The sequence below is a fragment of the Photobacterium sp. SP02 genome (assembly GCF_038519165.1).
In the GTDB taxonomy this organism is placed as follows: Bacteria; Pseudomonadota; Gammaproteobacteria; order Enterobacterales; family Vibrionaceae; genus Photobacterium; species Photobacterium halotolerans.
The window spans coordinates 1-57,671 of sequence record NZ_JASJOJ010000001.1; the positions used below are offsets into that span (position 1 = coordinate 1).

General features: G+C 50.1%; 54 protein-coding genes and 1 riboswitch (1 of these 55 running past the window's edge). Of the genes, 23 read left to right on the top strand and 31 right to left on the bottom strand.

Going from position 1 to position 57,671, the window contains the following annotated elements:
• A partial coding sequence (locus P0Y67_RS00005) for an Asd/ArgC dimerization domain-containing protein (protein WP_342390217.1) occupies nt 1-379 on the top strand: 379 nt, incomplete at its 5' end.
• A gap of 155 nt (nt 380-534) precedes the next feature.
• Here P0Y67_RS00005 and sodB read toward each other — a convergent pair.
• Entirely contained in the window at nt 535-1,119 is a 585-nt protein-coding gene (sodB, locus tag P0Y67_RS00010; RefSeq protein ID WP_342390218.1) for a superoxide dismutase [Fe], read from the bottom strand.
• A 320-nt stretch (nt 1,120-1,439) separates the two neighbouring features.
• On the opposite strand from sodB, the gene P0Y67_RS00015 reads away from it, so the two are divergent.
• Nucleotides 1,440-1,781 (top strand): Grx4 family monothiol glutaredoxin, encoded by a 342-nt coding sequence (locus P0Y67_RS00015; RefSeq protein ID WP_027252810.1) that lies wholly within the window; start codon nt 1,440-1,442, stop codon nt 1,779-1,781.
• Nucleotides 1,782-1,856: 75 nt separating this feature from the next.
• Here the strand turns inward: P0Y67_RS00015 and P0Y67_RS00020 are convergent, their stop codons facing one another.
• The 4 genes from P0Y67_RS00020 to rnt all read right to left on the bottom strand — a co-directional run bounded on the left by P0Y67_RS00020 (nt 1,857) and on the right by rnt (nt 8,129).
• Entirely contained in the window at nt 1,857-3,179 is a 1,323-nt protein-coding gene (locus P0Y67_RS00020; RefSeq protein WP_342390219.1) for a Na+/H+ antiporter family protein, read from the bottom strand.
• A gap of 304 nt (nt 3,180-3,483) precedes the next feature.
• Entirely contained in the window at nt 3,484-5,892 is a 2,409-nt protein-coding gene (locus P0Y67_RS00025; protein WP_342390220.1) for a VolA/Pla-1 family phospholipase, read from the bottom strand.
• A gap of 39 nt (nt 5,893-5,931) precedes the next feature.
• Entirely contained in the window at nt 5,932-7,179 is a 1,248-nt protein-coding gene (locus P0Y67_RS00030) for an outer membrane protein transport protein (RefSeq protein ID WP_342390221.1), read from the bottom strand.
• A gap of 290 nt (nt 7,180-7,469) precedes the next feature.
• Entirely contained in the window at nt 7,470-8,129 is a 660-nt protein-coding gene (gene rnt / locus P0Y67_RS00035; protein ID WP_337114007.1) for a ribonuclease T, read from the bottom strand.
• 237 nt (nt 8,130-8,366) lie between these two features.
• Between rnt and motY the strand changes: the two genes are divergently transcribed.
• Nucleotides 8,367-9,212: a flagellar protein MotY gene (gene motY / locus P0Y67_RS00040; protein WP_225445113.1), complete on the top strand. Its 846-nt coding sequence runs from the start codon at nt 8,367-8,369 to the stop codon at nt 9,210-9,212.
• 49 nt (nt 9,213-9,261) lie between these two features.
• Here motY and P0Y67_RS00045 read toward each other — a convergent pair whose 3' ends face one another.
• Together P0Y67_RS00045 and P0Y67_RS00050 are read right to left on the bottom strand one after the other, a co-directional pair.
• Nucleotides 9,262-9,705, bottom strand: a complete 444-nt coding sequence (locus tag P0Y67_RS00045) for a DUF2753 family protein (RefSeq protein WP_161455580.1) — start codon at nt 9,703-9,705, stop codon at nt 9,262-9,264.
• Nucleotides 9,706-9,720: 15 nt separating this feature from the next.
• Nucleotides 9,721-10,332 carry a superoxide dismutase gene (locus P0Y67_RS00050; RefSeq protein WP_342390222.1) on the bottom strand — a complete coding sequence of 204 codons (612 nt, stop codon included), beginning with the start codon at nt 10,330-10,332 and terminating at the stop codon, nt 9,721-9,723.
• A gap of 178 nt (nt 10,333-10,510) precedes the next feature.
• Here P0Y67_RS00050 and P0Y67_RS00055 point away from each other — a divergent pair, with 178 nt between their 5' ends.
• Nucleotides 10,511-10,855 carry a hypothetical protein gene (locus P0Y67_RS00055; protein ID WP_342390223.1) on the top strand — a complete coding sequence of 115 codons (345 nt, stop codon included), beginning with the start codon at nt 10,511-10,513 and terminating at the stop codon, nt 10,853-10,855.
• A gap of 95 nt (nt 10,856-10,950) precedes the next feature.
• On the opposite strand, the gene gloA is transcribed toward P0Y67_RS00055, so the two are convergent.
• The 8 genes from gloA to rsxA form a co-directional block, all read right to left on the bottom strand.
• Nucleotides 10,951-11,343, bottom strand: coding sequence for a lactoylglutathione lyase (gene gloA, locus P0Y67_RS00060; RefSeq protein WP_027252802.1), 393 nt, complete (start codon nt 11,341-11,343; stop codon nt 10,951-10,953).
• Between the two features lie 22 nt (nt 11,344-11,365).
• Nucleotides 11,366-12,007 carry an endonuclease III gene (gene nth / locus P0Y67_RS00065; RefSeq protein WP_342390224.1) on the bottom strand — a complete coding sequence of 214 codons (642 nt, stop codon included), beginning with the start codon at nt 12,005-12,007 and terminating at the stop codon, nt 11,366-11,368.
• 115 nt (nt 12,008-12,122) lie between these two features.
• Nucleotides 12,123-12,827 (bottom strand): electron transport complex subunit E, encoded by a 705-nt coding sequence (locus P0Y67_RS00070; protein ID WP_161455574.1) that lies wholly within the window; start codon nt 12,825-12,827, stop codon nt 12,123-12,125.
• 5 nt (nt 12,828-12,832) lie between these two features.
• Nucleotides 12,833-13,465, bottom strand: a complete 633-nt coding sequence (gene rsxG, locus P0Y67_RS00075; RefSeq protein ID WP_342390330.1) for an electron transport complex subunit RsxG — start codon at nt 13,463-13,465, stop codon at nt 12,833-12,835.
• 11 nt (nt 13,466-13,476) lie between these two features.
• The gene (gene rsxD, locus P0Y67_RS00080; protein ID WP_342390225.1) at nt 13,477-14,523 is read right to left on the bottom strand and encodes an electron transport complex subunit RsxD; all 1,047 of its coding nucleotides are present in this window, start codon (nt 14,521-14,523) and stop codon (nt 13,477-13,479) included.
• Nucleotides 14,523-17,039 (bottom strand): electron transport complex subunit RsxC, encoded by a 2,517-nt coding sequence (rsxC, locus tag P0Y67_RS00085; protein ID WP_342390226.1) that lies wholly within the window; start codon nt 17,037-17,039, stop codon nt 14,523-14,525. Before rsxC ends, rsxD begins: the two co-directional genes overlap by 1 nt.
• 5 nt (nt 17,040-17,044) lie before the next feature.
• A complete protein-coding gene (gene rsxB / locus P0Y67_RS00090; RefSeq protein ID WP_342390227.1) occupies nt 17,045-17,629 on the bottom strand; it encodes an electron transport complex subunit RsxB in 585 nt (194 codons plus the stop codon).
• Nucleotides 17,630-17,631: 2 nt separating this feature from the next.
• Nucleotides 17,632-18,213, bottom strand: a complete 582-nt coding sequence (gene rsxA / locus P0Y67_RS00095) for an electron transport complex subunit RsxA (protein WP_027252796.1) — start codon at nt 18,211-18,213, stop codon at nt 17,632-17,634.
• A gap of 664 nt (nt 18,214-18,877) precedes the next feature.
• Between rsxA and uvrB the strand changes: the two genes are divergently transcribed.
• The 3 genes from uvrB (at nt 18,878) to P0Y67_RS00110 (ending at nt 23,094) form a co-directional block, all read left to right on the top strand.
• The gene (uvrB, locus tag P0Y67_RS00100) at nt 18,878-20,899 is read left to right on the top strand and encodes an excinuclease ABC subunit UvrB (protein ID WP_342390228.1); all 2,022 of its coding nucleotides are present in this window, start codon (nt 18,878-18,880) and stop codon (nt 20,897-20,899) included.
• Between the two features lie 383 nt (nt 20,900-21,282).
• The gene (luxO, locus tag P0Y67_RS00105; protein WP_342390229.1) at nt 21,283-22,734 is read left to right on the top strand and encodes a quorum-sensing sigma-54 dependent transcriptional regulator LuxO; all 1,452 of its coding nucleotides are present in this window, start codon (nt 21,283-21,285) and stop codon (nt 22,732-22,734) included.
• The gene (locus tag P0Y67_RS00110; RefSeq protein WP_342390230.1) at nt 22,735-23,094 is read left to right on the top strand and encodes an Hpt domain-containing protein; all 360 of its coding nucleotides are present in this window, start codon (nt 22,735-22,737) and stop codon (nt 23,092-23,094) included.
• Here the strand turns inward: P0Y67_RS00110 and yvcK are convergent.
• The 3 genes from yvcK to P0Y67_RS00125 form a co-directional block, all read right to left on the bottom strand.
• Nucleotides 23,056-23,955, bottom strand: a complete 900-nt coding sequence (yvcK, locus tag P0Y67_RS00115; protein ID WP_342390231.1) for a uridine diphosphate-N-acetylglucosamine-binding protein YvcK — start codon at nt 23,953-23,955, stop codon at nt 23,056-23,058. The genes P0Y67_RS00110 and yvcK overlap by 39 nt on opposite strands.
• A 140-nt stretch (nt 23,956-24,095) precedes the next feature.
• A complete protein-coding gene (locus tag P0Y67_RS00120; RefSeq protein ID WP_027252791.1) occupies nt 24,096-24,671 on the bottom strand; it encodes an LON peptidase substrate-binding domain-containing protein in 576 nt (191 codons plus the stop codon).
• A gap of 206 nt (nt 24,672-24,877) precedes the next feature.
• Nucleotides 24,878-25,105: a hypothetical protein gene (locus P0Y67_RS00125; protein WP_161446022.1), complete on the bottom strand. Its 228-nt coding sequence runs from the start codon at nt 25,103-25,105 to the stop codon at nt 24,878-24,880.
• 204 nt (nt 25,106-25,309) lie between these two features.
• A riboswitch (molybdenum cofactor riboswitch) is annotated at nt 25,310-25,476 on the top strand.
• Here P0Y67_RS00125 and moaA point away from each other — a divergent pair.
• The 11 genes from moaA (at nt 25,465) to P0Y67_RS00180 (ending at nt 38,537) form a co-directional block, all read left to right on the top strand.
• Entirely contained in the window at nt 25,465-26,454 is a 990-nt protein-coding gene (gene moaA / locus P0Y67_RS00130; RefSeq protein WP_342390232.1) for a GTP 3',8-cyclase MoaA, read from the top strand. (Overlaps the previous riboswitch by 12 nt.)
• A gap of 36 nt (nt 26,455-26,490) precedes the next feature.
• Complete coding sequence (gene moaC / locus P0Y67_RS00135) at nt 26,491-26,991, top strand: cyclic pyranopterin monophosphate synthase MoaC (RefSeq protein WP_342390233.1); 501 nt, start codon at nt 26,491-26,493, stop codon at nt 26,989-26,991.
• A complete protein-coding gene (moaD, locus tag P0Y67_RS00140; protein WP_342390234.1) occupies nt 26,988-27,233 on the top strand; it encodes a molybdopterin synthase sulfur carrier subunit in 246 nt (81 codons plus the stop codon). The genes moaC and moaD overlap by 4 nt, the downstream gene beginning before the upstream one ends.
• A gap of 3 nt (nt 27,234-27,236) precedes the next feature.
• Nucleotides 27,237-27,692, top strand: coding sequence for a molybdopterin synthase catalytic subunit MoaE (gene moaE, locus P0Y67_RS00145; RefSeq protein ID WP_342390235.1), 456 nt, complete (start codon nt 27,237-27,239; stop codon nt 27,690-27,692).
• Nucleotides 27,693-28,344: 652 nt separating this feature from the next.
• Nucleotides 28,345-29,373 carry a porin gene (locus P0Y67_RS00150; protein ID WP_342390236.1) on the top strand — a complete coding sequence of 343 codons (1,029 nt, stop codon included), beginning with the start codon at nt 28,345-28,347 and terminating at the stop codon, nt 29,371-29,373.
• 1,265 nt (nt 29,374-30,638) lie between these two features.
• Complete coding sequence (locus tag P0Y67_RS00155; RefSeq protein ID WP_342390237.1) at nt 30,639-32,270, top strand: ABC transporter substrate-binding protein; 1,632 nt, start codon at nt 30,639-30,641, stop codon at nt 32,268-32,270.
• 100 nt (nt 32,271-32,370) lie between these two features.
• Nucleotides 32,371-33,291 carry an oligopeptide ABC transporter permease OppB gene (gene oppB, locus P0Y67_RS00160; RefSeq protein ID WP_027252783.1) on the top strand — a complete coding sequence of 307 codons (921 nt, stop codon included), beginning with the start codon at nt 32,371-32,373 and terminating at the stop codon, nt 33,289-33,291.
• A 15-nt stretch (nt 33,292-33,306) separates the two neighbouring features.
• Nucleotides 33,307-34,218, top strand: coding sequence for an oligopeptide ABC transporter permease OppC (oppC, locus tag P0Y67_RS00165; RefSeq protein ID WP_027252782.1), 912 nt, complete (start codon nt 33,307-33,309; stop codon nt 34,216-34,218).
• Between the two features lie 81 nt (nt 34,219-34,299).
• Nucleotides 34,300-35,265, top strand: coding sequence for an ABC transporter ATP-binding protein (gene oppD / locus P0Y67_RS00170; RefSeq protein ID WP_027252781.1), 966 nt, complete (start codon nt 34,300-34,302; stop codon nt 35,263-35,265).
• Nucleotides 35,265-36,254, top strand: coding sequence for a murein tripeptide/oligopeptide ABC transporter ATP binding protein OppF (gene oppF / locus P0Y67_RS00175; protein ID WP_342390238.1), 990 nt, complete (start codon nt 35,265-35,267; stop codon nt 36,252-36,254). The genes oppD and oppF overlap by 1 nt, the downstream gene beginning before the upstream one ends.
• Before the next feature lie 168 nt (nt 36,255-36,422).
• A complete protein-coding gene (locus tag P0Y67_RS00180; protein WP_342390239.1) occupies nt 36,423-38,537 on the top strand; it encodes a methyl-accepting chemotaxis protein in 2,115 nt (704 codons plus the stop codon).
• 73 nt (nt 38,538-38,610) lie between these two features.
• Here the strand turns inward: P0Y67_RS00180 and P0Y67_RS00185 are convergent, their stop codons facing one another.
• From P0Y67_RS00185 to P0Y67_RS00205, 5 genes are all read right to left on the bottom strand, one after another.
• Nucleotides 38,611-39,744, bottom strand: a complete 1,134-nt coding sequence (locus P0Y67_RS00185; RefSeq protein WP_342390331.1) for a ribosomal protein uL16 3-hydroxylase — start codon at nt 39,742-39,744, stop codon at nt 38,611-38,613.
• A 131-nt stretch (nt 39,745-39,875) separates the two neighbouring features.
• Complete coding sequence (gene purB / locus P0Y67_RS00190; RefSeq protein WP_218382921.1) at nt 39,876-41,243, bottom strand: adenylosuccinate lyase; 1,368 nt, start codon at nt 41,241-41,243, stop codon at nt 39,876-39,878.
• 73 nt (nt 41,244-41,316) lie between these two features.
• Entirely contained in the window at nt 41,317-41,934 is a 618-nt protein-coding gene (hflD, locus tag P0Y67_RS00195; protein WP_218382922.1) for a high frequency lysogenization protein HflD, read from the bottom strand.
• A gap of 11 nt (nt 41,935-41,945) precedes the next feature.
• Nucleotides 41,946-43,055, bottom strand: a complete 1,110-nt coding sequence (gene mnmA, locus P0Y67_RS00200; protein ID WP_342390240.1) for a tRNA 2-thiouridine(34) synthase MnmA — start codon at nt 43,053-43,055, stop codon at nt 41,946-41,948.
• A 257-nt stretch (nt 43,056-43,312) separates the two neighbouring features.
• Entirely contained in the window at nt 43,313-43,969 is a 657-nt protein-coding gene (locus P0Y67_RS00205; protein WP_342390241.1) for a pseudouridine synthase, read from the bottom strand.
• A gap of 143 nt (nt 43,970-44,112) precedes the next feature.
• On the opposite strand from P0Y67_RS00205, the gene icd reads away from it, so the two are divergent.
• Entirely contained in the window at nt 44,113-45,363 is a 1,251-nt protein-coding gene (gene icd, locus P0Y67_RS00210; protein WP_218382925.1) for an NADP-dependent isocitrate dehydrogenase, read from the top strand.
• A gap of 384 nt (nt 45,364-45,747) precedes the next feature.
• Here the strand turns inward: icd and cspD are convergent, their stop codons facing one another.
• Nucleotides 45,748-45,972: a cold shock domain-containing protein CspD gene (cspD, locus tag P0Y67_RS00215; RefSeq protein WP_027252772.1), complete on the bottom strand. Its 225-nt coding sequence runs from the start codon at nt 45,970-45,972 to the stop codon at nt 45,748-45,750.
• A 226-nt stretch (nt 45,973-46,198) separates the two neighbouring features.
• On the opposite strand from cspD, the gene clpS reads away from it, so the two are divergent.
• Both clpS and clpA read left to right on the top strand, forming a co-directional pair.
• Nucleotides 46,199-46,519 (top strand): ATP-dependent Clp protease adapter ClpS, encoded by a 321-nt coding sequence (gene clpS, locus P0Y67_RS00220; RefSeq protein ID WP_046218647.1) that lies wholly within the window; start codon nt 46,199-46,201, stop codon nt 46,517-46,519.
• A gap of 46 nt (nt 46,520-46,565) precedes the next feature.
• Nucleotides 46,566-48,830, top strand: coding sequence for an ATP-dependent Clp protease ATP-binding subunit ClpA (gene clpA / locus P0Y67_RS00225; RefSeq protein ID WP_192015168.1), 2,265 nt, complete (start codon nt 46,566-46,568; stop codon nt 48,828-48,830).
• A 134-nt stretch (nt 48,831-48,964) separates the two neighbouring features.
• On the opposite strand, the gene infA is transcribed toward clpA, so the two are convergent.
• The 3 genes from infA to aat all read right to left on the bottom strand — a co-directional run bounded on the left by infA (nt 48,965) and on the right by aat (nt 50,758).
• Nucleotides 48,965-49,183 carry a translation initiation factor IF-1 gene (infA, locus tag P0Y67_RS00230; protein WP_027252769.1) on the bottom strand — a complete coding sequence of 73 codons (219 nt, stop codon included), beginning with the start codon at nt 49,181-49,183 and terminating at the stop codon, nt 48,965-48,967.
• Nucleotides 49,184-49,357: 174 nt separating this feature from the next.
• Entirely contained in the window at nt 49,358-50,047 is a 690-nt protein-coding gene (locus tag P0Y67_RS00235; RefSeq protein WP_342390242.1) for an arginyltransferase, read from the bottom strand.
• Between the two features lie 9 nt (nt 50,048-50,056).
• A complete protein-coding gene (aat, locus tag P0Y67_RS00240) occupies nt 50,057-50,758 on the bottom strand; it encodes a leucyl/phenylalanyl-tRNA--protein transferase (protein WP_027252767.1) in 702 nt (233 codons plus the stop codon).
• 30 nt (nt 50,759-50,788) lie between these two features.
• Between aat and P0Y67_RS00245 the strand changes: the two genes are divergently transcribed.
• On the top strand, nt 50,789-51,253 hold the full coding sequence (locus P0Y67_RS00245; RefSeq protein ID WP_342390243.1) for a glycine zipper 2TM domain-containing protein: 465 nt from the start codon (nt 50,789-50,791) through the stop codon (nt 51,251-51,253).
• Nucleotides 51,254-51,328: 75 nt separating this feature from the next.
• Here P0Y67_RS00245 and cydC read toward each other — a convergent pair whose 3' ends face one another.
• From cydC to ald, 4 genes are all read right to left on the bottom strand, one after another.
• Complete coding sequence (gene cydC, locus P0Y67_RS00250) at nt 51,329-53,050, bottom strand: heme ABC transporter ATP-binding protein/permease CydC (RefSeq protein WP_342390244.1); 1,722 nt, start codon at nt 53,048-53,050, stop codon at nt 51,329-51,331.
• On the bottom strand, nt 53,043-54,815 hold the full coding sequence (cydD, locus tag P0Y67_RS00255; protein ID WP_342390245.1) for a heme ABC transporter permease/ATP-binding protein CydD: 1,773 nt from the start codon (nt 54,813-54,815) through the stop codon (nt 53,043-53,045). The genes cydC and cydD overlap by 8 nt, the downstream gene beginning before the upstream one ends.
• A 98-nt stretch (nt 54,816-54,913) precedes the next feature.
• Nucleotides 54,914-55,873, bottom strand: a complete 960-nt coding sequence (gene trxB, locus P0Y67_RS00260) for a thioredoxin-disulfide reductase (protein ID WP_027252763.1) — start codon at nt 55,871-55,873, stop codon at nt 54,914-54,916.
• 164 nt (nt 55,874-56,037) lie between these two features.
• Complete coding sequence (gene ald / locus P0Y67_RS00265; RefSeq protein WP_342390246.1) at nt 56,038-57,159, bottom strand: alanine dehydrogenase; 1,122 nt, start codon at nt 57,157-57,159, stop codon at nt 56,038-56,040.
• A gap of 156 nt (nt 57,160-57,315) precedes the next feature.
• On the opposite strand from ald, the gene lrp reads away from it, so the two are divergent.
• On the top strand, nt 57,316-57,671 hold the 5' portion of the coding sequence (gene lrp / locus P0Y67_RS00270; protein WP_027252761.1) for a leucine-responsive transcriptional regulator Lrp. Its footprint extends 139 nt past the window's final position; 356 of the gene's 495 nt are visible here — the first part of the coding sequence; the start codon lies at nt 57,316-57,318; its stop codon lies off the right edge, out of view.

Below are 57,671 nucleotides of genomic sequence, written 5' to 3' on the forward strand. Positions count from 1 at the left end.
CGAAATGCGTGAGCAACTGGGCATTCCGGCTTTCATGATCACCTCCAACGGTACCTGTGTGCGTATCGGTGCGATGCGTTGTCACAGCCAGGCGCTGACGCTGAAACTGAAGAAGAACGTCCCGCTGGATGAAATCGAAGGTATTATTGCGTCGCACAATGACTGGGTTAAAGTGATCCCGAATGAGCGTGACATTACTATGCAGGAGCTGACGCCAACGAAAGTGACAGGCACTCTGTCTGTACCTGTGGGCCGTCTGCGTAAGCTGGCAATGGGCGATGATTTCCTCAATGCGTTCACTGTGGGTGATCAGTTGTTGTGGGGTGCTGCTGAGCCGCTGCGCCGTACACTGCGTATCATTCTGGCAGAGAAAGCCTGATCGTTTGCTAGTTCAGACCAGAGGTTTTTGTTCAGTGGGTAGTGGGGCTGCCTGCTGAAAAATCAATAACTGAACAATCAACAACAAAGAACCATAAGAAAAGGCCCGCACTGAATGTGCGGGCCTTTTGCGATCTTAACCGTCAGGTTCGAGAATTAAGCTGCCAGGTTGTTAGCAACGAATTCCCAGTTAACCAGTGCCCAGAAACCGTTCATGTAGTCCGGACGCAGGTTGCGGTAGTCGATGTAGTAAGCGTGTTCCCACAGATCAACAGTCAGCAGAGGAGTAACACCTGCTTCAGTTAGTGGCGTACCAGCGTTAGACGTGTTAACGATGTCCAGAGAACCGTCTGCTTTTTTCACCAACCAAGTCCATGATGAACCAAAGTTGTTGATTGCTGAATCAGTGAATTTTGCTTTGAATGCGTCAAAAGAACCAAACGCTTCAACAATGGCATCCGCCACTGCGCCAGTTGGCTCACCGCCGCCATTTGGGCTCAGGCAGTGCCAGTAGAAAGTGTGGTTCCAGATCTGAGCTGCGTTGTTGAAAACACCGCCAGTCGAGGTCTTGATGATCTCTTCCAGAGATTTGTCTGCGTACTCAGTACCTTCGATCAGGCCGTTCAGTTTCACAACATAAGTATTGTGGTGCTTACCGTGGTGGTATTCCAGCGTTTCTTGAGAAATGTGTGGCTCAAGTGCATTTTTCTCGTACGGTAGAGCAGGTAGTTCGAATGCCATTACTCGATTCTCCATATTGATGGTGTGGGCAGACCCACGACATTGCTTCCGATAGCAGGCAATAGCCTGCGTCACTTCAAACTGTGTTTGTTATTGTATACAAGCGATAGGCTTGCGTGTTTGCAAATCATTTTAGCAAGTTTTTTCTTTATTAAAAGTAGTCTGAATGAAAAAGGTCGCTGCAAGCAGAAGATGGTAAGCAAGCGTTCAGACAAGTATAAGTCTTAACCTTACTTTCATTAGGCGTTTTTTTCCTTGCCGTGACAAAGTAGAATGTGGGTATCACACTTACTATAAAGCTAACGTTGTTAGAGGAAGCTATGGAAACCATCGACAAAATCAAACAGCAGATCGAAGAAAACCCAATTCTGCTGTACATGAAAGGATCACCAAAACTGCCGAGCTGCGGTTTCTCTTCACAGGCTTCTCAGGCACTGATGGCTTGTGGTGAAAAGTTTGCTTACGTTGATATCCTGCAAAACCCGGATATCCGTGCTGAGTTGCCAATTTACGCGCAATGGCCAACTTTCCCACAGCTGTGGATTGAAGGCGAGCTGGTTGGCGGCTGTGACATTATTCTGGAAATGTTCCAGAAAGGTGAACTGCAACCTTTGATCAAAGAAGCCGCAGCGCGTCGCGACAGTGCTGAAGCCGCAGAATAATGTCTGACAGCTTGTTCTGATAAAAAAAGACCCCGCACTGCGGGGTCTTTTTGTTTCTGCCAAACAATGAGCGGCTTACAGCATCATGGAGGCCAGCCAGCCAAAGGCTATCAGCGGCAGATTGTAGTGAATAAAGGTCGGCACAACCGTGTCCCACACGTGCTCGTGCTGGCCGTCAGCATTCAGGCCGGCTGTTGGGCCCAGAGTCGAATCAGAAGCCGGTGAGCCGGCATCACCCAGGGCTGCAGCAGTACCGACCAGCGCCACAGTCGCCAGCGGCGAGAAGCCAAAGCTCAGGCATAATGGCACGTAGATAGTCGCCAGAATGGGAATGGTCGAGAACGATGACCCTATGCCCATAGTTACCAGCAGGCCAACCACCAGCATCAGCAGGGCAGCCAGGGCTTTGTTATCGCCGATGGCATGAGACAGTGAGCTGACCAGGGTTTCTACCCCGCCAGTGGCTTTCATAACGGCCGCAAAACCGGCGGCCGCAATCATGATGAACCCTATCATTGCCATCATGTGGACACCTTTGGTGAACACGTCATGGGTATCTTTCCATTTGATCACACCGGCAAGGGTAAACACCATAAAACCGGCCAGACCGCCAATGATCATCGAACCACTGTACAGCTGAACGCCCAGTGCGGCCGCGATAGCAATCATCGCCACATAAACATGCTGCATGTTGATCTCAGCGTGCTCCGGTTCGCTGGCCAGAATCTGTGCTTCAGAATATTCCCGGGGTTTACGGTAGCTGACAAAGGTGGCCAGCAGCAGGCCGAACAGCATACCGGCCGCCGGCAGAATCATGGCATAAGGCACTTGGCTGGCAGCAACATCCAGGCCATTGTCATGCAGGTTTTTCAGCAGAATGTTGTTGAGGAAAATACCGCCAAAGCCCACAGGCAGCACCATGTAAGGTGTCACCAGGCCAAAGGTCAGGACGCAGGCAATCAGGCGGCGATCCAGTTTCAGTTTGGCGAACACATGCAGCAAAGGGGGGATCACAATCGGGATGAAAGCAATGTGTACCGGAATCGCGTTCTGCGATGCAATAGATAGCAGCAGCAGAATGGTCAGCACTGAGTACTTCACGCCGGTCGCCGCTGCCGCATTATGATGGCCGCTGATACGTTTGATGACTTTTTGTGCCAGTACATCCGTAATACCTGAGCGGGAAATGGCCACCGCGAAGGTGCCCAGCATGGCATAGCTCAATGCTGTAGTAGCACCGCCGCCCAGCCCGCCTTCAAAGGCAGAGATGGTCTCTGTGAGGGAGAGCCCTCCGACAAGGCCGCCGAGGATGGCACTGAAGGTCAGTGCGACCACGACGTTGACTCGCATCAGCGCCAGTACCAGCATGACGCAGACGGAAATAACGACAGGATTCATAAAACGACTTTCCATTGATAGTTGTGTTATTGCATCACTGAATAATCATGCTATCCAGGCTGCAATGTGCAGGCCGTCTAGTTTGCTGAAAATTTCTTACATGTCGAGAAAAAACTGTGCTCAGGGTGGGATTTTTAGCCGGATATAGTGGAAGGTAAATCAGAATACAAATGAACGGCTGTCTGATGCTGACTCGATCAGGTTGTTCAAAGCGATTCGGGATAGGTTTTTTGTTATGCAGAGGCTATTCAGCAAAGATGAAAAAGGCCAGCAGAGCTGGCCTTTGGGGATTTGTGCAATCCGATTAAGGTGTCGGATTGATATTGGATGCATCGTTGATTGTCAGTACCGTACCATCCCCATCCAGGAATGAACTGACCTGCGCTTGCATTTCAGCCGTCAGACCATCGCCACTCAACAGAGAACTGTGTGTGCCGGTATTGTTAAACAGCACGGCATTGCGAACCGTTTGTCCGTTCACAGACGCTGTGGTCGGAGCCAGGCTCATGGTTTGCAGCAATGGCAGGGTGCCACCAAACGGTGAGTAAGGCAGCAGGATACTGGTGCCCGTCACGACTGAGTCTGCGGTACCAGGCTGTGCCAGTTTATTTGGAATCGTGGCATCATCTTCAACCTGAGTCAGGTAAACCGGCAAATCCGCCGAGACTTGCCGTGAAGTGTTAATCGGGTCGACGGTATCCAGCACCCCTTGTGCAACATAAGCGAATAGGCTGAACTGGCCGTACGCAGTTGCAAGCGTCCCTTCTGGATCTCCTGCGCCGACCAGATTTGCTTCAAATGCCTCGAAACAGGCTTTAGGATCACTCAGAGACTGACTGGTACAGAATTGCTTGAACTCTGGGGTGGATGCGAGCAGCAGTTGGCCTTTGATCGAATTGCCAAATGTGCCTGACTGAAGTAACAGGTAAGGGATCCCCGCTCCCGGATTCGCCAGCGCGACTTTATCGATCGCGAAAGCGGCATCACCTGTCGCATCATTCAAGGTTCTGTTGGCTGCATCAGCCACATTGATGCCCGTAATCGCACCTAATGAGTGACCGACGAAGCCGACTTTACTTTGTGGGTTGAGGCGAGCCAGCGGGCCCATTTCAATAATAGTTGCTGTATCTCCCTGAAGAATCGCTGCCCCCAGTTTTTTAAACGCCAATGCAATTCCTGCACGGAGGTTGAGTACATCGATGGTGCTCTGGCGCATGTTGTCCCTTGCCACAGTCAGTGAAGCAAGATTCAGGTACATTTCAGGATTCCCGGTTGACGCACTCTTGCCTGCAATGCCACGGGTACCATGTAATGGATGGTCAATCGCGAAGATTGCATGACATTCAGTACCAATCACACTGTCGGCTAGGGCTGCAACCGTATCTTTTGTCGATGTAATACCGTGCTGATAGATGGACACTTTGCTTGAACCGGTTTGGCAAGTGGCCGTATCTGATGACAAGACAAGCGTATATTCAACAGTATCTACTGCTTTCAGTTTTGGCACAGGACTATAGCGAGTAATCAGTCGTTCTTCATCCAGTTGCGAACCATCGGCCAGTTTTAAAGTTGAACCTGTAAGCGCCTGCAGCACTCTGACCTGAGTTTTAGGATCGGTTTTCACGGCAGCTAAATCTTCTGTCGTGATCTGCAGTGCCGCCAATTGCTGAACAATCGCGGCTTTATCGGCATCAGAGCCATTGTTCAGGACATAGCTAATTTTTGCCAGACTCGGCATACCACTTTGCCATGGTGTATTGCTGAATTTGGTTGGGTCTTTTTCCAGGAAATACGGCAGTTTGATGGTTCCGGTGTAGATGAAATTACCACCTGTTGTGGTACCGGCACTGGTTGGCACGCTCATCTCGAACATACCATCCAGATCACTTTGGCTGATGCCATCAGCAATGGCACTGCCTTGCCAGATTTTCGCTGCATTACCATCTAATGCGAGCGCAGAAGCAGATTTTGCAGCATAGAGCACTTCACCGACAGAAGCGGTGGTGAACCAGCTTGAGAAAATAATCTTATTCTTCGGTGCACCTGCAACTGCAGCCAGCGTGCTTTCTACCGCGTGCGTGATGGCCTGAGGTTTCTCCAGTGCAGCATCCGGCACTTTACCAACACTCTTCAGGACCGCATAAGAATTGGTCATACCAACCGGGTTGCCTTCCGCATCTTTGAGGTCGCTCGTGACCGCAAACATATAGTTGCTGGCCGGATCTAAAGGCTTGGTCAGGATCACGGTTAGTCTGGTTCCGGAAGCCGTCACCATGAAGTCGCCATTATCTGCCGACAAGACTTCAGGTGTTGTTGTATCTGATGGGTTGGTTGGATCACCAGACTTGATCAGATAGAAGCTGTCTGCAGCCGTTTCCGCGGCCAGATCGTTGCCTGTGAAATTAATGTTGATGGGCTGAGTCGTACTCCAGCCATCGGTTTTGCCCCAGGCAAAGGCAGGATCACTTAAATCAGCCTTTGAAGCTTTGCTTTCAGTTGCGATGGTGCCATCGTCAAGATCCATGGCAATAAAGCTTGGGGTAATGACGTCTTTTTTATCCGAGAGAAGATCAAATTTGATTTTGGTTTCGGCATTGAGACTGTTTTTGATATCCGGGTCGATGGTCGGCGTACCACTCAGGCCTTTTTCATCCCCACAACCGTAAAGTGCAAAGCTGGAAGCAATCAGCAGGGCTAGTAATTTTTTGTTCATCATATTTCCCTAAAATTCTGTTCGACTGTGATAACTGGCTTAGAAGCGGTAGTTGGCCTGAGCTGCACTGATAATCGCGCCGCCACTGGACTCAAAGTTCTGCCCTTCTTCAGAGAACGAAATCTCTTTTGCGATGAGGTAAGCCAGACCGACGTCGAAGGATAAATCCGCGTTGTAGTTATAGGTTGCACCTGCGGTGAACCAGTTTCGGTCAGTATCCGGAATACTCAGGGTTGGTTTGCCGGCCTGCTCATCGAAGGCGTAGCCACCCCGGATGGTCCATTGCGGGTTAACGTGATAAGTGGTGCCGATGGCATAGCGGAATGTGTCATCATAATCTTCTTTTTTCAGCAAGCAGAGTCCGGGATTGCTGTTATAGCCCGGGTTACACTGATTGCTGGTTGCGCGCAGTTCTTCAAACTTGCTGTATTGCGTCCACTGAACGCTGTAGTGCACAGCCCACTGGCTATCGAGCTGATGAAAGCCTGAGAATTCTGCAATCGCGGGTAAAACAACGGTCAAATCACCCGGGACCGTATTATTCGGCGCTCCGGTGATGCGGCCTGTGTAATCGGTAAAGTCACCTTCAAAGTCGAGATCCGTTTGTGATCGGTAACTCAGACCGAAGCGGTTGTCGTCATTCAGCTCAAAGAGGGCACCCACGTTCCAGCCAAAGCCCCAGGTGTCACCTTCCAGCTTGATGGTTTTATCACTGGGTTCTGCGCCTGGAACCGCAAGAGCAAGATCACCAAAATGGCGGTTCAGCTCTGCGCTGGCAAAGATGGCACTGATACCTGCGCCAAGGCTGAGCTGATCGTTGACACGATACGCAATACTTGGGTTGAAGTTCACTGTAATCAGAGATGTCTCACCAGCGAGTGAACCTGCATGAAAGTTTTCATCGTATTCAGTGGTGACGCCGTAGTTTGAGAAGACTCCCAATCCAAAGGCGAGTTTGTCATTGACGGGTTGGATGTAAAATCCTGCAGGCACAATGCCGATGGGTGCAACATCTTTGGCGAGTTGATCCCGGTCAACACTGTCCACGTCAATCGATGGATCGACAATGCTCAGCGCGCCGGAAAAAGTGCGTTGTTTGAACAGGGTCGATGCGGCGGGGTTACGGGCCAGCACTGCGGCATTATCGGCAATCGCGGCTTCACCGGCGAAAGCCCGGCCTAAACCGCTGGCGGAGTGTTCAGCTACCTGGAAACCAGCACTTTGCGCCTGGAGGGATGTCAGCGCGGCGGCCACGGCGAGTGCGGTTACATGAAATCTTTTGGACATTCTGCTGCCTCTCTTGTTGTTTATTATTGATATGCTTCGCGTTCTTCAATCCATGAATGAATGGTGAATCAGCTTGTAGACACGGAGTATAAGGATTCGCTACGCCAATGTTAACCATATGTAACAGGGTGTTTGGGCGAAGAAAAGCACATTTGAACGCTGTATTATTTATTTCCGTTTTAAACTAATGTTTGATTAATTTTGGACGTTTGTTTCATTTTTGTAAGAAGGCCCAGCATAGCTGGGCTTTGGTAGGAGGTCTGATGAGTATTTGTTCTTCAGGTCTGACCTTAAGCTTCTTCTGCTGTTTGAAGTGCAGCGACGGGCCATCCACCTAATTTTTTCCATTTGTTAACGATCTCACAAAATAATTCTGCGGTTCGTTCGGTGTCATAGAGGGCTGAATGCGCTTCTTTGTTACAAAATGGAATATTCGCTGCTTCACAGGCTTTAGCCAGCACCGTCTGACCAAACGCCAGTCCACTCAGTGCCGCGGTATCAAATGTGGCAAAAGGATGAAAGGGAATGCGCTTTAGCTTGGCCCTTTCAGAGGCGGCCATGACGAAGCTGTGATCAAAGTTCGCATTATGCGCCACCATGATGGCGCGAGAGCAGCCTTCTTCTTTTTGTTCTTTCCGTATGACTTTATAGATTTCTTTCAGGGCTTCTTCTTCCGTCACCGCGCCACGTAACGGGCTGAACGGATCTTTGATACCGTTAAAATCCAATGCTTCCTGATGGATAACCGCACCCTCAAAAGGCGTAATATGAAAATGCAGTGTGCTGGCAGGTTTGAGCCATCCTTCTTCGTCCATGGTCAGGGTGACAGCACAGATTTCAAGCAGGGCATCAGTGTTGGCGTTGAAACCGGCTGTTTCCACATCGACAACGACAGGAAAGAAACCACGAAAGCGACTTTTCAGGGTATTTAATGTGTTTTCTTGGCTCATGATAATGTTGCTGATAAAAATGAGGCCAGCATTATGTCAGATCTGGTTCAGAAGCTAAACCCTTGCTGCTAAGGTGTGACGGCAGGGCACGGATACTGAGAGGTTGTCAGAAAGATAAACGGCGGCTAAAGATTTTGCGACAAAATCCGATACAATACCCAGTACTTGCAAGTAGGTTATTCCGGGATGATAAAAATGACGTTGCCATTGAAGCTGGGGGCTTGGTCTTTAGCACTGATGGGTGCCTGTTCGCCAGCTTGGGCGGGAAAATATTATGTTGCGACGCCCGGGGAGTCTACCTGGGAGATGGTGGTTGATACGCCGCTGGAATGCCAGTTGCAGCATGCCATCCCAAATTTTGGTCAGGCGCAGTTTACATCCCGTGCCAGCAAAAAAATGAACCTCGATTTTGAACTGAAAATGCGTCGTCCACTGGGACAGACCAGCAATGTCAGCCTGGTATCTATGCCTCCGCGATGGCGTCCCGGCGATGCGGCAGAGCCATTGACGCGACTGAAATTCTTTAAGCAGTTTGACGGTTATGTAGGCGGGCAGATGGCATGGAACATGTTGTCGGAACTTGAAGAAGGGAAAATACCTACCTTCAGTTATCAGGACTGGCAGCACAGAAACGAAAGGATTGAAGTTGGTCTGTCTGCCGTGGCATTCAGTGCGGGTTACAAGACCTTCAGTACCTGTCTGGCCAATCTGCTGCCTTATAATTTTGAGGATATCTCCTTTACTGTGCTGCATTACGATAAAAACAGCGACGAGCTGAACAAAGCCTCACAGAAGCGTTTGGCGCAAATTGCGGATTTTATTAAATACAGTCAGGACATCGATTTAATCCTGGTCGCGACTTACAGTGATTCTTCTGGCGGAAAAAATACCAACCAGTCTTTATCAGAGCGCCGTGCGGAAAAGCTGGAGCAGTATTTTGTCTCTTTGGGTCTGCCTAAAGATCGGATAGAAGTTCAGGGATTCGGTGAGCGCCGTCCGATTGCCGATAACAGTACGCCGCTGGGGCGCAATAAAAACAGGCGTGTTGTGATTTCCATGGGCCGGACTTCCAGCCTGATGTGATGGGTGATTCCCTCATCCGCCAGTGATTGCGAATGAGGGAATAGAGCGCTCATTGCAAGCGGAACCTGGCGATAAGCTCACACTGGTTGCTGGTGGTGATATGCGCCACCTGTTTTGCCACTTTGGGGTTAGGGTGGCGTTTGAGAAAATCGATCAGCGCTGACTTACAGCAGCCCAAAGAGCTGATGAAGGCTTCACAGTCACGGTTCGGGCATTGCGGAATCAGCGCCATAATCTGCTCGGATGCCAGCTGCAGATATTTCAGCTCGTAGTCGCCGTCTCCCTGTTTTCGCCAAAAACTGGCCATGTTGTGACAGGCGGTCACTTTGATGGCGAGTAATTCTTCCAGCTCATCCAGAGTCCCATCGACAGGTTCCAATTGCTGTGATTCAGACAGAGCAAGCTGGTAATGGATCACTGACATCATGGGTTTTTGGTCTTTCTCTGCTTCTGCTGCCAGCAAGGTGTGCATTTCCCACCGTGACACGTTCATGATTACATTTCCTTCTTATTGATGAAGTGCATCCAGGTAATGTTGTTCTACCTGATCCCAGTCAACCACCTGCCACCAGGCACTGATGTAGTCGGGACGCTTATTCTGGTATGTCAGGTAGTAAGCATGTTCCCATACATCGAGGGCCAGGATTGGAGTACCGCGGTTTTCCACCACATCCATCAGGGGATTGTCCTGATTAGCGGTTGAGGAAATCTCCAGTCGTCGGTCAGTGACAGACAACCAGATAAAACCAGAGCCGAAGTGAGCTGCAGCGGCGTCTGAAAAGGCGGTTTTAAAATCATCAAAGCTGCCGAAGTGGCATCGAATCGCTTCTGCCAGCAGGCCGACAGGCTGTCCGCCGCCATTGGGTGACATGCACTGCCAGTAGAGGTTGTGGTTATAGTAGCCCCCGCCGTGATTTCTGACCGCAGGGCTGAATTCGGAGACCCGTGCAAAAATGTCTTTGAGGGGGAGTTGTTCGAGATCGGTGTTTTCAATGGCGCTGATGAATTTGTCAAAGTAGGTTTTATGATGACGGCTGTGGTGCACTTCCATGGTTTTGGCATCAATATAGGGTTCGAGCGCATCATAGGGATAGGGTAATGCTGGGAAAGTAAATGACATAAGGGTTCCTCCTGTATTTAGTAAATAATAATGAGATCGTTTCTCATTATCAATAGTGATAAGTCATCTACTTATGCCAGTTCTCATTATTGAAGAAGAGAGATAGCCAAAACACGCTAGATTGATAGAAGCAAGGATCGTTGATCCGACATAACAATAGAAAAAGCGTGGTGAAAAAATGAAACGGCAACTCTTGGCTATGGTGATAATGATCGCCGCATCTTCCGCCTTTGCGGATGACAAAGACGTAGTGAATAGCGGCTTAGAAACAATGAAAGAGGAGGTTGCGGCAGCGACTCAGGCTCAGCTCATCACTAAGGAGCAGGCTGAAGAGATGGGGCTAAACCGATCGGCCACTTATGAGGTGTTCAGTTCTATCAGTCCGGAAAACCTGACGGAGAACGTGATAGAAAAACTGAAAGAGTCGAAAATGCCGTATTACTCAGTGGATGTCATAGACACAGGTAGTCAGGAAGAAAATTACCGGGCGGAAGTGACAGAATATTTTGGCAAAGTGGAATAGCCACTCATCGATGTGATCGTGCGTAACTGTGCTCGTGCGTAACAAGAGGGCAGAAACTATTCTGCCCTCTTTGCGTATGCGTGGTATCAGGTGAATCAGCTGCGCTGGATCAGTTCAATCTGATAGCCGTCAGGATCGCGAACAAAGGCAATATGTGTAGTGCCGCCTTTGACCGGCCCAGGTTCGCGGGTGACGTTCCCCCCAGAAGCTTTAATGGCCTCACAGGTGGTATAGATATCATCGACACCAATGGCGATGTGGCCATAAGCGTTGCCCATGTCGTATTCACTGGTGCCCCAGTTGTAAGTGAGTTCGATGACTGCACCTTCGGATTCATCCGAATAACCGACAAAAGCCAGAGTGTACTGATAGGCTTCGTTATCCGACTTTCTTAACAGCTTCATGCCCATGATGTCTGTGTAGAAAGCGATTGAACGGTCCAGATCACCCACGCGTAACATGGTGTGCAGAATGCGTCCGTTTGCCATTTTTTTCTCCTCAGAGTAGAGCTTATTCAGCGGGATAGACTTTGTCTTTGAATTCACAGAGATCTTCAATAATGCAGCTACCGCAGCGGGGCTTGCGGGCCACACAAGTGTAACGTCCATGCAGGATCAGCCAGTGATGGACATCAACTTTGAATACTTTCGGTACCACTTTCAGCAGCTTTTGTTCGACTTCGTCGACATTCTTGCCCATGGCGAATTTGGTGCGGTTCGACACCCGGAAGATATGGGTATCGACAGCAATCGTCGGCCAGCCAAAAGCGGTATTGAGCACGACATTGGCGGTTTTACGGCCGACGCCCGGCAAGGCTTCCAGTGCTTCACGGTTTTCAGGGATTTCACCGCCGTGTTTCTCAACCAGAATCCGGCAGGTTTTGATGACATTTTCAGCTTTAGAATTAAACAGACCTATGGTCTTGATGTGCTCTTTCACACCCTCGACCCCCAGCGCCAGCATGTCTTCCGGTGTGTTGGCGACAGGATACAGTCTGGCGGTGGCTTTGTTGACGCTGACATCGGTTGCCTGCGCTGACAGCAATACGGCTATCAGCAATTCAAACGGGTTGCTCCAGTGAAGTTCCGTTTCCGGGTGCGGGTTATTCGCCCGCAATCGCTCAAGGATTTGAACGCGTTTCTGATTATTCATGCTCGCTTCCTAAGTTCGGCAGGGCAGGTGACCGGCACAGATAGAAATTGTAGGGAATGCCAATTACCGTGATCAATGTTGCTGAGCTTCCACCATAATGAAAGGCTCGTGAAAATCAGTTCGCAGAGGTAATACGAACCCGCTCGATCTCGGGTTTTTTCTCTGCGGTCTGTGTTCTCTCTGCCTGTTTTTTGTCAATAATGTTCTTTAGGGCAATCAGGAAACCGACACCAATAAAGGCGCCCGGTGGCAGCATCGCCAGCAGGAAATTGTTCTCTGTGCTGAAGACTTCTATCCGCAGCACCGACGCCCAGTCCCCCAGCAGCCGGTCGGCCCCGTCAAACAAGGTGCCGTTGCCCAGAATCTCACGTCCTGCACCCAACACCACCAGTACAGATGTCATGCCCAGCCCCATCCAGAGCCCGTCAATCACGGCTGGCATAGGTGCATTTTTTGAGGCAAAGGATTCGGCGCGACCAATGATGATGCAGTTGGTCACTATCAGAGGAATAAAGATCCCCAGGGACAAAAACAGACCGTAAGTGTAAGCGTTCATCAGCAACTGGACACAGGTGACCAGCGCCGCAATGATCATCACAAAGATCGGAATGCGGACTTCGTTTGGCACCCACTCCCGAATGAGAGACACAATCAGGTTAGAACCCACTAACACCAGGGTGGTGGCAATACCCAGTCCAAGGGCGTTGGTAACCGTGGCTGAGACTGCCAGCAGCGGGCACAAGCCCAGTAGTTGCACGATAGCCGGGTTGTTGTGCCACAGCCCGTTAGCCATCAGTTCGTTATTTGGCGTTGAACTCATTTTGCTCAGGCTCCTTCGCAGTTAGCCGGTTGAGTAAAAAGCGTATCCTGATGCTGGTTAAAATACAGCGACACTCGCTTAACGGAATTTACCACGGCGCGCGGGGTAATCGTGGCGCCGGTAAACTGATCAAAATCACCGCCGTCTTTACGTACTGCCCATGCCGGGTCTTTCTCACCGTTAAGTTTGCGTCCGGTAAAGCTGTAAATCCAGTCAGTGATCCGGGTGTCAATTTTATCGCCCAGTCCCGGTGTTTCCTGATGCGCCAGTACGCGTACCCCGGTGACTGTGCCTGTCATATCCAGCCCGACAATCACTTTAATAGCGCCGCTATAACCATCCGGCGCGATGGCTTCAATGGCAACGCCATTCGGTTGACCGTTTTTGGTCGCCAGATAGGCCGGCATCGGCTCGCTGGTGCCAAGATATGCCGGATCGCTGATCAGGATACAGCTCTTGTAGAGCTCGTTGTCATGATTCTCTTTCGGGATAACCTGGTTGAGCACCTGCAGCAGCTGCTTTTGTTCCTGCTCTTGGATACGCGACGCGGTGACCTGATGCGTCAGGGCGACCAGGGCAGTGGCAAGCAAAGCAGAAACAGCCAGAATGCCACCATTTTTTTGCATGTTTTTCAGTATCATGGGCGCTCCTAGGAATGACCGTAAGTCCGCGGACGGGTGTAGTAATCGATCAGCGGAACACACATGTTGGCCAGGAGTACGCTGAAGGCCACGCCATCCGGGAAACCACCAAAAGTGCGGATCAGATAAGTAAGAATACCCACTAAGGCACCGAAAATAAGGCGTCCGCGCAGGGTGGTGGATGCGGAAACGGGATCAGTGGCAATGAAAAAGGCCCCTAACATAGTCGCCCCTGAAAACAGGTGAATTAAGGGAGACGCCGCACCATCCGGACTGATCATGTACCCGAGAAAGCTGATCACGAAAAGCGACGACAGCATGGCGACCGGAATTTGCCACTGAATAATTCGTAGCTTCAACAGTACTAAACCGCCCAGCAAGAAACCCAGATTGACCCAGGTCCAGCCGATACCCGCCAGCGCACCAAACACCGGGCTGTCCATCGCTTCTGATGTGGTAAAACCGGCTGTCATGGCTGTTTTCAGGGTATCCAGCGGCGTGGCCATAGTCACGCCGTCAATGCCGTTACGCAGCTGGTGGACACTGAAGCCATCTGCAGTAAAGCCGGTAAAGATCACATGCAGGCTTTCCATCAGAGTCACCGGATGATCACTGATTGAAGCCGGGGGCAGCCAGGATGTCATAGGCACCGGGAAGGAGATCAACAGCACCACATAAGCGACCATAGCCGGATTAAACAGGTTCTGCCCCAGCCCGCCGTACAGGTGTTTGGCAACTATAATGGCAAAGAAAATACCAATAACGGCTATCCACCACGGTGCCAGAGGCGGTATGGACAGACCCAGCAGAATGCCGGTCAATAATGCGCTGTTGTCCCGAACCTGACGAAGCGGGCGTTTACGTATTGTCAGGACAAGGCATTCCGCCAGTACTGCCAGCGAACCTGCCAATAGAACCTGAAAGACAACACCCCATCCGAAAAAATACCACTGGGCGGCAAATCCCAGGCCGCAGCAGAGAATGACATTTCGCATGATGTCATTGGTGCTGCGTCGGCTGTGTGCATGGGGAGAACTGGCAATATTAAAAGCCACTACTTGTTTTCCTCGTTGGGTTTGTTGTTGTTTTCCGCACTCTGCTCAGCGGCTGCTTTCTCTGCCGCCTGCGCCGCTTTACGGGCTTTAGCGCGGGCAATGGCTGCCGCAACAGCGGCTTTTTTCGCATCGGCCGGAGCGTCAGCTTTTTCCTGCTCGTCTGCTACTGCTTCAGCCGGTTTATCGGTCTGAGACTGAGCCTGCGATTCAGCCTGCAGTTCAGCTGCTTGCGCCGCTTTACGGGCTTTAGCGCGGGCAATGGCGGCCGCGACCGCGGCTTTCTTCGCATCGGCCTGAGTGTCAGTGGTTGTCTGATCGTCTGGCGCAGCTTTAGCCGGTTTATCGGTCTGAGACTGAGCTTGCGATTCAGCCTGCAGTTCAGCCGCTTGCACCGCTTTACGGGCTTTAGCGCGGGCAATGGCTGCCGCAACGGCGGCTTTTTTCGGATCGGCCTGCGTGTCAGCTGCAGACTTATCGTCTGCGACTGCGTCAGCCGGTTCGTCAGCTTGTGGTACTGCCGCTTGGGCCGCTTTACGGGCTTTAGCGCGGGCAATGGCGGCCGCAACGGCGGCTTTTTTCGCATCGGCCTGCGTGTCAGCTGTAGACTTATCGTCTGCGTCTGCGTCTGCGACTGCGTCAGCCGGTCCGTCAGTTTGTGGTTCAGCCGCTTGGGCCGCTTTACGGGCTTTAGCGCGGGCAATGGCTGCCGCAACCGCGGCTTTTTTCGGATCGCCCTCTGACGGCTTGGCTGTTTCAGGCTCGGTGACCAGCACCTTGGCTTCAGCCACGGCTTTGGCGGCTTTCTGTTCCCGGGCCTGGCGCTTACGCTCTTCGCGCAGTTTTGCCATTTCACTGTTGTCTGGCTGGGTTGTGTTACCCGGTGCAGCTGATTGTGCTTTTGCCAGCGCCTCAGCCTGTTTGGCTTTGGCTTTGGCAATTGCGGCGGCCACGGCAGGTTTCACCTCCGCACCGGCATCTGCTTCTTTTTTCGCTTTTACGCGAGCAATCGCGGCAGCCACAGCATCATCGCCGCCTTTGGCTGCCATGTCTTTGCGACGTTGTTCCGCCGCTTTCTGGAAGCGTTGCTCACGTTCTTCTTTTTCCCGTTCCATCCGGGCGTTTTTGGCCTCGAAGCGCTGCTTGGCACGTTCGGCACTTAACGCATCCTGTTTTCTGTGGCGGATTTCCGCTTTGGCCTGGCGGTAATAGTGAACAAGAGGAATTTCGCTGGGGCAAACATAGGCGCAAGCCCCGCATTCTATACAGTCGAACAGATTATATTCTTCACACTTGTCATAGTCGCCGTCTTTGGCGTACCACTGTAACTGCTGGGGTAAGAGGGAAACCGGACACGCTTCAGCGCAGGCAGTACAACGGATACAGGACATTTCATCGCCCGGCACACTGAGCTCTTTGCGACTTGGCGCGAGTATACAGTTAGCCGTTTTGGTGATGGGGACCTGAGTGTGCGGCAAGGTAAAGCCCATCATAGGGCCGCCCATAATGACGCGCGGCTGTTTTTTGTCGATCTTATAGCCATGACGATTGAGCAATGCCTGCACAGGCGTGCCAAGTAAGGCCCAGGTATTACAGGGAGTACTGACAGTCTGACCCGTTATCGTCACCACACGCTGAATCAGCGGTTCACCGTCAATGACGGCTTTTTTTATCGCGTGCGCGGTGCCGATATTTTGCATCATAATGCCAATATCCGCCGGGATCCCCTGAGTCGGGACTTCTCTTCCGGTCAGAATTTTGATCAGCTGTTTTTCACCACCCGACGGGTATTTGGTCGGGATCACTCGGATCAGTATATTGTCTTGTTCTTTTACCGACTGAGTCAGCGCTGCAATGGCTTCCGGCTTATTATCTTCAATTCCGATGACGGTCATTTTGGGTTTGAGGATATAGCTGATGATGCGGATACCTTCCACGATTTCATCGGCATAATCCTGCATGAGACGATCATCGGCCGTGATATAAGGCTCACATTCGGCGGCGTTAATGATTAACAGATCCGTTTTACCTGACGCGCTTTGCAGTTTGCGTGCGGTAGGAAAGCCTGCGCCGCCCATACCGGAAATACCACAGCTGCGGATATGCTCAATCAGATCCGCCGGCTCGGTTTCCAGGTAGTTGGCAATGGTGTGCTTAGGGCCCCAGCTGTCTTTTCCATCGGGCTTGAGGATGATGCAGCGATCAGACAAGCCGGAAGGGTGGGCTATGGTTCTTGCCTCAATGGCAGCAATGACACCCGATGTTGGTGCATGTACCGGAACGCTCAGAGCAACATCGGTATGCGTCAGCGGCTGGCCTTTCAGTACCTTATCACCCACAGTAACAGACAGACTACCGACTGCGCCCAGGTGTTGCTTAAGCGGAATGACCAGCTCATCCGGTAAGAAGGCTTTAGAAACCGGGCTTTGGTTTGATTGTGTTTTTTGTTCTGGCGGATGGATACCACCCGGAAAATCCCAAAGCTTTCCTAATTTGAGTTGTTCAATAATAGACAGCATGACGGTTATTCTACCTTATTACCGTGGTGCTCAGTGGCAGGAAGATTGACCACGGGTATTTGATCCAGATTCCAGCGCCAGCTTTCAGGCGTAGATTCAACCGGGATCATCTCAATGCAATCCGTCGGGCAGGGGGCAACGCAGAGATCACAGCCGGTACACTCATCTTTGATAACGGTATGCAGGGCTTTGGTGGCACCCGCGATGGCATCAACCGGACAGGCCTGAATGCACTTGGTACAGCCGATACACATGTCCTCATGAATAAAGGCCACTTTTTTAATGCTTTTTTCAGCATCATGGGCTGAGTCTTTGACTTCGACCCCCATTAAATCGGCCAGCTTTTCTATGGTCGCCTGTCCGCCCGGCGGGCATTTGTTGATGTCATCGCCATTGGCAATGGCCTCAGCATAAGGACGGCAGCCAGGATAGCCGCACTGACCACACTGGGTCTGCGGCAGGATCGCATCGATTTGTTCAACAACAGGGTCAGATTCCACTTTGAAGCGCACAGCAGCAAAGCCCAGGATCAGACCAAAAATCGCAGCAAGGACAGCGATAGCTACAATGGCAATTAAAATTCCGCTCATAATTACAGTTTAACCAGTCCGGTAAAGCCCATAAAGGCGAGCGACATCAGACCTGCCGTTATCATCGCAATGGATGCGCCTTTGAAGGGTGAGGGGACGTCGGCAGCGGCAATACGTTCACGCATTGCCGCAAAGAGCACGAGCACCAGAGAAAAGCCGACAGCGGCGCCAAATCCGTACACTACGGATTCAATGAAATTATGACGTTCATTGATATTGAGCAGGGCGACACCCAGAACGGCACAGTTGGTGGTGATTAAGGGCAGGAAAATGCCCAGTAACCGATACAGTGTCGGACTGGTTTTGTGTACGACCATTTCTGTGAACTGAACAACGACCGCAATCACAAGAATAAAACTGAGTGTGCGCAGGTACTGAATGCCTAAAGGCTGCAAAATGTAAGCTTCGACCAAATACGCGCACACAGAAGCGAGTGTGAGAACAAACGTCGTGGCGAGCCCCATACCAATGGCGGTTTCCAGTTTTTTAGACACCCCCATAAACGGGCAGAGTCCCAGAAATTTGACCAAAACGAAGTTGTTGACCAGTACGGTGCCGATCAGAAGTAACAGGTATTCCGTCATACCAACTTTTTTATGCTTGCCAGTGAGCGGTACATTATCTGCCTTTGTGACGGCTATAACAACTCCTCAGCTAAAGGGTTTTTCAAGTTTGTTGCTCTTTTAGCCGAATTGAGGCGTAAATCGCTCCCAAATAGTCTCGTGTCAGAACAGGAAAAAATGACTTGATCTTTGCTAAACCAGAAGAGACAAGGGGTTGGGCTAGTTATCCACGGAAACTGTGGATAACTGTGTTGATTGTGGTCGGGTAAACGGAAAACCGGGGCACTTTCTTTATGAGTCATCTATTTGTAATCGATATCATAGAGAGCGGATAAGCTGCTGTTTCAGAGGAGCAAGAAAGAAAACGACAAAGCCGAAAAAATCAAATTAGAATTTTAGCTCTACATCAGATTTCATAATCAGGAGACTGTGAATGAAAAAATGCTGTTTGAGGATAAGCTGTGGATGGTGATCTATTCGCAGTGCGTATAATTTAGCTGGAAATTTGACATGGTCTATCACTTTTTTGACAGTGATCAGTCAGCAGGGAGGCTACTGAGGCGCATGATGTTACGTCGACATTTTGTCTGGGTCAATAGCTGATTTCACCTTTCTTGGTTGACAAGTATATTGGCGGCCTCACAATGGACTCAGATCCAATTACCTGAACTTTTCGGATGATGTCATGAGTAAATCCTTCAATCTGGCTTCTGCATTTGCCCCGGCCGGGGATCAGCCGACAGCCATACAACAGTTATTGGAAGGACTGGATTCCGGTCTGGCACACCAAACCCTGCTGGGTGTCACTGGCTCAGGGAAAACTTTTACTATGGCCAATGTCATTGCCAGCGCCGACAGGCCGACCCTGATACTTGCACCTAATAAGACCCTGGCGGCGCAGCTTTACGGGGAAATGAAAGAGTTCTTTCCTGATAATGCGGTTGAGTACTTTGTCTCTTACTACGATTATTACCAGCCAGAGGCCTATGTGCCTTCCACGGATACCTTCATAGAAAAAGATTCTTCCGTGAATGCACATATCGAACAGATGCGTTTATCCGCCACGAAAGCGTTAATGGAGCGCCGGGATGTGGTGATTATTGCCTCTGTATCGGCTATCTATGGTTTGGGCGATCCAGACTCTTATCTGAAAATGATGTTGCATGTGCGGCGTGGCGACATGCTGGATCAGCGAGATATTCTGCGGCGGTTGGCGGAACTGCAGTACACACGCAATGATCTCGCCTTTGAGCGCGGTAACTTTCGGGTACGAGGCGAGGTGATCGACATCTTCCCGGCTGAATCCGACCATGATGCGATTCGTATTGAGCTGTTTGATGATGAAGTGGATTGCATCAGCCGGTTTGACCCGCTGACCGGCGCTATCATTCAGAAAGATATGCCGCGGGCGACTATTTATCCTAAGACCCACTATGTCACACCACGCGAACGTATCCTTGAAGCGGTTGAAAAAATCAAAGTCGATCTGGCCATTCGTCGTCAGCAGCTCATTGACAATAATAAGCTGGTGGAAGAGCAGCGAATTGCCCAGCGCACGCAGTTTGATCTGGAAATGATGCATGAGCTTGGTTTCTGCTCGGGTATCGAAAACTATTCTCGCTATCTCAGTGGCCGTGCCGAAGGCGAGCCGCCGCCAACACTCTTTGATTACCTGCCGCCTGACGGTTTACTGATTATTGACGAGTCGCACGTGACTGTCTCCCAGATAGGCGCCATGTACAGAGGGGACCGTTCCCGTAAGGAAAATCTTGTTGAGTACGGTTTCCGGCTGCCTTCTGCCCTCGATAACCGGCCTTTGAAGTTTGAGGAGTTCGAGTCTTTGGCGCCTCAGACGATTTATGTGTCTGCTACGCCTGGTGATTATGAAAAAAATAAATCCGGCAACGATATTGCGGAGCAGGTTGTCCGTCCGACAGGATTGCTGGATCCGGTTATTGAAGTCAGGCCGGTGTCCACTCAGGTTGACGATTTGTTGTCGGAAATCCGACTCCGTGCCGCGATTAATGAGCGGGTCCTGGTGACGACTCTGACCAAACGTATGGCCGAGGATCTGACTGAATACCTGGATGAGCATGGCGTCAGGGTCAGATACCTGCATTCAGACATAGATACTGTCGAAAGGGTCGAGATCATTCGTGATTTACGCTTGGGTGAATTTGATGTGCTGGTCGGGATTAACCTGCTGCGAGAAGGTCTGGATATGCCGGAAGTGTCTTTAGTGGCTATTCTGGATGCCGATAAAGAAGGTTTTCTGCGCTCGGAGCGTTCACTGATTCAGACCATTGGCCGGGCTGCACGCAACCTGTCAGGCAAAGCCATTCTGTATGCCGACCGCATCACGGGTTCAATGCAGCGTGCAATGTCTGAAACCGAACGGCGCCGGGAAAAGCAGGATGCGCATAACCGGGAAAGAGGTATCGAACCTAAAGCTCTGAATAAGCAGGTTGCGGATATCATGGAACTGGGTAAAGGACGTACACGCCGAACCAGTAAAGCGGAGCAGCTACATAAAGTGGCAGAACGCCGGGGCAGCTATAACCTTATGTCGCCGCAGGAACTGGAAACTGAAATCCAGAAACTGGAAGCGCAAATGTATGATATGGCACAGGAACTGGAATTTGAGAAAGCGGCACAGTTACGTGATCAAATTCATTCGCTTCGCGAGCAGTTCATCGCCAACAGCTGAAAGCACTGCCTGTCTGAGGGTGGCTTCCTGCTACCCTTCCACTGAAACGCAGCCAAAAAAAAAGCCAACCGTAAATCGTTCGGTTGGCATCATTGTTTAAGTGAAATATTCCACAAACAACGTCAGTTGGCTAGGTTGACTCTATCAGAGTCGGTTATATTAATGCAGCAAGCGTGCCAACTTTTTAAAGTGTCTCGAAAAGTGATTATTTGGGATTTCTGGTCACCATGTCTGCACAAAAAAGTTATACTAGAGATAGTTTTTTGCATTTTGCAAACCGATTTGCAATGCGAAATGGTAAATGGCCGATAATAGAAAAGTCAGCAGGCGGTAATTTTTTCTAGTGATTACAATTAGATCAGGGATACTGCGTCGGAGGATAAATGGATAACAAGCTGAAAGTACGACAAGTACTGATGGTAGAAGATACTGCATCAGTTGCGGCCTTGTATAAATCCTACCTTAATCCGTTAGGGTTAGACGTCAAAATAGTCGGTACAGGAACAGAAGCCCTGGCAGCGATGAAGGACTCTGTGCCTGAGCTGGTACTGTTAGATTTGCGATTGCCTGACATGACAGGCATGACGGTACTTGAGCAGGTACGTAAACAACACCCCAAGTTGCCCGTGGTGATCATGACGGCTCATGGCTCTATCGATGTGGCTGTGGAAGCGATGCGTTATGGCGCGAAAGATTTCCTGATCAAACCCTGCGAAGCGGATCGGTTGCGCATCACGGTGAACAATGCGCTGAAAAATGACAAAAACGACAATAAAGCCATTTCAGTCACTCAGGGTGCGCAATATCAAGGCTTTATCGGAACCAGTCTGCCGATGCAGGCGGTGTACCGTGTGATAGAGTCCGCGGCGTCCAGTAAAGCAACCGTGTTCATTACCGGGGAAAGTGGCACAGGCAAAGAAGTGTGTGCCGAAGCCGTTCACGCCGCGAGCCCGCGCGCCAATTGCCCTTTTGTTGCACTGAACTGTGCGGCTATTCCCAAAGAGCTGATTGAAAGTGAATTGTTCGGCCATGTAAAAGGCGCGTTTACCGGTGCGCTGACAGAAAGACAAGGCGCTGTTGAGCTGGCAAACAAAGGCACTTTGTTTTTGGACGAGCTTTGCGAAATGGATTTGGAATTGCAAAGCAAATTGCTACGGTTTATTCAGACCGGCACGTTTCAGAAGGTGGGCTCTTCCGTCACCAGCTCGGTGGACGTCCGCTTTGTTTGTGCCACCAACCGCAATCCCTGGGAAGAGGTTAAACAAGGGCGATTTCGTGAAGACCTGTATTACCGCCTGCATGTTATTCCTATCAGTCTGCCGCCGCTTCGAGATCGCAGCGATGATGTCATTGAAATTGCTCATGCTTTGCTGGGACATATCTCGGTGGAAGAAGGGAAGCGCTTCAGTCGCTTTTCACCAGAGGTGATTGAACGCTTCCGCCAGCACACCTGGCCCGGGAATGTGCGTGAGTTGCAAAACGTTATCCGCAACATTGTTGTGCTCAATGATGGCGAAGAAGTACTCGTTCAGATGCTCCCTCCTTCCCTCAAGCACGTTTCTGGCGTTGAAATTGCATCAGTTAATGCTGTGTCCACATCATCTTTACCGGAACCTGGAACGGTTATCCACGCTTTGGATAGTTTGTCCGTTGTGAGTCCCAGTCAGATTGAACCATTGTGGAAGGTAGAGAAGCGGACTATACAGTCAGCAATCGCCGCCTGCGACGGGAATATTCCCAGAGCAGCCGGTTTACTGGAAGTCAGTCCATCTACCATCTATAGAAAATTACAGGCTTGGCAAGAGGCCGAGAGTAGTCAAAGGGAGAAAGAATAAATGACTGCCATTATTAATGAAGCAACATTAAAACGCTTGGCTGTTGAAGTTGGCCAGGAAACTGTTGCACTCTTGCTTGAAGTTTTCAGCGGCGAGTTAGAGCAATATTTACAACAATTAACTGAGCAGCCCAGCGTGATGCAAATCCGCGAGATTAGCCATGCGATAAAAAGCAGCGCCGCCAGTTTTGGGGCTGATGAATTAGCCCAAATGGCTCAGGAGTGTGAATCCAGAGTCAAACAGGGACAGGAATCCTGGGTCAATGATCACTTACCTGAGCTGCAACAGTTGGTGGGCGACATGGCGCAACAGTACCGACATTTAGCGTCGAATCAGGAGGCCTTCAACCGCATTTTTTAGTTTCTGCCGGTCATGGCGCCATTCATGGTTGCGGGAGGCAAACTCCCCAACCACCTGGTCATAGGCTTCGTTCAGCTCTGGCCTGTGCTTGTCCGATAACACACCGTCGATTTTTCTTCCCCCCATCGCCCTTTCACACCAGTACAACATGGTCTCAAGCGACATGCTGCCTGCCGGCCCTTTTTCTTTATCGAGATTGGCAATGAAATAGACTGGCGCATCGCAGATTTTCAGTTCATGGGCAAGGTCATTTAACAGCAGTGGCGGCATGATACTGGTCAGAAAACTGCCCGGTCCAAGCAGGACAAGATCCGCTTCTTTTATTGCAATTAACGCTTCTTTCGTTGCGGGCACGGAAGGCTCGATGAACAGGCGCTTCGGGATCTGTTGCAGCTCATCAATACTGGTTTCACCGCTAATGATATTACCGTCGGGTAACCAGGCTGCCAGATCCGTCGGGTGTTCTGACATCGGGAGGATCTGAGTCTCCACGTGCAGGATTTCCCGGATCAGATTAATGGCTTCAAGCGGACGAATACATAAGTTGTCTAATGCAGTCAGAATGAGATTGCCAAGATTATGCCCGTTCAGATCGCCATTACCCCTGAACCTGTATTCAAACAACATGGAGCCAATAGACGGCTCGGTGATTAACTGATTGATACAGTTTCTGGTATCTCCCCAGGCAATGCCGCCCATGGATGCTCTGATACGCCCGGTAGAGCCGCCATTGTCAGTGGTCGCCACTATGCCTGTGACATTAGAACCAAAGCAGGAAAGGGAAGACAGAATTCGCCCCAGGCCGTGACCACCGCCGATAGCGACAATTCTGGCAGAGGATGGAGATACATGGCTGCTCATAGGTTAAGGAATGCTCGTTATTGAATAGTGTGCTGAATGGAAAGTGTACCCAAGGGCGGGCGAGTGGGAAAGCGGCATTCCGCTGCAGTGGAATAAAATGTGCAGCCAGCACATATTTCAGTGCTGGCCGCGATCAATGGTCAGTGGTTTTGCTGCATGATGCTCTGAAGATAATCGTACGTATTCAGGCAGTTTGGCGCTGTCAGTAAGGCCTGCTTCTGAAATGCCGGCAGTGGCAGTAATTCAAGCCAGCGCTGGCATAACCAGCTGAGATTATTCAGGTATTTTGTCTGATGCAGCTTGTCCAGCTCCGGGTGATTGTTAAACATCACCTGAAGTTTTTCAGCCAATGGTTGCTGATCGTCGCGCAGTGTCATATCAGGCCACTGGGGAATGTCTTCAGGGTCAGCATAAAATACGCCATTGTCAGCTTGGTTCAGCGATTTTATCCGGAAGTTGCTGTGTCCGTATAAGGTCGCGATCAAAGCACCGTCCTGGCTTGATATGTCAAAATCTTCGACAGTGACTCGCGTACCTATGTAACAAAAATGCTGACCATGTTCGTCCTCATCGAACATACAGATACCGAAGCCATTGTCAGATGCCAGGGCAACTTTGAATGTCTCCATCTGGCTGCCCGGCGGGATACGTACTGGGATCCGACCGCCTGGCAGGATGTGACGCTGTTGAAATATCAGTGGGATCATGTCACTCATTGTCGGCTCCAATTTTTTCATTTTAGTTGGTTCTTGGTCTCATCGACGTTGCTTAACATACCTACTGCAAATTGGATGCCGGATTTTCATATGCAGTATAGCCCTGTCATAAAATTGCCATCGTTTTGAAATGCAAATCGCTTTGCAAATTGCAAATATCCCTCTGCAAATTGCATGAACAGGCAGCATAACTGTTTGCAGCAATCCTACTTTTGATTGGCGATGATTTTCATCGCAGCATCACTGGGTAACAGTTCTAAATGATTTTGCTCGTCAAAATACCAGCCCTTGATTAACCCTTTGCTTCTCATATCGGTAAAGCTGTCTATGACCTGCTTGGCCTGACTGCGGGCAAGATGGGCATCAATCCCTTCTTCCCGTTGTAGATACAAAGCAATGTCTTCAACGGTTGCAGATTCTACAATGTCCGACATAACCCCTCCCTGCCTACATCCGCTCAGATAAAACAGACTACTCCTTAGTAGTATTGTCGCTTCTGTGGGCTAGGGGTAGACTTAAAAAGGTAATTCTCAATTATTTGTCAATCAGAGCTAAACTCTGGTAATGTGAAATTACAACGCTGTTGTGTGTTTTCTGCGAAGAGTGTGAAAATTCTTTGTAAAATATTCTGACGCATAACTGCCATCAAAACTCCGAGCGACTCTCTTCTAAGTCATGAAGACATAACGGAATCGTCCATGATAAGAGGGTGTCGCCAGTGACCGGCCTGTGCTGGTTTCACTCAGGGTGAGTTCAGAAATGAGCTGGCCTCCCGTATTTGGAAAGGTGTTCCGTGGCGAAACAATTTGAAGATAACTTCCAGCGCAAATTCTATTATTTGCGCCTGTCAATCACTGATGTCTGTAACTTCAGGTGTACCTACTGTCTGCCTGATGGTTACCATCCTGAGCATGGTAAAAAGCCCTCTTTCCTGACTTTGGACGAGATTCGCCGTGTCACGTCGGCCTTTGCTGACTGCGGCACCACCAAAGTAAGGATCACCGGCGGTGAACCGAGCTTGCGGCGGGATTTTACCGACATCATCCATACTGTTGCTTCACAGCCTGGTATCGAAAAAGTGGCAACCACCACCAATGGATACCGCATGGAGAAGCAAGTTCATCAATGGCGTCAGGCCGGACTGACAAATATTAATGTCAGTGTCGATAGCCTGGATCCCCGCCAGTTCCATCTCATTACGGGTGAAAATCTGTTTCACCAGGTAATGCGTGGTGTCGATGCAGCCTTTGAAGCCGGCTATGAGCAGATCAAAGTCAATACTGTGCTGCTCAAAGGCATGAATGCCGAGCAGTTACCGCAGTTTCTGGCATGGATAAAAGATCGCCGGATTCAGCTTCGCTTTATTGAACTGATGCAGACAGGTGAGATGGATGAGCTGTTCAAACAGCGCCATGTATCCGGTGTTAGTATTCGTAATACGCTGATAGCCAATGGCTGGTTACTGAAACCCCGCGGGTTGAACGATGGTCCGGCGCAGGTTTTCTATCATCCTGATTATCTGGGCGAGATTGGCCTGATCATGCCTTATGAAAAAGGTTTTTGTACCACCTGCAACCGTTTGAGAGTATCGGCGCGGGGTAAGCTGCACCTTTGTCTTTTTGGTGATCATGGTGTTGAGCTGCGTGATTTACTGGCCAGCGATAATCAGCACGATGCTCTGATCGCCAGAATCCGTGGGGGACTGACAGAAAAATCAGTCAGTCATTACCTGCAGGATGGCATTACGGGTATGACGCCACACCTGGCTTCTATCGGCGGCTGACGCGGTTTTCCCAGATTCAATATAAAAGAGAAACTAATGACAGAACTGACTCATATTAATGCGTCCGGCGAAGCGAATATGGTGGACGTATCGGAAAAAACGGAAACCGTTCGTGAAGCGAAAGCTGAAGCTTTTGTTACCATGTCGGATAAAACACTGCAATTGATTGTCTCCGGCCAGCATCACAAAGGTGATGTGTTTGCTACCGCCAGAATTGCAGGTATTCAGGCGGCAAAGAAAACCTGGGATCTGATCCCCCTTTGCCATCCACTGCTGTTATCGAAAGTCGAAGTTCAGTTAGAGGCCCAGCCTGAACACAGCCGGGTACGTATTGTGTCTACCTGTAAGCTGGCAGGGAAAACCGGCGTTGAGATGGAAGCCCTGACCGCGGCATCGGTGGCGGCATTGACCATCTATGATATGTGTAAAGCGGTACAGAAAGACATGGTTATCGGCCCTGTCAGGTTACTGGAAAAACGCGGCGGAAAATCCGGCGATTTTCAGGTATCAACGGATACCCAGGGAGAGGGACTATGATTACTGTGCTGTTTTTTGCCCAAGTGCGCGAATTGATCGGTGAAGATAAATTGCAAATCCCCTTTGAGTATCCAACAGCTGAAGACTTACGTGCATTTTTGTCATCGCGCGGTGAGAAATGGGCGTTAGCGCTGGATAACGACAAATTGTTAGTGGCCGTCAATCAAACTATCTGCCCGTTGGATACTCAGCTGAACGACGGCGATGAAGTGGCCTTTTTTCCACCGGTTACCGGGGGGTGAAAGATGACAGATAAGATTTGCGTGCAGGCTGAGGACTTCAGTTTAGCGCTGGAATATCAAGCCTTAGCCGAAGGAAACCAGGCTGGCGCAGTGGTGACTTTCGTCGGAAAAGTCAGGGATATGAACCTGGGCGAATCCGTATCGACTCTGACGCTCGAACATTATCCTGGCATGACGGAAAAGTCGTTGCTATCTATTGTTGAGCAAGCGAAGTCGCGCTGGCCGGTTTTGGCTGCAACTGTCATCCATCGGGTCGGTCAGTTAACAGCAGGCGACCAGATTGTGTTTGTCGGGGTATCCAGCGCGCACCGGGGAGCGGCTTTTCAAGCCTGCGAATTCATTATGGATTACCTGAAAACCGAGGCACCTTTCTGGAAGAAAGAGGTCAGGGAAGGTGAAACCAGCTGGGTCGATGCCAGAGAAACGGACCAGCAAGCCAGGCAGCGCTGGCAAAAATAAAAAAAATAAATGTTAAAACCTGATTAATAGGTGTGTCTTCTATTGTCTCCCTGAGAGTAGAGTAAAACACCTATTAATCTATCCGCACCAGTGAAACCATCCTAATAACCCGCAGTGATCTGTGATCTCTACCTGACATCTTATTTGTTGGCGTTATTTTACGTTCATATAAAATGCATATCTTTGCTTAAAAAATGCATACCCGATGTATAAAACCAGTCTCTCATTGTGATGGCGAATTTTTGCTCCGTCCATGTTTGTAAACACAGTATTAACAACGTAAAGGGTGAAAAATGACACTTTTTTATTGTGCTAAAAAGACCACTAATCCAGAAAGTTCAAAAAAATGTTTATATCTTTTTAATTCTAATTTCATAAACCTTATAACCAAAAATCATTAAGCTTAGGTTCAGTTTTGTGAATGAAATGGTAGCTGGCATTCAATGCAATCCTTCTTATTTGGTTTTTTATTTTATTTTTATGGTTATTTATTCATGGTGGATCATGATCACAATTCTCGTTTTGGTGGTTTTTTATACTAACTTGTTGCGTTGATGTTGAAATGTTCTGTTGCGCCGCTGTTCAGTGCCTGTTAAGTTTTTGTCGTCCTTGGATGGGGCCAAATAACATAAAATCGTTACAGGAATGTAAAATGAAAAAGACACTTTTAGCAGTAGCAATCCCTACCTTATTGATTGCCAACACAGCGAATGCTTATGAGTTGATCAACGAAGAAGGAAAGTTCGTTGATTTTTATGGCCAGCTGCGTACTCAGTTGGAAAAGAAAGAAGATAAAGACGTTACCCTGAACGCGGGATCTTCTCGTGCAGGTGTGAATGCCAAATATGCAGTGAATGATGACCTAGATGTCGTGGGTACCGTAGAGTTCGGCATCGGCTTTAAAGAAGGCTCTTACGATATGGCAAACCGTCTGCATTTTGCAGGTTTTGCTACACAAGTAGGTACTTTCACTTTTGGTCGTCAGTGGGTGTCTACTGAAGATGTTTGGGGTGCTGACTACTCGTATTTCTTCGGCGGTACTGGTATCGGTGGTATATCTGAATTCGTATCTGGTGCTCGCCACGATTCAGCTATTAAGTATAAGTATGAAGGTGAATCTTTCTGGGTTAACAGTACTTACGGCCTTAGCGAAGATGACACTAATCAGGAATTAGCTGAGTTGTATGCTGGTACTTCATTTGGTGCTCTGAGTTTACATGCTGGTGGTGGTTCAAATCGCGATAAATCTTTTGATGCTGGTGCTCTGACAATGGATGTTCAGAACACTTATTTTGAAGGTACTGCTGAATACTCATTTGGTGCAGCGACAATTGGCCTGACTTACATCAATGGTAAGTTGGAAGACAAAGGGAGTGACTTGTCTGTTGATACCGATAACGTTATGTTAGCTGCGCAGTACAGCCTGAATTCTCAAGCGAGTGTTTATGGTGGTTATGAACTAACTAACTATGATGCTAGCACTGGTGATTCCGAAGATTATACCGTTGTATACGTTGGTACTGTTTACAAGTTGAACTCTTGGTCTCGTGTATATGCTGAATATGGCTTTGCCGATGGTGGTACGCTGGGTTATTCCAACGAAAATGCTGACTTGGTGGTTGCCCCAACTAAGTTTGACGGTGAAAGCAACTTCGCAGTCGGTTACCGCGTTTACTGGTAATCCCTTCGCGTAACTGCAGTTCGTAACTTGCAAATACTACTGCCTTTGAACCCGGTGCCATGGTGCCGGGTTTATGTTTATAAGCAGGTTACAGCAAAAAAGTACAAAACAAAAAATAGCCCCAAATCTGGGGCTATTTCATCACATTAAGAGTCGATAATTACTCTTAAATGCTTACTTAATACCTTCTTCTTCTTTCACTTTACGCGCTGGTGGCATGTAGCCATGACGGACTCGTGAAGGGCTGGGGCGTGATGCGCCGCCGGCTGGTCTCATAGTTGCACTCTCGATCACTAACGGAAATATTCAGGAACAGGTTGATTGGCATTTGCCTTCACTGCTGCCAGTAGAATAGCCCTGCCAATATCGGTGATATTAGCGCTAAAAATCTGGCTGAGATACTTGAAAATTGCGTTGAAATGGGGATGTGAAAACAAAATCTAACAGCGTTTTTTTTATACGCTTTTGTTCTTAAAACCCGCCTTCGGCAGAGCATGAAATTTTGTGCCATAGTTAATATCTGCGGGAAACGGCCGCGGTGGTGATTACGCCAATCGTGAAGGCATAAATGTTTTTACCAGCCTGGAATTTTAATGCAGTAAATACACATTGATTTTCTGTTTTAGCATAGGAGCGGGTATGAAGCACAGACGCGTATCAAACAGACGAGTTAAACAGATTCTGGAAGATGCGGGCATTAGAGCCCCATTTTCTGATCAGATGCATGATGATCGTGACATGCAGCGAGAAGGAAAAAGTGAGACCTTTGATGACAGCCACTCACAGTTAAGAACTGAGTCAGATCGAAAATAACGATTATTTTGTCTTAAAAAGCGCCAATTTTGGCGCTTTTTTTGTTGCGTTCGATCAAGATTCTAAAAGTTACAGGTTGCATATTTGTGAAGATTGAAATTTAAACCAGATAAAATGGCGATTATTTGATTTATTATGCTATTAAATTGCACGTTTATTCATGTTATCAGTATGTTTAGCTGTATTGACTATTAACGATGAATAAAGTGGATAAATTATCTGTCTGCGTATTTTCACTCGAAATTTTTGTCTTTATTCGTCATTTTTATGAGGTGTGTTCGCTGTTTTGTGATGATTTTATGGCAAATATTGTTAGTTACTGTTAAAGTTTTCAACCAATTCTTCGGCTGTTTCATCATTGTTAATTGGAATAACAATGCATGATAACGGTTATCATTAGCCTGGTTGAAGAAAGTCATGGACGCAATGAAATAATGTATTGGAGATAATGCATGTTTAAGAACAAAATTACTCAGGCACTTCTGCTTGGCGCGGGTGTTTCTGTTGCAGCAGCTTCATTTTCTGCAATGGCCGCAAATGTACCGGCTGGTGTGAAACTGGCTGAGAAGCAAGAACTGGTACGTGGTAATGGTACTGAGGTTGCTTCTATCGACCCGCACAAAACGGAAGGTGTGCCGGAGTCCCACGTAATTCGCGATTTGCTGGAAGGTCTGGTTAACCAGGATGGTGACGGAAATACAGTTCCAGGTGTTGCAGAAAGCTGGGAAACCAAAGATAACCGCACGTTTATTTTCCACCTGCGCAAAGATGCTAAATGGTCAAACGGTGATCCTGTCACAGCCGGTGACTTCGTATACAGCTTCAAGCGTGCGGTAGATCCTGCTACTGCTTCCCCTTATTCATGGTATCTGGAAATGACGACCATGAAGAATGCTGCAGATATTATTGCTGGGAAGAAAGAAGTTAGCTCGCTGGGTGTTTTCGCAGTAGATGACAACACACTGCGCATCGAGCTTGAGCAGGCCGTTCCTTACTTCGTTAAGATGATGGGCCACACCACAGTGAAACCCGTCAACCAGAAAGTGGTTGAAAAATTTGGTGATGACTGGACCAAGCCAGAAAACTTCGTGGGTAACGGTGCTTACGTAATGGACAACTGGGTTGTGAATGAACGCATCGAAATGAAGCGCAACCCTTACTACTGGGATAACGAGCACACTGTCATCGACAAAGTGACTTACCTGCCAATCGAAAACCAGGTTGCAGAAATGAACCGTTTCCTGGCCGGTGAAATTGATATCACCAACGAATTGCCCAATGAGCATTTCCGTCGCCTGGAAAAAGAGCACCCTGAAGATGTGGCTATCTCGGGTAACCTGTGTTCTTACTACTACGGCTTTAACAACGCGAAAGCACCGTTTGATGATGTGCGTGTGCGTAAAGCCCTGTCTTTCGCGATTGACCGTGACATCATCACTAAAGCACTGCTGGGCCAGGGCCAGAAACCGGCTTACTTCCTGACACCGGAAATCACAGCTGGCTTTGATCCGGTTGCGCCAGAATATGCAGGTATGACGCAGAAAGAGCGTGTGGCGAAAGCCAAAGAATTGCTGAAAGAAGCAGGCTTTGACAGCAGCAACCCGCTGAACTTTACACTGCTCTATAACACTTCAGAAAACCACAAGAAAATTGCCGTTGCGATTGCATCAATGTGGAAAAAGAGCCTGGGTGTGACCGCTGAGCTGGAAAACCAGGAGTGGAAGACCTACCTGGACAACCGTCGTCAGGGTAATTTCTCTGTCACACGTGCCGGTTGGTGTGGTGACTATAATGAAGCATCGAGCTTCCTGTCTCTGATGCAAAGCAACAACTCTTCAAACGATCCTCGCTATCACAGCAAAGCGTACGACGACATCATGGCAAAAGCTCTTGACTCAACGTCTGATGCTGAGCGTGAAGCACTGTACGTCGAGGCTGAGAAACTGCTGGCGAAAGATATGCCAATCGCGCCTATCTATCAGTACGTGAAAGCACGTCTTGTGAACCCGAAAGTGGGTGGTTACCCACGTAATAATGCGGAAGACAAGATGTTCACCAAAGACATGTACATCATTGCTGAATAATAAACAGCAAGAATCAAAAATATAAGACTAGCCCGCATCTCCTCCTCAGTAGGGTGAGGAGATGCGGCAATTCTGTCACAGCTATTAGTCGGTAACAATTATGATTAAATTTGTTGCAAAACGGATTTTTGAGGCGATCCCAACGCTGTTGGTTCTGATCACAATCTCATTTTTCCTGATGCGCTTCGCGCCGGGTAATCCGTTCTCAAGTGAGCGCCCACTTCCGCCGGAAGTGATGGCAAATATCGAAGCCAAGTATGGTCTGGATAAGCCTGTTTTCGAACAGTACACCACCTACCTGGGTAATATTCTGCAGGGCGACTTTGGCCCGTCTTTTAAATATAAAGATTTCAGCGTGAATGAGCTGGTTCAGGATGCCTTGCCGGTTTCTGCGAAAATTGGTTTCTTTGCCTTTGTGTTTGCGCTGGTGATGGGGGTGACGGTCGGCACGCTTGCCGCGCTCAAGCAGAACACCTGGCTTGATTACCTGATAATGTCGACGGCCATGGCCGGGGTGGTGATGCCATCCTTTATTCTGGCGCCTGTCCTTATTTATATCTTTTCCATTAATATGCAATGGTTGCCGGCAGGCGGCTGGCAGGATGGATCGGTGAAATTCATGCTGCTGCCTATGTTAGGTATGGCGCTGCTGTATGTGGCGACATTTGCCCGTATTACCCGTGGCAGCATGATTGAAACACTGAACAGTAACTTTATCCGTACTGCCCGTGCTAAAGGCCTGAGTTACCCGTATATCATTGTCAAGCACGCACTGAAGCCAGCCTTGTTGCCTGTTGTCTCATACATGGGCCCGGCTTTCGTCGGTATTATCACCGGCTCTGTGGTGATTGAAACCATCTTCGGTCTGCCAGGAATTGGGAAGCTGTTCGTGAATGCAGCTTTCAACCGTGATTATTCACTGGTGCTTGGTATTACTATTCTGATCGGTACGCTGACCATTCTGTTCAATGCAATTGTTGATATTGTTCTGGCGTATATCGATCCGAAAATCCGCTACTAAGGAAGCTGACCGATGATGTTAACTAAAAAAGAAAACGTAAACGCGGTAGAGAAGTTTTCAGAGCAGCTGGAAATTGAAGGCCGCAGTCTGTGGCAGGACGCCCGTACCCGATTTACACGTAACAAAGCTGCCATGATCAGTCTGGCCATTCTGTCTTTGATCTGTCTGGCTGTTATTTTCGGGCCTATGTTCAGCCAGTATGCCTTTGATGACACCGATTGGTATGCATTGCATGCCGCGCCAAGTCTTGGTCCGGAAGGCCACCTGTTCGGCACGGACAGTCTGGGGCGTGATTTGTATACGCGTACCCTGATCGGCGGCCGTATCTCATTGATGGTCGGTATTCTCGGTGCCCTGGTTGCTGTTGTTATCGGCACCTTGTATGGTGCAACGTCCGGCTTTCTTGGCGGCCGCACCGACCGTGTCATGATGCGTATTCTGGAAATTCTGTACTCGATTCCGTTTATGTTCTTCGTGATCGTTCTGGTGACCTTCTTTGGTCGTAATATCATGCTGATCTTCGTGGCGATTGGTGCGATTTCATGGCTGGATATGGCCCGTATCGTACGTGGTCAGACGTTGTCACTGCGCAGCAAAGAGTTTATCGAAGCGGCCCATGTGTCTGGTGTCAGCCGCTGGAATATTATTACCCGTCATATCGTGCCTAACGTACTGGGTATTGTTGCTGTGTATTCAACACTGCTGGTACCGCAGATGATTTTGACCGAATCTTTCCTGAGTTTCCTTGGTCTGGGTGTACAGGAGCCAATGACCAGCTGGGGTGCCCTGCTGCAAGAAGGGGCACAAACAATGGAGATTGCCATCTGGCAGCTGTTGTTCCCTGCGATATTTATGGTCCTGACTTTATTCTGCTTTAACTATGTTGGCGACGGCCTGCGCGACGCGCTGGATCCGAAAGACAGATAAAACCAAGGAATATTCATTGCCGCTGTTCAGGTGACCTTGCTGGAACACTGACTGCACGGCGGCAAGATAAGGAAGTGAAATATGAGCTTATTAGATGTCAAAGATCTGCGGGTAGAGTTCACCACGCAAGATGGTATTGTCACCGCAGTGAATGATTTGAACTTTTCTCTTAGCCAGGGTGAGACCCTGGGAATCGTGGGTGAGTCGGGTTCAGGCAAAAGCCAGACCGTGTTCTCGATTATGGGTCTTCTTGCCAAGAACGGTAAGATCAGCGGCAGCGCGAAATTTGAAGGCCGTGAAATCCTGAATTTGCCGGAGCGTGAACTCAATAAGATCCGCGCCGAGCAGATTGCGATGATTTTCCAGGACCCGATGACATCGCTGAACCCTTACATGAAAGTCAGCGATCAGCTGATGGAAGTGCTGATGCTGCATAAAGGGTTGGGACGTGCTGAAGCTTTCGAAGAAAGTGTGCGCATGCTCGATGCGGTGAAAATTCCGGAAGCACGCAAGCGAATTACCATGTACCCGCACGAGTTTTCCGGCGGCATGCGTCAGCGTGTGATGATCGCCATGGCGCTGCTGTGCCGTCCGAAACTGCTGATTGCCGATGAACCAACCACGGCCCTGGACGTTACCGTACAGGCGCAAATCATGGATTTGCTGAACGAGCTGAAAAGTGATTTCAACACCGCCATTATCATGATCACCCATGATCTGGGCGTAGTAGCCGGTAGCTGTGACAAAGTGCTGGTCATGTACGCTGGCCGTACCATGGAATATGGCAAAATCGATGAGATTTTCTATAAACCTGCTCACCCTTACACCGAAGGTCTGCTGAGAGCGATTCCCCGTCTGGATACCGAAGGCGAAGAACTGCCGACGATTCCGGGCAATCCGCCAAACTTACTGCGCCTGCCTGTCGGCTGTCCGTATCAGGAGCGTTGCCACCGTGTCAGCAGCCGCTGTTCACAGGAAGCCCCTTCACTGGAACCTTTTGCTGAGGGGCGTTTACGTGCATGTTTTTCTGATGTGGGGACGTGGTAATGCAAGCAGAAAAGAAAGTTTTACTCGATATTAAAGATCTCAAAGTTCACTTCAACATTGCACCCAAGTCAGCCTGGCCCTGGACCAAACCGCTCAAGCTGAAAGCTGTCGACGGGGTCGGAATTCGTTTGTACGAAGGCGAGACGCTGGGCGTTGTGGGTGAGTCGGGTTGTGGTAAGTCGACCTTTGCCCGTGCTGTGATTGGTCTGGTTGAAGCCACAGAAGGTAATGTTGTCTGGCTGGGGCAGGATCTGACCAAGCTGGAACACAATGCGATGCGTGAAAAACGCAAAGAAATCCAGATGATTTTTCAGGATCCGCTGGCCTCTCTGAACCCGCGTATGACGGTGGGAGATATCATTGCCGAGCCATTGAAAACCTTTTATCCGGAGCTGACGACAGATGAAGTTAAAGCCCGGGTGAAAGAAATGATGAATAAGGTGGGCCTGTTACCTAATGTGATCAACCGTTACCCGCATGAGTTCTCCGGCGGTCAGTGTCAGCGTATCGGTATTGCGCGCGCACTGATCCTGAAACCTAAGCTGATTATCTGTGATGAGCCGGTGTCGGCCCTGGATGTATCTATCCAGGCTCAGGTGGTCAACCTGTTGAAATCACTGCAGAAAGAGATGGGCCTCAGCCTGATCTTTATTGCCCACGACCTGTCGGTGGTGAAGCATATCTCGGATCGCGTCATGGTGATGTATCTGGGTAATGCCGTTGAAATCGGTGAGGGAGATGCGCTGTTTGACGGACCTAAGCACCCTTATACCAAGGCACTGATGTCTGCTGTTCCTATTCCGGACCCGGAGAAGGAGCGCAATAAGACCATTCAGTTACTGGAAGGTGATTTACCTTCACCCATGAATCCACCCTCGGGTTGCGTGTTCAGAACGCGCTGTCCGCAGGCAACCGACAGCTGTGCGCAGAAAAAGCCTCAATTAGAAGGCGGAGACGTACATGCCGTGGCTTGCCTGAATGTGCATTGATTTAAGCCTGTGACAGGCTTTAAGCGCGGCGTAAAACCCGCGCTTTTTTTGTTACACCCCAGAAAGATTGAATAAAAATCAAACTTTTGAGTGTTTTGTTAACATCTAATTGATGTTGTTGTCACCAAAAGTTACATTTTGACTGATTTGACTTACAAGGACGGTTATATGCGGTCACTTTCGGTTCAGTGGAAAATTACCCTGATGGCGGGGTTTGCCTTGCTGGCAACCGCTGCGGTACTCACCAGCCTCTCGTTTTACTTTTCGGGACAAAGCCAGCAGCTGGTTAGCCAGCAGTCATTCAGTTCGCTGCGAAATCAGTCGCAAGAGCTGGTTAAAGCACAGGCTGAAAGACAGGCGATTTCTGTTCAGCAATTTTTTGATGAAGCGTCACACCGGGCTGAGATGCTGGCTCAGAGTGTGCTGTTTCTGAAATATAACGCGGAAGAAAATTATACTAACAGCGCTGAACTGCGCGGCTCGATTACCGAGTTACTCCGCCGCTCTGTCAATGAATTTGCCAACATTCATGGCGCGTTTGTGGTGTTTGAGCCGGACGCTCTGGATGGTGAAGATGGCAATTACGCCGATGCTGCCTATGTCGGAGCCAATGCGACCGGGCGATTTTCACCCTACTGGTACCGTGGCGAAAGTGGCGAAGCCGAGCAACGTATTATCAGTGAAGCGAAAATTGGCGATAAGGCCACCAATGCCTGGTATACCTGCAGCCTCAATGGCAGGGAATCCTGTGTTCAGGATCCGGTATTCTCTACCGATAATGGCCAGAAAGTGCTGCTGAGCTCCATTACTATTCCGCTGATTGTAAAGGGCAAAGCCGTTGGTGTGATGGGGATTGATGTCAAGCTGGATTCCTTACAGAGTGTCATCAATACCGTAGACGATAACCTGTTTAACGCCAGCGGTAAGGTTTCTCTGGTCAGTCAGAATGGTACTGTTGTTGCGTGGGATCAGGCCAGCGACAGAGTCGGCAGCACCGTCATGCCGGGTGATGGCCTGCCCGGAACACTGACTGACTGGCTCAGACAGGGCACGCAAGTGGTGGGCTGGAGTCAGGAGCAAAGCTGGCTGACCGCATACAATCCGGTTGAACTGGGCCAGACAACCTGGGGTGTGGTCATTCAGCTGCCAGCGGAAAAAGTGCTGGCTGAAGCAACAACCTTGGATCATGCGATTCAGAAACAGCGAGATGAATCTTCTGCTATTCAGCTGATGGCCAGCCTGGCGATTGCAGCGGCTGGCCTGCTGATGCTGTGGTTTGCTGCTGCCCGTCTGGTTGCCCCTATTCGTCAGATTGCCGAACGGTTGAAAGATATTGCCTCAGGGGAAGGGGATTTAACCCAGCGGCTGCATGTTGGCCAGCAAGACGAACTGGGTGAGCTGGCGACCTGGTTTAACCGCTTCCTGGATAAATTGCAGCACACCATCTCACAAGTGATCATTGCGGTTGATGAAGTCGGCACGACGGCCAATGAAGCCGCGCAGGTGGCAAGCCACACCCGTGACGGCAGCCAGGCGCAGTTTAAAGAAGTCGACATGGTGGCGACGGCGTCTGAAGAAATGGCACAGACGGCCGAGCAGGTTGTCAGTCATACCGAAACAGCGGTTGGTGCTGCCCGCGATGCGGACTCTGCTGCCGTAGAGGGCCAGGGGGTGATTCATGCCTCAGCAGAATCCATGAACCATCTGGTTTCCCGGATGGAAACGGCTGTGCCTGTCGCCCGTGACCTGGAACGCAACAGCGAAGATATCAATCAGATCCTGCAGGTGATTGCCGGCATTTCAGAACAGACTAACCTGCTGGCCCTGAATGCGGCCATTGAAGCGGCGCGGGCCGGCGAGCAAGGCCGGGGATTTGCAGTGGTCGCGGACGAGGTGCGTCAGCTCGCCAGCCGGACTCAGGACTCTGTCGGCCAGATCCGCAACGTGATTGAGGTGCTGCAGCAGGGTACCCGCGATGTGGTGAATGCGATTGAAGAAGGCAACCAGCTGGCAGGTGATACCGCGCATCAGGTCAGTGAGGCAGTCGCGAGCCTGGAGCGTATTACCGAAGCGGTCCGTGCTATTCAGTCTATGAATGAGCAAATTATGCATGCCGCTGGTGAGCAACGAGCGGTCGCCGGAGAAGTGAACCGTAACGTATCGAATATCCGCGAGCTGAGTGAGACGATTTTAGGGCAGGCTGAACACTCGGCCACCATAGGCCAGCGCTTAACCTCTTTGTCTCATAAACAGCAAGAGTTAGCGGGTCAGTTTAAAGTGTGATAGCGCCCGCCGCAGTCAGCGTAACCAAAAAAAGCCCGCAGCGCGGGCTTTTCTACCTTAAGGGGAATCTGATTTAGTCGGCCTGATGCCAGTAACCCATGTTCACCCATTGGGTCAGCAATAAAATTAATGCTGAGTTATTGATGAGCTCACCCACCTCTGCGATAGAGAAACTGTCCTGATTGCAAAGCCAGTCGGCGGCCTGTTCGCAACCGGCGGGTAACTCGTAGCGCTCGCCGTCAATATAAACAATGTGCGGCTGCCCCTGATGGTAGAACGCACGCAGGCCGCCAACTTTGTAGAAGATTTCACCCTGCATCAGCGCGCCCACGATTTCATCACCCGACCAGGCCGGGTCGGCTGCGATCACATCCATGTTATGGCGACTCAGGCTTAGATATTCTCCCAGCCACTGATGCATGGTCTCCGGTTTTTCCATCAGGCTGCGCATCATGGCGATCAGATCCTGGCATTCGCTGGCTGGCAGTTCGCCGACCTTATCGCGAGATGGAAGATCCGGGTTGTGATAATGCTCATCGCCCAGCTCATTTTCGATGATGAAATCAGCAAAGCTGCTCAGCAGCTCCTGTTGTTTCGGTGAACGGAACCCCATTGAGTAGCTCATTGCGGTTTCCAGTGCATAACCGTCATGGGGGAATCCGGCGGGAATATACAGAATATCACCCGGCTCCAGCACTTCATCTATGATAGGGTCGAACCCGGTAATCTGGCGCAGATTCGGATGACGGAAGCACTCTTCGTAGTTGTCTTTGCGTGGGCCGACACGCCAGCGGCGTTGTCCGGAACCCTGAATAATGAAGACATCATACTGGTCGAAATGGGGGCCGACGCCGCCTCCCGGGGTGGAGTAGCTGATCATCAGATCATCAAACAGCCAGCCGGGCATGGCCTGGAACGGTTTGACCAGCCTGGCCGCGCCGCTGTGCCAGTGGTTGGCTGCCTGCACCATGAAAGACCAGTGATCATCCGGCAGGTTGTCAAAGCTCAGCGGCCCTTGTTCGACTTGCCAGTCTTCACCCTGACGTGCGATATAACGGGAATCGACTTCTTCTTCCATCGCCAGTCCGGCCAGTTCATCTGGTGAGATAGGGTCAACGAAATCGGCAAAACCGCCTTTAATCACTGTGGGTTGCTTTTGCCAGTAAGTCGATAAGAACTCGCTGAACGAGAAGGTAAATTGATACACAGTCTTCATTGATACATAGTCTTCATCGGTTAGAAATTTAACGGGGATTATATCAGTGATTGGGGGCAGACCGGCAGAAACTAAAAAGGCCAGCATCTTATGCTGGCCTTGAGACACAATAAATAAGCCGATCAGAGTTGATCAGTCAGTTTAATTGCATCACCAATATAGTTAGCCGGTGTCATGGCTTTCAGGCGTGTTTTCTCGTGTTCCGGCAAATCCAGACCATCGATAAACTGACGCATACCTTCGCCGTCGACACGTTTGCCGCGGGTCAGCTCTTTCAGCTTTTCATACGGTTTTTCGATACCGTAACGACGCATCACTGTCTGTACCGGCTCAGCCAGCACTTCCCAATTTTTGTCCAGCTCGGCTTCCAGTGCCGCCTGATTGACTTCCAGCTTGCTGATCCCTTTCAGGGTAGAAGTGTAAGCAATGATGGCATAACCGCAGCCAACACCCAGGTTACGCAATACCGTGGAGTCGGTCAGGTCACGCTGCCAGCGGGAAATCGGCAGTTTTTGAGCCAGGTGAGCAAAGATAGCATTCGCCAGACCCAGGTTGCCTTCTGAGTTTTCAAAGTCAATCGGGTTGACTTTGTGCGGCATGGTGGAAGAACCGATTTCACCGGCAATGGTCTTCTGCTTGAAGTGGCCCAGTGCGATATAGCCCCAGACATCACGATCAAAGTCGATCAGGATAGTGTTGAAGCGTGCAAAGGCGTCGAACAGTTCTGCGATGTAATCGTGTGGTTCAATTTGCGTGGTGTACGGGTTCCAGTCCAGACCCAGAGAGGTGACGAACTCTTCGCTGTACTGGTGCCAGTCGATATCCGGATAAGCAGAAAGGTGGGCATTGTAGTTACCGACAGCGCCGTTGATTTTACCCAGCAGTTCTACCTGTTCAATCTGACGGTACTGACGTTCCATACGGTACGCCACGTTAGCCATTTCTTTACCCATGGTACTTGGTGAAGCCGGCTGGCCGTGTGTACGGGACAACAGAGGCACTTCACGGTACTCCGCTGCCAGTGCTTTAATGGCGTCAATCACGTTACGTACTTCAGGCAGCATGACTTGCTCACGCGCTTCTTTTAGCATTAAAGCGTGCGACAGGTTGTTGATGTCTTCAGACGTACAGGCAAAGTGAATGAATTCATTCACCGCGTGAAGCTCAGGATTATCAGCCACTTTTTCCTTCAGGAAGTACTCTACGGCTTTCACATCGTGGTTGGTCGTGCGCTCAATGGTTTTGATACGCAGTGCATCTTGCTCGCTGAATTCAGCGGCAATACGATCCAGGAAGGCATTGGCTTCAGCGCTGAAGGCCGGAACTTCCGCGATAGCGTCAGTCGCTGCCAGTTTTTGCAGCCAGCGAATTTCAACGATGGTACGGTATTTCAGCAGACCAAATTCACTGAAGATACTGCGCAGTGCGCTGGTTTTGCTACCGTAGCGGCCGTCTACCGGGGAAACAGCAGTCAATGCTGACAGTTCCATGATGTCTCTCTCCTGATTAAAGGGTTATAGCTGAGTTACAGAACGCCCAGCAGGCGTTCTCTGAGAATAGTATTTAGCTTCGGGCCTGAATGATTTTTGCCTGTTCAAGCATCTGTTTGCGGCCAAAAATCAGATGACGGCGCTTACCGCCGACCTGACGCCACAATACGGCACTGCGAACAGCAGCCAGCAGCAGGGCACGCACCTTGTGCTGCACTTGTTGCTGTTGCAGCTGAGCCGGTGTCCCTGTGACCTGAATGCGCGGCCCAAGCGGGCTGATGATATCCAGATACACACTGGCCATGTTGCTGATCATCTGGTCATCAAGCAGGTCGAAATGATCCAGCTGGCGTTTCACCATATCAATCCGGTCGCCCAGTTGTGCCATACTGTCGCGACGGCTGGCCAGCTTACGCTCCAACGCCATCACACTGACCAGATAGCGGGTAATTTCACTGCCAGCAGGCGTATTGTCGATTTCATTGATCATGGTGCTGAGGCCTAATCGGAGGTCAGCTTCTTCACCAAAAATTTCAATCACGTTGTTTGGGTTAGTCGAGGTCAGGGTGCGTAAACAGGTGACGAAAGCATCGTTATCACAAGTCCCTGTGCGCGCAACAGTCTGTACTAATTTCACTGCCTGACAAATGCCCGCAAACGCAATGGTTCTGTCATAAATTGTATAAGCCATGGACTGTCCCTTTAAATCCGCTCTTCAATGATGCCGCCGCCAAGACACACATCACCCTGATAAAACACCGCTGACTGGCCTGGCGTCACAGCGATTTGCGGCTCATCAAAAATGACTTTGATGCTGTTGTCATCGACAGGAATAAGGGTACAAGGCGTATCCTGCTGGCGATAGCGGGTCTTCACCGTGCATTTCACCGGCTCACGCACCGGTTCGCGATCCACCCAGTGCAGCTGGGCGGCGATCAGACCGTTAGATTGCAGGCGCGGATGATCTTTTCCTTGTCCGACAATCAGCAGATTCTTCTCAATATCTTTATCAACGACATACCAGGGCTCATCTGAGCTGTCTTTCAAACCACCAATCAGCAGGCCTTTGCGCTGGCCCAGGGTGTGGTACATCAGTCCCTGATGCTGTCCGATAACTTTACCGTCTTCTGCCGTGACAATATCGCCTGGTTGTGCAGGCAGGTATTTACCCAGAAATTCGGTGAACTTGCGCTCGCCGATAAAACAGATACCGGTAGAGTCTTTTTTCTTGGCGGTGATCAGCCCTTGTTCTTCAGCGATGCGGCGTACTTCCGGCTTTTCCAGTTCGCCGACAGGGAACAGACTACGTGCTATCTGATCGTGGCTCAGGGTATAAAGGAAATAGCTCTGGTCTTTGTTGTTATCCAGTCCGCGTAACATCTGTGCTTTTTGACCTGGCTGGGTAGGGAAAGTGCGACGGGTATAGTGGCCCATGGCAATGTAATCAGCATCCAGCACTTCATCGGCAAACTCCAGGAATGCCTTAAATTTGATTTCTTTGTTACACAGAATGTCAGGGTTTGGGGTACGGCCCGCTTTATATTCTGCCAGAAAGTATTCGAACACGTTGTCCCAGTACTCAGCAGCAAAGTTGATCGTATGAAGATGAATGCCTAGTTTGTCGCACACAGCCTGTGCGTCCGCGAGATCTTCTGCCGCTGAGCAGTACTCGTCATTGTCATCTTCTTCCCAGTTCTTCATGAACAGGCCTTCTACCTGGTAGCCCTGTTGAAGTAGCAGGTAAGCAGAAACCGAGGAATCGACGCCGCCGGACATGCCGACAATAACTTTTTTCTGGCTGTTATCTGACATTTTTCTCTTCAATCTTGAATAAGTGATAAGGGCGTAATTCTAACAGAAAGCTGCGAACTGAAACAGATCGAGAACCGCTTCACACTTTATTCATCTTTCATCGGCAAATTTGGCTGTCAGCCTGCGCGATTATTCGTTAATCACCACTAACGCAATCGTTTGCTATTTGCCGGCAATGATAGTGTAACTCTTCGCTAATGTGTAGTGTTTTAGCAAAATTAACGCGCCGGTAAATCTCCCCGGCCAGCCTGCCATCGTCAGAGCGAGACTTCCCGCCATTCACCGGGAGCCAGGCCGTCGACTGTCCAGTCTGCCATTTGATAGCGGATCAATCTGAGAGTGGGGTGACCGATGTGGGCCGTCATGCGGCGCACTTGCCGGTTTCGCCCTTCTCTTAAGATAATGCTCAGCCAGGTGGTCGGGATATTTTTACGCTCACGGATCGGCGGATGCCTGTCCCAAACCGTAGGTGTGTCAATGACGGTGACTTCGGCAGGCAATGTCATGCCGTCTTTTAATGTGACGCCTGTACGTAATGCTTTGAGCTGCTCGTCACCCGGAATGCCTTCGACCTGCACCCAATAGGTTTTGGGCTGCTTGGAGCTGGGCTGTGTCAGACGCGCTTGCAGAATACCGTCATTGGTCAGTACCAGCAGGCCTTCGCTGTCTTTGTCCAAACGCCCTGCGGCATAGACATCTTTTACCGGGATGTAGTCAGCGAGTGTTTTGTCTCCCGGCTCTCCGCTAAATTGCGTCAACACATTGAAGGGCTTGTTAAAAAGAATAATTTTCTGCGGACCGCGATGACGGCCGGGCTGAGCGGCAGTGCGTGATTTTCGCGGCTTGGTGCCAGGCTGACGGGACGGGTTACGATCGTCGTTCCGGGTGGTGCGTCGGGTACGTTGAGTTTTCATGGCGATACAAAGTAAAGGGGGATAAGTATTTTGTGAGCGCACCATTATAACGTAAAAAACCACCCATGGCGTGCTGGTGAATTTTCAAGTATGATTCCCCCGCATCTTACAAAAAGATAACAAACGGACGCTAGGAGAATTTAATGGATAGTAAAGTAGTTGTACCAGCAGAAGGTCAGAAAATTGCCCTTGATGCCAATGGTAAGCTGGTCGTTCCTAACAACCCGATCATTCCTTTTATTGAAGGTGATGGTATTGGCGTTGATGTAAGCCCTGCAATGATCAAAGTGGTTGATGCGGCAGTTCAGAAAGCCTACGGCGGCGATCGTAAAATTTCCTGGATGGAGATCTACACCGGTGAAAAATCGACTCAGATTTACGGTGAAGATGCTTGGCTTCCTCAAGAAACGCTTGATTTTATTCGTGAATACAAAGTTGCAATTAAAGGTCCACTGACTACACCTGTTGGCGGCGGCATTCGTTCTCTGAACGTTGCGCTGCGCCAAGAGCTGGATCTGTATATCTGTGCTCGCCCGGTTCGTTATTTTGAAGGCGTACCAAGCCCGCTGAAACAACCTGAACTGACTGACATGGTTATCTACCGTGAAAACTCAGAAGATATCTATGCGGGTATCGAGTTCAAAGCGGGTACAGCCGAAGCAGATAAAGTTATCAAGTTCCTGCAAGACGAGATGGGCGCGACTAAGATCCGCTTCTCTAAAGACTGTGGCATCGGCATCAAGCCAGTATCTGAAGAAGGTACTAAGCGCCTGGTACGTGCAGCAGTGCAGTACACCATCGACAATGACCGTGATTCACTGACGCTGGTTCATAAAGGCAACATCATGAAGTTTACTGAAGGTGCCTTTAAAGACTGGGGTTACGAAGTAGCGAAAGAATTCGGTGCTGAGCTGCTGGATGGCGGCCCATGGATGACACTGAAAAACCCTAACACAGGTAAAGAAATCATCATCAAAGACAGCATTGCAGACGCGTTCCTGCAACAGATTCTGCTGCGTCCGGCTGAGTATGATGTGATTGCGACTATGAACCTGAACGGTGACTACATTTCTGATGCACTGGCTGCTCAGGTAGGTGGTATCGGTATCGCACCTGGTGCCAACATCGGAGACGGTGTTGCGCTGTTTGAAGCTACTCACGGTACTGCACCTAAGTATGCAGGTCAGGATAAAGTGAACCCGGGTTCTCTGATTCTGTCTGCTGAAATGATGCTGCGTCACCTGGGTTGGACTGAAGCTGCCGACCTGATCATCAAGTCTATGGAAGCGGCAATCCGCAACAAGACTGTGACTTACGACTTTGAACGTCTGATGGACGGCGCAACACTGCGTAAGTGTTCAGAGTTTGCTGGCGATATGATTGAACAAATGTAAGTCAGTTTAATCGCTTTGAGAAAAGGCTCGGCTTCGGCTGGGCCTTTTTGTTTTTACTCGATTATTTATCCCATGGCCTGAGAAAAGCATGCCCCTGGCATTGTGTTGTTTCTACTAGATCGGTCATAATTAGCCCACAAGCGCTTGTTCAAAACGAGAAGAAAACGCGGGCTGAATAGCCAGTTGTTAACTGAATTGTTAATTACTTGTTTTCTTGTGATTTATTCACTGTTTATTCACTTAATTGTCAATGAAGTGGTGATAAAAAGGTATAGCCAGAGATGAAATGCCTGAAGAGCAGGTTGTCAGTAGGGTGGGAGAGGCAATAACTAAAGGTGAGCAGTCGCCCACCTGGATAAAGTGATGTAAATGTGTCAGCTACGATTATTTACTGGCGCTTTCAACATCGATGGGGACGATTTCACTGGCGTGATAGCCTTTCGGGCCAGTTTGAACGGTGTAGTTAACTTGTTGACCTGCTTTCAGCGTTCGATATCCTTCCATCTGGATAGTTGAATAGTGTGCAAAGATATCGCCTTCACCGTTTTCTGGACAAATGAAACCGAAGCCTTTTGCGTTGTTGAACCATTTAACTGTACCTGTTGCCATGCTTTTACATCCCTCTTTGCATTCAATTTCCATTTAGCATTTATTTATCAGTACTGTTTTAACATGACTTGAATATAAATGCTATTTTGATGCAGTTAGTATCTACTACAAGGTACACTTTAGTAAAAAGACTTAGACAGTCAAGCAAGACTTGTAACATTTGGATGAAATCTTTTTTGTCCGTCGCAATCTAGCAACCGATTGAACAAATGACTAAGATGAGATTATGAGTAAGTTAAGCGAAAGGATTAACCCTGAGTCAGACATACTTGATAAGGAGGACACTCAGGTTAAGCCGCCATCGATGTATAAAGTGATTTTAAATAATGATGATTACACACCGATGGATTTTGTGATAGAAGTGTTACAGAAGTTCTTCTCCATGGATTTGGAGAGAGCAACACAGTTGATGCTGGCTGTGCATTATGAGGGGAAGGCAGTGTGCGGCATTTTTACTGCCGAAGTCGCTGAAACCAAAGTGGCTCAAGTCATGATGTATGCAAGAGAGCATGAACATCCGCTACTGTGTACCATGGAAAAAGCCTGACTTTTTCCGGCACGCCAAATCAAGTGGTATTTAGGGGAGGTGCCTTATGCTAAATAAAGAACTTGAAACCAGTCTCAATGGTGCCTTCGCGCGGGCAAGGGAAAAACGCCATGAGTTTATGACGGTTGAGCATCTGCTGTTGGCGCTATTGGAGAATCCTGCTGCTCAGGAAGCCCTGTTAGCGTGCCGTGCTAATCTGGACACCCTTCGAAAAGAACTGGATGCCTTCATTGAACAAACCACGCCATTAATCCCTGCCGATGATGAAAGCAGGGAAACCCAGCCAACGCTGAGCTTTCAGCGCGTATTACAACGCGCGGTTTTCCATGTACAGTCATCGGGCCGCAGCGAAGTGACCGGTGCCAATGTGCTGGTGGCTATTTTCAGTGAGCAGGAATCGCACGCGGCTTATCTGCTGAAGAAAAGTGATATCAGCCGTCTTGATGTGGTGAATTTCATTTCGCATGGCACAGTCAAAGACAGTGACAGTGATGATTTGAATCAGTCAGAGGTCAGCCCTGACGATCCTCGTGCAGAAGGCGGTGAAGATCGTCTGGAAAACTTTGCCACCAATCTCAATCAGCTGGCCCGGGCCGGTGCTATCGATCCATTAATTGGCCGTGAATATGAGCTTGAACGTACCGTTCAGGTGTTGTGCCGTCGTCGTAAAAATAACCCATTGCTGGTCGGTGAGGCCGGAGTGGGTAAGACGGCTATCGCGGAAGGCCTTGCCTGGCGTATCGTTGAAGGCCAGGTCCCCGACATTATTAAAGATTGTGTGATCTACTCGCTGGATATCGGCTCACTGTTGGCCGGCACTAAGTATCGTGGCGACTTTGAGAAACGCTTCAAAGCGATTTTGAAGCAGCTTGAGAAAGAAGAAAAAGCCGTCCTGTTCATCGATGAAATTCATACCATCATAGGCGCGGGAGCGGCTTCTGGTGGTCAGGTGGATGCGGCTAATCTGATCAAGCCTTTGCTGAGCAGCGGTAAAATCCGTTGTATGGGATCAACCACCTATCAGGAATACAGCAATATCTTTGAGAAAGAGAGAGCACTGGCTCGCCGATTCCAAAAGATTGATATTGTTGAACCTTCGTTGGACGATACCACGAAAATCCTCATGGGGCTGAAAACGAAATACGAAGCCCACCATGAAGTCAGGTACACCAATAAAGCCATTCGGGCGGCAGTTGAGCTTTCTGCTAAATATATCAATGAGCGCCATTTACCCGATAAGGCGATTGATGTCATTGATGAAGCCGGTGCGCGTTGCCGTCTGGCACCTGTCAGTAAGCGTAAGAAAACCATCAATGTCAGCGACATTGAAGCCATGATTGCGCGTATTGCCCGGATCCCTGAAAAGTCGGTTTCCTCAAGCGATAAAGAAGTTCTGCTGAACCTGGACAATAAGCTCAAGATGCTGGTCTTTGGTCAGGATAAGGCGATTGAAGCGCTGACCGAAGTGATCAAACTCAGCCGTGCCGGGTTAGGAGCAGATAATAAGCCTGTGGGTTCATTCCTGTTTGCCGGTCCGACAGGGGTAGGTAAAACCGAGGTGACGGTGCAATTGGCGAAAATGCTGGGCATCGAACTGCTGAGGTTTGATATGTCCGAGTATATGGAGCGCCATACGGTCAGCCGTTTGATTGGTGCGCCTCCGGGCTATGTCGGCTTTGATCAGGGTGGTTTGCTGACCGATGCCGTTATTAAGCATCCGCACTCAGTTGTGCTGTTGGATGAAATAGAGAAAGCGCACCCGGATGTCTTTAACCTGCTGCTGCAGGTGATGGATAACGGGACCCTGACTGATAATAACGGACGTAAAGCGGATTTCCGCAACGTGATTTTGGTGATGACGACCAATGCCGGTGTTCAGGAGACGGTACGTAAATCCATCGGGCTTGTTCAGCAAGATCACAGCCATGATGCGATGTCGGAAATCAAGCGGGTCTTTGCGCCTGAATTCCGTAACCGTCTGGATAACATCATTTGGTTCAATCACCTGGAAAAAGATGTTATCAATCAGGTTGTTGATAAATTCATTGTTGAGCTGCAGGCCCAGCTGGATGCCCGTGGTGTCTCAATGGAAGTCTCGAATGAAGCACGTGAGTGGCTGGCCAATAAAGGCTATGACAAATCTATGGGTGCCCGTCCCATGGCCAGGGTCATTCAGGAAAACCTGAAAAAACCTATGGCGAACGAGTTGCTGTTCGGCTCGCTGGTTAATGGTGGATCGGTGCGTGTGACCTTAAAAGATGACGGTACACTGGATTTCCGCTTCAGCAGTGAAATGGAACCCGCGCATTAAAGCGCTGGCATCTGCCAGTGACTGCTAACAAAAACGGGACCAGAGAGTCCCGTTTTTTATGCCTTAGCGATGAAGGCGATAGTATGGTGTGCTTCGCAGCTGGGCCAGTCTGATGTTCACCAGCCCGGCGCAAATTAGCGTGAACGGAAGACGATGCGGCCTTTAGACAGATCGTAAGGAGTCAGCTCAACTGTCACCTTGTCGCCGGTCAGGATACGGATGTAGTTTTTGCGCATTTTGCCAGAGATGTGTGCAGTCACTACGTGACCGTTTTCCAGCTCAACGCGGAACATAGTATTAGGTAGTGTATCCAGTACAGTACCTTGCATTTCGATTACGTCTTCTTTTGCCATTGAATCCTCTTAGGCTACCGTGCCTTGCATCTGATTGGGCCGGATAATGCCTTGAAACTGTTTAAGTGTAAAGTTCAGGCCCGCAATTTTACCCTTGCTGCTGCCCTTTGTCAGCTTTTGTTGCAAACTTCGTTCCTTTTAATGAGGCAGAGGCAGGGGGGAAAAATAATAATCTTATTGCCATTGGCCCTGAATCAGCTTTTGGTAAGGCCTGAAGCGGGTTTTATAGTTCATCGCAGGACAGTCATCAATCTGATAGCCGGGGTAGAGCCAGCGCCGTCCGGTATCCCGGCAGTACTGGATTTGCTTCAGTACACAGAGAGTGCCCAGCGATAACGGGGAGTTCGGCTCGAAGAAGGTATAGACTGCGCTCAGTGCCTGGTCAAAAAAATCGGTGACGGCGACAGCCAGCAATTGCTGATCCTGATAGAGGTGCAGAAAACGGGTTTCCATCCAGTTTGCCTGGCAAAACTCAAAAAACTGCTGTCTGCTGGCCGGATACATGGCCCCGTGCGCATGTCTTTCCCGGATATATTGCTCATAGAGAGGGAACCAGCCATCATCAAGCTGGCTTTTGAATTCCGCCCGAAAGCCATTGAGCTGTTTCAACTGCCTTTTCTGGCTTTTGCTGGGAGTGAAGTTGGTACAGTCAACGCGAAGGGGAGTACAGGCCTGGCACTGGTCGCACATAGGTTTATAAATGGCCTGACCGCTGCGACGATATCCGCAGCCAAGCAGAGCGCCGTAGCCAGAAGTCGTTAGCCAGCGATGATCAACAACCACGCCAAGTTGCTCTTTTTGCTCAGGCAAATAACTGCAACTGATTTCCGGAGTAAAGCCTAAACGTATAGTGGGAAGACTCATGATAACCTACTACGCAATGACCTGGGGCGAATAACAATCTGATTTAAGTATGGCGCATCTCTGTTGTCCTAAGGTTTGCAAAAATGCGTCACGAGGGACATCTTGCGCCCCCAGAGAGGCGAGGTGCGAGTTCATAATCTGACAGTCAATAAGGCTGCCGTTATGTGCGCTGAAATGCCGGCAGAAATGCCAGAAGGCAATCTTGGAGGCATTGTCGGCGAGCGAAAACATGGATTCACCGCAAAAGACGGTACCCACGCTAATGCCATATAAGCCGCCAACAAGCTGGCCGTCATGCCAGACTTCAACGGAATGGCAGTGACCCTGGTTATGTAAGTGCTGATACGCTTTAATCATGGCGGAAGTGATCCAGGTGGCATCAACCCCGCGGCTGTAAGCGCATTTCTCTATGACCTGATGACAGGCATGGTTCAGAGTGACCTGATAGCCTGATTTGCGGTAAAACTTTCTCAGACTCTTACTTGGCTGAAAAATCTCTGGCAGGATAATCGCTCTGGGAGACGGGCTCCACCATAACAGGGGCTCACCTTCCGCGTACCAGGGGAAGATGCCTTGCCGGTAAGCATGAATAAGTCGCTGGGCACTGAGATCACCACCAAATGCCAACAGGCCATTGGGATCATCAAGCGCCGTGCTCGGATGGGGAAACTGTAAGTCGACTGAGTCGAGCTCAGGCAAATATATAGCCATATAAATACAATGTAGGTGGAGAATATCAGTATGAGAAAGTGGTTATGGTTCGTTTTGCTGTTTACATGCGTGTCGCAAGCCGCGCCTTATAATCGCAATCAGGCGCGCCCGGTCAATCAGGTTGTTTTCGGTCAACTGGAAACGGTACGTTATATTACTCAGCAGCAAGTGGTCAACTCCGAACATAACGGCTGGCAGACTTTATTGGGGGCAGTGGTGGGCGGCTTGATCGGTAATCAGTTCGGAGGAGGACATGGCCGTGAGGTGGCGACCACGGTTGGCGCCTTGGCGGGCGCCGGAGTTGCCTATCAAAACCAACATACTGGCCAGTCAATCCGGCAGTACAAACTGGTGGAATTACTGATAAAAACCGATGACGGCGAGCTGGTGGATGTGATTCAGGATATTGATCCGAATATGCTGTTTCAGTCAGGTGATAACGTCCGGATTCTCTATTTTGACGAAGGGGTCAGAGTCGACCGCACTTATCCATAAACAAGTAAGCCAGAATGAGTGAGCCAGAACGAGAAAAGGCGCTGGAATCGCTCCAGCGCCTTTCTGTTGCATGAGTTAAACCCGACGCCAGAGTTCAGTGTAGCGCCCGTTCAGGGCCATCAGAGAAGCGTGATTGCCACGTTCTATGATGTTGCCCTGATCCATCAGACAAATCTGATCCATTTGCTCCAGCCCGACCAGACGGTGGGTAATGAAGACCACTGTTTTATCCGGCATGTGCTCGAACAGCAAAGACAGGATCTGCTGTTCAGTCCGGCGGTCCAGCCCTTCGGTCGGTTCATCGAGCAGTAAAATGGGGGCATCATGAAGCAGCGCACGGGCGATTCCCATACGGCGGCGTTCGCCCCCGGAAATTTGCCGGCCCCCGTCACCCAGCCAGGTATTCAGGCCATTACCGTCCAGCAGTTTCTCCAGTCCGACTTTGGTCAGTACGGCTGTCAGCTCGCTGTCGGTGGCATCCGGTTTGGCTAATTGCAGGTTATCGCGCACTGTGCCGTTAAAGATATCGACACGCTGGCTGACCACACTGACAGCATCACGCAGTGCCGCTTCCTGCCATTGAGAAAGCGGCGTGCCATCCAGTGTGATCTCGCCTTGCTGCGGATCCCAGTTCCGGGTCAGCAATTGCAGCAGGGTTGATTTACCACAGCCCGTGCGTCCAAGCAGCGCCAGTTTTTCACCGGCTTTGAGCTCAAGAGTGACATGGTTGAGCACGGATTGTTCGCTGCCGAAGTAGCTAAAGCTGACGTCTTGAATTTTAATCTCGCCCCGGACACTGGCTTGATGGCCCTGAGGATCAAACTGTGTGTCGGGCGTGGCATGAATAATTTCATTCAGGCGTCTGGCCGAGGAGAGCGTTTGCCCCAGATACTGGAAAGCCCCGGCAACCGGCATCATCAGCTCAAAGCTGGCCATAGTGGCAAAAGCCGCCAGCGCAATCATAGGATCAGGTGTGCTGCCGCCCACACCGTCAGCCGCTAACCACAGCATAAGTACCAGAGACCATCCGGTGGCCAGCAGTAACATCGCATTCGCCATTCCTGTCAGGCTGGCCATGCGGCGCTGTGCCAGCAGCAGCTGACTTTGTTCATTCAGTGTCCGTTCTCTGTACGCGGGCTCTGCGTTAAACAGCAAGAGCTCGGCCTGGCCTTGTAACCAGTCGAGCAGGCGTATTCTGAATCCGGCTTTGGCCATCGTCAGCGTTTCACCGTGCTTCTTGCCCAGTTTATAAAAAATAACCGGCAGAGAAAGCATCAGGGTAAACAGCAGGCAACCAAGTACCAGGCCAAGCGCGGGGTCAAACCAGGCCAGAAAGCCACTGATCGCCAGAATACCAATCACCCCAATCACTAAGGGGCTGATCAGCCGCAGGTAAACGTGGTCCATGGCATCCACATCAGCAACCAGGCGATTTAGCAAATCGGCGTCGCGCAGATTGGTCTGACGGCCGGGAATCAGCGGAATGAGCTTACGGAAGAAGAAAATGCGCAGATCGGCCAGCAGCTTAAAGGTCGCATTGTGGCTGACAACACGTTCACCCCACCGGCCAGCGGTGCGGGCGATGGAAAAACCACGCACACCCGATGCAGGTAACATGTAGTTGAAGGTTTCACGGGCAATCGTCATACCCGCAACGGCAGAGGCGGCAAGGAACCAGCCAGACAGTGTCAGCAGGCTCATGGCAGCAAGCAGGGTCGCCAGCCCCAGCAACATACCCAGAGTCAGGCCAAACCAATGACGACGGTAGAGTTTAATGTAAGGGATTAAATCACGCATCGAGATCCCTCTTATCTGTGTGTGACAACATGTCTGCTAATAAGCCTTCGCGGCTGATCTGGCTGAAATGGCCTTGCTGAACAATCTGGCCATTTTCCAGCACCAGCACCTTATCCATACTGGTCAGCTGGTCGAGACGGTGGCTGATCATCAGGGTGGTCTGGCCTTGGGTGGCCTGGTTAAGGCTCTGTTGCACCAGATGTTCGCTGTTAGCATCCAGGCTGGCGGTGGGTTCATCTAAAAGCCAGAAACTGCCGTTCTGAAGCAGGGCGCGGGCGACGGCCAGTCGCTGTGCCTGACCCACGGACAGACCGGCTGAGCGATCACCGACCGGGTGATCCAAGCCCCGTTCCAGATGCCGGATAAACTCACTGGCGAAGGCATTGTCCGCCACTTGCCGGACATGCTCGTCAGTGGCGTTTGGATTACCCAGCATAATGTTATCGCGAATGCTGCCATGGATTAGCAGCGGGTTTTGGCCCACCCAGCTGATAGCCTGGCGCCACTGGGCCGGGTCGATATCGCGCAGTTCAGCACCATTCACTTTGATGCTGCCTTCATAGGGCAGGAAACCCAGCAGGGCATTTAACAGGCTGGTTTTACCGGCACCGCTGGGGCCAACCAGAGCCACTTGTTGTTTCGCATCAATCTCAAAACTCAGCGGGCCTGCCAGTACCTGTCCTTGCGGGCTAAGCACTTTGACGTCGCTCAGACTGATGCGGATGGTTTCGGGAGAGGGCAGCGGCTGCTCACCCTGACTCATGTCGTCGGCCTGGGTATTGAGGAAAGTCACTATGGATTCTGCGGCGCCAATGGCTTGCGCTTTGGCGTGGTAATAGGTGCCGAGATCTCTCAGCGGCTGATAGAACTCAGGCGCCAGCAGCAGAATAAAGAAACCGGTGAATAAAGTGATCGGCAGGCCATAATGGCCGAAATCCAGCTCGCCAATGAAGGAAAAACCAAAATAGACCGCGACCAGTGCGATGGAAATGGCGGTGAAGAATTCCAGCACCGCGGATGACAGAAAGGCCATGCGCAGCACTTCCATGGTGCGTTTGCGCAGTGTGTCGGCGGCCTCATGCAGGTTTTCTGCTTCGGCATCTGCTCGGTTGAACAGTCGCAGGGTTGCCAGGCCCTGCAGGCGGTCATAAAAGTGGCCGGACAGGCGCTGCATGGCTGTGAAGTTGCGTCGGCTTGCATCGGCAGCGCCCATACCGACCAGCGCCATGAACAAGGGAACTAACGGAGCAGTGATCAGGAAAATCAGACCGGCCGCCCAGTTAAACGGAAATACCGCCACCAGAATGACTACCGGGATAAGGACAGACAGCGCCATCTGAGGGATATAGCGGGCAAAGAAATCCTGCATTTCTTCAACCTGTTCCAGAATCAGGCTGGCCCAGGAACCGGCAGGACGACCTTTGATAAATGCCGGGCCAAGCTGATGCAGCCGTTGAATGATCAGCTGACGGATATGCAGGCGGATATGCTCTCCGCACCGGTATCCTGCCACTTCACGGCCCCAGCTGCAGGCGGCACGCAGTGCAACCACAGCAATCAGGCCGGCAAAATGCGGGATCAGCTGGTACTTGTCAGTGTGTTCAATGATCAGCTGCTGCAAAATGTAGGCGAGCAGTCCGGCCTGGGCAACCAGGAGAAGACCCGACAGGAATCCCATGCCGACACTCAGCATGAGCCAGGGTTTGGCAAGCTTGCTTTGCGATTTTAACCATTTGGTCAATTCGCGCTGTAATTGTTTATCCATTTTTTAAAGTAGCGCTGTATGGTTGGTCAAATTCTGGTTTCCCAAAGGGGGAAGGCAAAAAAGGCCGCGGTCGATTGCCGTGGCCGTAGTTTCAGTTTTTACTTGCTGTTTAACGCGTCAAGGTAGCGTTCCGCATCCAGCGCGGCCATACAACCTGTGCCGGCAGAAGTGATAGCCTGGCGGTAGACGTGATCCATGACATCGCCGGCGGCAAATACACCAGCAACGCTGGTTTGTGTTGCATTGCCTTCCAGGCCGGACTGAACTTTGATATAGCCATTTTCCATTGCCAGCTGACCGGTAAAGATGCCGGTGTTCGGCTGGTGGCCGATAGCAATGAACACGCCCATCACGTCCAGATCTTCGGTTGTATCAGACTGAGTTGCTTTCAGGCGCACACCTGTCACGCCCATGTCATCACCCAGTACTTCTTCCAGGGTACGATCCGTGTGCAGGACGATATTGCCGTTATGGACTTTGTCCATCAGACGGTCGATAAGAATTTTCTCGGCGCGGAAGGTGTCACGTCTGTGGATCAGGTGCACCTCAGACGCAATGTTGGCCAGATACAGGGCTTCTTCTACAGCGGTATTACCACCGCCGACCACAGCAACTTTCTGATTACGGTAGAAAAAACCGTCACAGGTGGCGCAGGCCGAGACACCGCGGCCCTGGAAAGTTTGTTCAGATTCCAGACCGATATATTTTGCAGACGCACCGGTTGCGATGATCAATGCGTCGCAGGTGTATTCACCGTTATCGCCTTTCAGATGGAAAGGACGCTGGCTGAAATCGGTTTCGTTGATGTGATCGAAAATGATCTCAGTATTGAATTTTTCAGCATGCTCTTTCATGCGGTCCATCAGTGCCGGACCTGTCAGTCCTTCCGCGTCGCCAGGCCAGTTTTCAACTTCTGTCGTCGTGGTAAGCTGGCCGCCTTGCTGCATGCCAGTAATCATGACTGGATTGAGATTGGCACGGGCCGCGTAAACTGCTGCCGTATAACCGGCGGGGCCAGAACCTAGGATGAGTAGTTTACTGTGTTTTGCGTTACTCATTGTTTCTCCAGACTTAGTCAGCGTCACTTATCAATAAGGCATCGATTGTAGGGAAAATGCAGGCGTAAGGAAAGAGCAGACCATAGCTGTTCAGGAAACTCAACGAAAAAGCGCCGGAAACCAGGTTTTCAGCGCTAGGGGCAGCGAAATGCAACAGGCACATTTTAGTGCATGCTCAGGGCAACCGTCGGATCGGTATAGTGAAGGTTAAAGGCTTCAGCGACTTCGCGATATGTCACTTTGCCGTGTATGACATTTAAACCGGCCAGAAATCCGGGATCATCCCGTAACGCCTGCTTATAGCCTTTACCGGCCAGACTGATGATATACGGCAGCGTGGCATTATTGAGCGCAAAAGCTGACGTTCGCGCCACTGCACCGGGCATATTGGCGACACAGTAGTGCACGACATTGTCCACAATGTAGGTTGGATTGGTATGCGTGGTCGGATGAGAAGTTTCAAAACAGCCGCCCTGATCAATCGCCACATCAACAAGGCATGAACCGTGCTTCATAGCTTTAACGTGCTCGGCCGTGATGAGTTTAGGGGCGGCCGCACCAGGGATCAGCACCGCGCCGATAATCACATCGGTATCCGGCACCAGACGGTCAATCAGATCATCTGTAGAGTAAAGCAGCTTCACTTTGCCCTGAAACTCGCAGTCCAGCGCCCGTAGCGTATCCAGGTTACGATCCAGCACAGTGACATCGGCCCGCATCCCTACCGCCAGACGGGCGGCATTGGAACCCACAACGCCACCGCCTAATATGAGGACTTTGGCCGGCTCGACACCGGGTACGCCGCTGAGCAGCAAACCTCTGCCGCCGCGGGAATTTTCCAGTGTTTGCGCAGCGGCCTGCACCGACATCCTGCCGGCTACTTCCGACATGGGCGCCAGTAAAGGAAGCCGGCCTTTGTTGTCTTTTACCGTTTCATAAGCAATACAAATAGATTTGCTCTGAATCAGCTCCTTTGTTTGCTCATAATCAGGGGCCAGATGCAGATAAGTGAATAGAATTTGCCCTTCGCGAAGCATGGCTCTTTCGACGGTCTGGGGTTCTTTTACTTTAATAATTAGCTCTGATCTGGTAAAAACTTCTGAAGCAGTCGAAAGAATCGTTGCTCCGGCAGATTGATAATCTGCATCGGACAACCCTATACCTGCTCCGGCCTGGGTTTCAATCAGTACCTGATGACCCAGCGAAACCAGTTCTCTGACGCTACTGGTTACAAGGCCCACCCGGTATTCGTGGTCTTTGATTTCTTTAGGCACACCGATGATCATGCTGTGCTCCTTGATTTATGTAGCAGGGTTAGCTATGGACAAGGTTGAAATGACAGAGCTAATGGCAGTATAGTTTGACTAAAAGAGTATTTGATACTAAATAACTAGTAGATGTAGTATATTTTTTTGCAAGGAAGTAAATAGGTGGAATAAAAAATGGTAGATACCAAAAAGAAACCCTCCAAGGAGTTGGATCGCATCGACCGCAACATTCTGAACGAACTTCAGAAGGACGGACGAATTTCAAACGTTGAGTTGTCTAAACGTGTTGGATTGTCTCCAACTCCTTGTCTGGAGCGTGTACGTCGCCTGGAGCGCCAGGGGTACATCAGCGGCTATACTGCGCTGCTGAACCCGCAATATCTGGATGCCTCTCTGCTCGTTTTCGTTGAAATTACCCTTAATCGTGGTGCGCCCGATGTCTTTGAGCAATTTAACCGTTCGGTTCAGGAGCTGGAAGATATTCAAGAGTGCCATCTGGTGTCGGGCGATTTCGACTATCTGTTAAAAAC

Excerpts from the sequence above, each read along its gene's own strand:
- P0Y67_RS00110 (WP_342390230.1), top strand. The coding sequence starts at position 22,735 with ATGACTGCCATTATTAATGAAGCAACATTAAAACGCTTGGCTGTTGAA.
- rnt (WP_337114007.1), bottom strand. The coding sequence starts at position 8,129 with ATGAGCCAAGAAAACACATTAAATACCCTGAAAAGTCGCTTTCGTGGT.
- P0Y67_RS00020 (WP_342390219.1), bottom strand. The coding sequence starts at position 3,179 with ATGAATCCTGTCGTTATTTCCGTCTGCGTCATGCTGGTACTGGCGCTG.
- P0Y67_RS00180 (WP_342390239.1), top strand. The coding sequence starts at position 36,423 with ATGCGGTCACTTTCGGTTCAGTGGAAAATTACCCTGATGGCGGGGTTT.
- P0Y67_RS00120 (WP_027252791.1), bottom strand. The coding sequence starts at position 24,671 with ATGAGTGACATGATCCCACTGATATTTCAACAGCGTCACATCCTGCCA.
- luxO (WP_342390229.1), top strand. The coding sequence starts at position 21,283 with ATGGATAACAAGCTGAAAGTACGACAAGTACTGATGGTAGAAGATACT.
- trxB (WP_027252763.1), bottom strand. The coding sequence starts at position 55,873 with ATGAGTAACGCAAAACACAGTAAACTACTCATCCTAGGTTCTGGCCCC.
- clpA (WP_192015168.1), top strand. The coding sequence starts at position 46,566 with ATGCTAAATAAAGAACTTGAAACCAGTCTCAATGGTGCCTTCGCGCGG.
- hflD (WP_218382922.1), bottom strand. The coding sequence starts at position 41,934 with ATGGCTTATACAATTTATGACAGAACCATTGCGTTTGCGGGCATTTGT.
- rsxB (WP_342390227.1), bottom strand. The coding sequence starts at position 17,629 with ATGAGCGGAATTTTAATTGCCATTGTAGCTATCGCTGTCCTTGCTGCG.
- P0Y67_RS00205 (WP_342390241.1), bottom strand. The coding sequence starts at position 43,969 with ATGAAAACTCAACGTACCCGACGCACCACCCGGAACGACGATCGTAAC.
- P0Y67_RS00030 (WP_342390221.1), bottom strand. The coding sequence starts at position 7,179 with ATGTCCAAAAGATTTCATGTAACCGCACTCGCCGTGGCCGCCGCGCTG.
- clpS (WP_046218647.1), top strand. The coding sequence starts at position 46,199 with ATGAGTAAGTTAAGCGAAAGGATTAACCCTGAGTCAGACATACTTGAT.
- yvcK (WP_342390231.1), bottom strand. The coding sequence starts at position 23,955 with ATGAGCAGCCATGTATCTCCATCCTCTGCCAGAATTGTCGCTATCGGC.
- sodB (WP_342390218.1), bottom strand. The coding sequence starts at position 1,119 with ATGGCATTCGAACTACCTGCTCTACCGTACGAGAAAAATGCACTTGAG.
- ald (WP_342390246.1), bottom strand. The coding sequence starts at position 57,159 with ATGATCATCGGTGTGCCTAAAGAAATCAAAGACCACGAATACCGGGTG.
- moaD (WP_342390234.1), top strand. The coding sequence starts at position 26,988 with ATGATTACTGTGCTGTTTTTTGCCCAAGTGCGCGAATTGATCGGTGAA.
- P0Y67_RS00070 (WP_161455574.1), bottom strand. The coding sequence starts at position 12,827 with ATGAGTTCAACGCCAAATAACGAACTGATGGCTAACGGGCTGTGGCAC.
- P0Y67_RS00045 (WP_161455580.1), bottom strand. The coding sequence starts at position 9,705 with ATGAACGTGTCACGGTGGGAAATGCACACCTTGCTGGCAGCAGAAGCA.
- P0Y67_RS00125 (WP_161446022.1), bottom strand. The coding sequence starts at position 25,105 with ATGTCGGACATTGTAGAATCTGCAACCGTTGAAGACATTGCTTTGTAT.
- infA (WP_027252769.1), bottom strand. The coding sequence starts at position 49,183 with ATGGCAAAAGAAGACGTAATCGAAATGCAAGGTACTGTACTGGATACA.
- P0Y67_RS00235 (WP_342390242.1), bottom strand. The coding sequence starts at position 50,047 with ATGAGTCTTCCCACTATACGTTTAGGCTTTACTCCGGAAATCAGTTGC.
- uvrB (WP_342390228.1), top strand. The coding sequence starts at position 18,878 with ATGAGTAAATCCTTCAATCTGGCTTCTGCATTTGCCCCGGCCGGGGAT.
- oppB (WP_027252783.1), top strand. The coding sequence starts at position 32,371 with ATGATTAAATTTGTTGCAAAACGGATTTTTGAGGCGATCCCAACGCTG.
- moaC (WP_342390233.1), top strand. The coding sequence starts at position 26,491 with ATGACAGAACTGACTCATATTAATGCGTCCGGCGAAGCGAATATGGTG.
- P0Y67_RS00155 (WP_342390237.1), top strand. The coding sequence starts at position 30,639 with ATGTTTAAGAACAAAATTACTCAGGCACTTCTGCTTGGCGCGGGTGTT.
- oppF (WP_342390238.1), top strand. The coding sequence starts at position 35,265 with ATGCAAGCAGAAAAGAAAGTTTTACTCGATATTAAAGATCTCAAAGTT.
- cydC (WP_342390244.1), bottom strand. The coding sequence starts at position 53,050 with ATGCGTGATTTAATCCCTTACATTAAACTCTACCGTCGTCATTGGTTT.
- P0Y67_RS00015 (WP_027252810.1), top strand. The coding sequence starts at position 1,440 with ATGGAAACCATCGACAAAATCAAACAGCAGATCGAAGAAAACCCAATT.
- motY (WP_225445113.1), top strand. The coding sequence starts at position 8,367 with ATGGGTGCCTGTTCGCCAGCTTGGGCGGGAAAATATTATGTTGCGACG.
- nth (WP_342390224.1), bottom strand. The coding sequence starts at position 12,007 with ATGAATAATCAGAAACGCGTTCAAATCCTTGAGCGATTGCGGGCGAAT.
- rsxC (WP_342390226.1), bottom strand. The coding sequence starts at position 17,039 with ATGCTGTCTATTATTGAACAACTCAAATTAGGAAAGCTTTGGGATTTT.
- P0Y67_RS00055 (WP_342390223.1), top strand. The coding sequence starts at position 10,511 with ATGAAACGGCAACTCTTGGCTATGGTGATAATGATCGCCGCATCTTCC.
- moaE (WP_342390235.1), top strand. The coding sequence starts at position 27,237 with ATGACAGATAAGATTTGCGTGCAGGCTGAGGACTTCAGTTTAGCGCTG.
- gloA (WP_027252802.1), bottom strand. The coding sequence starts at position 11,343 with ATGGCAAACGGACGCATTCTGCACACCATGTTACGCGTGGGTGATCTG.
- aat (WP_027252767.1), bottom strand. The coding sequence starts at position 50,758 with ATGGCTATATATTTGCCTGAGCTCGACTCAGTCGACTTACAGTTTCCC.
- cspD (WP_027252772.1), bottom strand. The coding sequence starts at position 45,972 with ATGGCAACAGGTACAGTTAAATGGTTCAACAACGCAAAAGGCTTCGGT.
- icd (WP_218382925.1), top strand. The coding sequence starts at position 44,113 with ATGGATAGTAAAGTAGTTGTACCAGCAGAAGGTCAGAAAATTGCCCTT.
- P0Y67_RS00025 (WP_342390220.1), bottom strand. The coding sequence starts at position 5,892 with ATGAACAAAAAATTACTAGCCCTGCTGATTGCTTCCAGCTTTGCACTT.
- P0Y67_RS00150 (WP_342390236.1), top strand. The coding sequence starts at position 28,345 with ATGAAAAAGACACTTTTAGCAGTAGCAATCCCTACCTTATTGATTGCC.
- P0Y67_RS00050 (WP_342390222.1), bottom strand. The coding sequence starts at position 10,332 with ATGTCATTTACTTTCCCAGCATTACCCTATCCCTATGATGCGCTCGAA.
- oppD (WP_027252781.1), top strand. The coding sequence starts at position 34,300 with ATGAGCTTATTAGATGTCAAAGATCTGCGGGTAGAGTTCACCACGCAA.
- oppC (WP_027252782.1), top strand. The coding sequence starts at position 33,307 with ATGTTAACTAAAAAAGAAAACGTAAACGCGGTAGAGAAGTTTTCAGAG.
- mnmA (WP_342390240.1), bottom strand. The coding sequence starts at position 43,055 with ATGTCAGATAACAGCCAGAAAAAAGTTATTGTCGGCATGTCCGGCGGC.
- purB (WP_218382921.1), bottom strand. The coding sequence starts at position 41,243 with ATGGAACTGTCAGCATTGACTGCTGTTTCCCCGGTAGACGGCCGCTAC.
- P0Y67_RS00245 (WP_342390243.1), top strand. The coding sequence starts at position 50,789 with ATGAGAAAGTGGTTATGGTTCGTTTTGCTGTTTACATGCGTGTCGCAA.
- cydD (WP_342390245.1), bottom strand. The coding sequence starts at position 54,815 with ATGGATAAACAATTACAGCGCGAATTGACCAAATGGTTAAAATCGCAA.
- rsxA (WP_027252796.1), bottom strand. The coding sequence starts at position 18,213 with ATGACGGAATACCTGTTACTTCTGATCGGCACCGTACTGGTCAACAAC.